General features: G+C 57.3%; 42 protein-coding genes and 1 pseudogene. 16 read left to right on the top strand and 27 right to left on the bottom strand.

What is annotated here, in order from left to right; all coding sequences use genetic code 11:
• Both AC5LBQ_RS03865 and AC5LBQ_RS03860 read right to left on the bottom strand, forming a co-directional pair.
• Window positions 1–121 (bottom strand): DUF3043 domain-containing protein (locus tag AC5LBQ_RS03865; RefSeq protein WP_493264685.1); only part of this gene is annotated, 121 nt, incomplete at its 3' end.
• A gap of 19 nt (window positions 122–140) precedes the next feature.
• Window positions 141–914 (bottom strand): annotated as a pseudogene (locus AC5LBQ_RS03860) (M20/M25/M40 family metallo-hydrolase); the annotation flags it as partial.
• An 83-nt stretch (window positions 915–997) separates the two neighbouring features.
• Between AC5LBQ_RS03860 and AC5LBQ_RS03855 the strand changes: the two are divergent.
• The 3 genes from AC5LBQ_RS03855 (at window position 998) to AC5LBQ_RS03845 (ending at window position 3817) form a co-directional block, all read left to right on the top strand.
• Window positions 998–1633, top strand: coding sequence for a DUF3043 domain-containing protein (locus AC5LBQ_RS03855; RefSeq protein ID WP_493264681.1), 636 nt, complete (start codon window positions 998–1000; stop codon window positions 1631–1633).
• Between the two features lie 96 nt (window positions 1634–1729).
• Window positions 1730–2734 (top strand): aldo/keto reductase family protein, encoded by a 1005-nt coding sequence (locus AC5LBQ_RS03850; protein WP_493264680.1) that lies wholly within the window; start codon window positions 1730–1732, stop codon window positions 2732–2734.
• Window positions 2735–2770: 36 nt separating this feature from the next.
• Window positions 2771–3817 carry a quinone-dependent dihydroorotate dehydrogenase gene (locus AC5LBQ_RS03845; protein WP_307741695.1) on the top strand — a complete coding sequence of 349 codons (1047 nt, stop codon included), beginning with the start codon at window positions 2771–2773 and terminating at the stop codon, window positions 3815–3817.
• A gap of 47 nt (window positions 3818–3864) precedes the next feature.
• Here AC5LBQ_RS03845 and AC5LBQ_RS03840 read toward each other — a convergent pair whose 3' ends face one another.
• Window positions 3865–4419, bottom strand: a complete 555-nt coding sequence (locus AC5LBQ_RS03840) for a hypothetical protein (RefSeq protein WP_307741696.1) — start codon at window positions 4417–4419, stop codon at window positions 3865–3867.
• Window positions 4420–4730: 311 nt separating this feature from the next.
• Here AC5LBQ_RS03840 and AC5LBQ_RS03835 point away from each other — a divergent pair, with 311 nt between their 5' ends.
• On the top strand, window positions 4731–5618 hold the full coding sequence (locus AC5LBQ_RS03835; RefSeq protein ID WP_307741697.1) for a TrmH family RNA methyltransferase: 888 nt from the start codon (window positions 4731–4733) through the stop codon (window positions 5616–5618).
• Here the strand turns inward: AC5LBQ_RS03835 and AC5LBQ_RS03830 are convergent.
• The 9 genes from AC5LBQ_RS03830 to AC5LBQ_RS03790 all read right to left on the bottom strand — a co-directional run bounded on the left by AC5LBQ_RS03830 (window position 5615) and on the right by AC5LBQ_RS03790 (window position 17783).
• Window positions 5615–6394 carry an HAD-IIB family hydrolase gene (locus tag AC5LBQ_RS03830; RefSeq protein WP_307741698.1) on the bottom strand — a complete coding sequence of 260 codons (780 nt, stop codon included), beginning with the start codon at window positions 6392–6394 and terminating at the stop codon, window positions 5615–5617. The genes AC5LBQ_RS03835 and AC5LBQ_RS03830 overlap by 4 nt on opposite strands.
• Before the next feature lie 20 nt (window positions 6395–6414).
• Complete coding sequence (locus AC5LBQ_RS03825) at window positions 6415–7596, bottom strand: methyl-accepting chemotaxis protein (protein ID WP_307741699.1); 1182 nt, start codon at window positions 7594–7596, stop codon at window positions 6415–6417.
• On the bottom strand, window positions 7593–8864 hold the full coding sequence (locus AC5LBQ_RS03820) for a methyl-accepting chemotaxis protein (RefSeq protein WP_493264679.1): 1272 nt from the start codon (window positions 8862–8864) through the stop codon (window positions 7593–7595). The genes AC5LBQ_RS03825 and AC5LBQ_RS03820 overlap by 4 nt, the downstream gene beginning before the upstream one ends.
• Window positions 8865–8867: 3 nt before the next feature.
• The gene (gene uvrC / locus AC5LBQ_RS03815; RefSeq protein ID WP_493264678.1) at window positions 8868–10949 is read right to left on the bottom strand and encodes an excinuclease ABC subunit UvrC; all 2082 of its coding nucleotides are present in this window, start codon (window positions 10947–10949) and stop codon (window positions 8868–8870) included.
• A 73-nt stretch (window positions 10950–11022) separates the two neighbouring features.
• Window positions 11023–12003 carry a DNA-binding protein WhiA gene (gene whiA, locus AC5LBQ_RS03810; RefSeq protein WP_295027551.1) on the bottom strand — a complete coding sequence of 327 codons (981 nt, stop codon included), beginning with the start codon at window positions 12001–12003 and terminating at the stop codon, window positions 11023–11025.
• Between the two features lie 72 nt (window positions 12004–12075).
• Complete coding sequence (locus tag AC5LBQ_RS03805; RefSeq protein WP_297346967.1) at window positions 12076–13101, bottom strand: gluconeogenesis factor YvcK family protein; 1026 nt, start codon at window positions 13099–13101, stop codon at window positions 12076–12078.
• Window positions 13102–13119: 18 nt separating this feature from the next.
• A complete protein-coding gene (rapZ, locus tag AC5LBQ_RS03800) occupies window positions 13120–14055 on the bottom strand; it encodes an RNase adapter RapZ (protein WP_282921698.1) in 936 nt (311 codons plus the stop codon).
• Between the two features lie 54 nt (window positions 14056–14109).
• Entirely contained in the window at window positions 14110–15912 is a 1803-nt protein-coding gene (locus AC5LBQ_RS03795; RefSeq protein WP_493264677.1) for an ABC-F family ATP-binding cassette domain-containing protein, read from the bottom strand.
• Between the two features lie 68 nt (window positions 15913–15980).
• The gene (locus AC5LBQ_RS03790; RefSeq protein WP_493264684.1) at window positions 15981–17783 is read right to left on the bottom strand and encodes an Rne/Rng family ribonuclease; all 1803 of its coding nucleotides are present in this window, start codon (window positions 17781–17783) and stop codon (window positions 15981–15983) included.
• A 987-nt stretch (window positions 17784–18770) separates the two neighbouring features.
• Here AC5LBQ_RS03790 and AC5LBQ_RS03785 point away from each other — a divergent pair.
• From AC5LBQ_RS03785 to AC5LBQ_RS03765, 5 genes are all read left to right on the top strand, one after another.
• Window positions 18771–20378: a cytochrome ubiquinol oxidase subunit I gene (locus AC5LBQ_RS03785; protein WP_493264683.1), complete on the top strand. Its 1608-nt coding sequence runs from the start codon at window positions 18771–18773 to the stop codon at window positions 20376–20378.
• Window positions 20379–20393: 15 nt separating this feature from the next.
• On the top strand, window positions 20394–21548 hold the full coding sequence (gene cydB, locus AC5LBQ_RS03780; RefSeq protein ID WP_298634259.1) for a cytochrome d ubiquinol oxidase subunit II: 1155 nt from the start codon (window positions 20394–20396) through the stop codon (window positions 21546–21548).
• 136 nt (window positions 21549–21684) lie between these two features.
• On the top strand, window positions 21685–23469 hold the full coding sequence (cydD, locus tag AC5LBQ_RS03775; protein ID WP_493264682.1) for a thiol reductant ABC exporter subunit CydD: 1785 nt from the start codon (window positions 21685–21687) through the stop codon (window positions 23467–23469).
• Window positions 23466–25412: a thiol reductant ABC exporter subunit CydC gene (gene cydC / locus AC5LBQ_RS03770; RefSeq protein ID WP_493264676.1), complete on the top strand. Its 1947-nt coding sequence runs from the start codon at window positions 23466–23468 to the stop codon at window positions 25410–25412. The genes cydD and cydC overlap by 4 nt, the downstream gene beginning before the upstream one ends.
• Before the next feature lie 49 nt (window positions 25413–25461).
• Window positions 25462–26733, top strand: coding sequence for a GAF domain-containing sensor histidine kinase (locus tag AC5LBQ_RS03765; RefSeq protein WP_493264675.1), 1272 nt, complete (start codon window positions 25462–25464; stop codon window positions 26731–26733).
• Window positions 26734–26763: 30 nt separating this feature from the next.
• On the opposite strand, the gene AC5LBQ_RS03760 is transcribed toward AC5LBQ_RS03765, so the two are convergent.
• The 6 genes from AC5LBQ_RS03760 to coaD are packed head-to-tail and all read right to left on the bottom strand — an operon-like array spanning window position 26764 to window position 31110.
• Complete coding sequence (locus tag AC5LBQ_RS03760; protein WP_295027543.1) at window positions 26764–27426, bottom strand: response regulator; 663 nt, start codon at window positions 27424–27426, stop codon at window positions 26764–26766.
• A gap of 12 nt (window positions 27427–27438) precedes the next feature.
• Window positions 27439–28404: a bifunctional DNA-formamidopyrimidine glycosylase/DNA-(apurinic or apyrimidinic site) lyase gene (gene mutM / locus AC5LBQ_RS03755; protein ID WP_493264674.1), complete on the bottom strand. Its 966-nt coding sequence runs from the start codon at window positions 28402–28404 to the stop codon at window positions 27439–27441.
• Entirely contained in the window at window positions 28397–29161 is a 765-nt protein-coding gene (gene rnc / locus AC5LBQ_RS03750) for a ribonuclease III (RefSeq protein ID WP_493264673.1), read from the bottom strand. The genes mutM and rnc overlap by 8 nt, the downstream gene beginning before the upstream one ends.
• On the bottom strand, window positions 29158–29799 hold the full coding sequence (locus AC5LBQ_RS03745) for a YceD family protein (RefSeq protein WP_493264672.1): 642 nt from the start codon (window positions 29797–29799) through the stop codon (window positions 29158–29160). The genes rnc and AC5LBQ_RS03745 overlap by 4 nt, the downstream gene beginning before the upstream one ends.
• Complete coding sequence (locus tag AC5LBQ_RS03740) at window positions 29792–30559, bottom strand: hypothetical protein (protein WP_493264671.1); 768 nt, start codon at window positions 30557–30559, stop codon at window positions 29792–29794. The genes AC5LBQ_RS03745 and AC5LBQ_RS03740 overlap by 8 nt, the downstream gene beginning before the upstream one ends.
• A gap of 8 nt (window positions 30560–30567) precedes the next feature.
• Complete coding sequence (coaD, locus tag AC5LBQ_RS03735; RefSeq protein ID WP_282921709.1) at window positions 30568–31110, bottom strand: pantetheine-phosphate adenylyltransferase; 543 nt, start codon at window positions 31108–31110, stop codon at window positions 30568–30570.
• A 38-nt stretch (window positions 31111–31148) separates the two neighbouring features.
• Between coaD and rsmD the strand changes: the two genes are divergently transcribed.
• Window positions 31149–31715 (top strand): 16S rRNA (guanine(966)-N(2))-methyltransferase RsmD, encoded by a 567-nt coding sequence (gene rsmD, locus AC5LBQ_RS03730; RefSeq protein WP_282921710.1) that lies wholly within the window; start codon window positions 31149–31151, stop codon window positions 31713–31715.
• Here the strand turns inward: rsmD and AC5LBQ_RS03725 are convergent.
• From AC5LBQ_RS03725 to aspA, 4 genes are all read right to left on the bottom strand, one after another.
• Window positions 31681–34116: a tellurium resistance protein TerC gene (locus AC5LBQ_RS03725; RefSeq protein ID WP_493264670.1), complete on the bottom strand. Its 2436-nt coding sequence runs from the start codon at window positions 34114–34116 to the stop codon at window positions 31681–31683. The genes rsmD and AC5LBQ_RS03725 overlap by 35 nt on opposite strands.
• Window positions 34117–34157: 41 nt before the next feature.
• Entirely contained in the window at window positions 34158–36608 is a 2451-nt protein-coding gene (locus AC5LBQ_RS03720; protein WP_493264669.1) for an ATP-dependent DNA helicase RecG, read from the bottom strand.
• An 86-nt stretch (window positions 36609–36694) separates the two neighbouring features.
• Window positions 36695–38314, bottom strand: a complete 1620-nt coding sequence (locus AC5LBQ_RS03715; protein ID WP_493264668.1) for a hypothetical protein — start codon at window positions 38312–38314, stop codon at window positions 36695–36697.
• 171 nt (window positions 38315–38485) lie between these two features.
• Window positions 38486–39931 carry an aspartate ammonia-lyase gene (gene aspA, locus AC5LBQ_RS03710; RefSeq protein WP_297346449.1) on the bottom strand — a complete coding sequence of 482 codons (1446 nt, stop codon included), beginning with the start codon at window positions 39929–39931 and terminating at the stop codon, window positions 38486–38488.
• A 268-nt stretch (window positions 39932–40199) separates the two neighbouring features.
• Here aspA and rpmB point away from each other — a divergent pair, with 268 nt between their 5' ends.
• From rpmB to tpx, 5 genes are all read left to right on the top strand, one after another.
• Window positions 40200–40397: a 50S ribosomal protein L28 gene (gene rpmB, locus AC5LBQ_RS03705; RefSeq protein ID WP_295028692.1), complete on the top strand. Its 198-nt coding sequence runs from the start codon at window positions 40200–40202 to the stop codon at window positions 40395–40397.
• A 458-nt stretch (window positions 40398–40855) separates the two neighbouring features.
• The gene (locus tag AC5LBQ_RS03700) at window positions 40856–42154 is read left to right on the top strand and encodes a hypothetical protein (protein ID WP_295027081.1); all 1299 of its coding nucleotides are present in this window, start codon (window positions 40856–40858) and stop codon (window positions 42152–42154) included.
• Window positions 42155–42393: 239 nt separating this feature from the next.
• Window positions 42394–43881: an inorganic phosphate transporter gene (locus AC5LBQ_RS03695; protein ID WP_493264667.1), complete on the top strand. Its 1488-nt coding sequence runs from the start codon at window positions 42394–42396 to the stop codon at window positions 43879–43881.
• An 18-nt stretch (window positions 43882–43899) separates the two neighbouring features.
• Window positions 43900–44187, top strand: coding sequence for a hypothetical protein (locus AC5LBQ_RS03690; RefSeq protein ID WP_491680974.1), 288 nt, complete (start codon window positions 43900–43902; stop codon window positions 44185–44187).
• A gap of 245 nt (window positions 44188–44432) precedes the next feature.
• On the top strand, window positions 44433–44930 hold the full coding sequence (gene tpx / locus AC5LBQ_RS03685) for a thiol peroxidase (RefSeq protein ID WP_298633564.1): 498 nt from the start codon (window positions 44433–44435) through the stop codon (window positions 44928–44930).
• A 48-nt stretch (window positions 44931–44978) separates the two neighbouring features.
• Here tpx and AC5LBQ_RS03680 read toward each other — a convergent pair whose 3' ends face one another.
• The 5 genes from AC5LBQ_RS03680 to AC5LBQ_RS03660 all read right to left on the bottom strand — a co-directional run bounded on the left by AC5LBQ_RS03680 (window position 44979) and on the right by AC5LBQ_RS03660 (window position 49446).
• Entirely contained in the window at window positions 44979–45806 is an 828-nt protein-coding gene (locus tag AC5LBQ_RS03680; RefSeq protein WP_491680975.1) for a TrmH family RNA methyltransferase, read from the bottom strand.
• Window positions 45807–45834: 28 nt separating this feature from the next.
• Complete coding sequence (gene rplT, locus AC5LBQ_RS03675; RefSeq protein WP_282921720.1) at window positions 45835–46218, bottom strand: 50S ribosomal protein L20; 384 nt, start codon at window positions 46216–46218, stop codon at window positions 45835–45837.
• 19 nt (window positions 46219–46237) lie between these two features.
• On the bottom strand, window positions 46238–46432 hold the full coding sequence (gene rpmI / locus AC5LBQ_RS03670) for a 50S ribosomal protein L35 (protein WP_004006656.1): 195 nt from the start codon (window positions 46430–46432) through the stop codon (window positions 46238–46240).
• Window position 46433: 1 nt separating this feature from the next.
• A complete protein-coding gene (gene infC, locus AC5LBQ_RS03665; RefSeq protein ID WP_307741716.1) occupies window positions 46434–47504 on the bottom strand; it encodes a translation initiation factor IF-3 in 1071 nt (356 codons plus the stop codon).
• 307 nt (window positions 47505–47811) lie between these two features.
• Entirely contained in the window at window positions 47812–49446 is a 1635-nt protein-coding gene (locus AC5LBQ_RS03660; protein ID WP_297346443.1) for a methyl-accepting chemotaxis protein, read from the bottom strand.
• Between the two features lie 351 nt (window positions 49447–49797).
• Here AC5LBQ_RS03660 and AC5LBQ_RS03655 point away from each other — a divergent pair, with 351 nt between their 5' ends.
• Window positions 49798–52506, top strand: coding sequence for a sodium-translocating pyrophosphatase (locus AC5LBQ_RS03655; protein ID WP_493264666.1), 2709 nt, complete (start codon window positions 49798–49800; stop codon window positions 52504–52506).
• Window positions 52507–52636 lie beyond the last annotated feature (130 nt).

Genomic DNA, 52636 nt, shown 5'->3' with positions numbered 1-52636 from the left:
GCTGTTTAGCGGCCTTACCGCGACCCACCTGCGGCTTCGGGCTGCGCCACCGGCGAATCAAGATGGCGCGCGTAAAGGCATACCAGCCCCGCCACAGCACCCATTTGTTTCCGCAAGTCATCTTCCGGGTAGTCCACGTCCGCCACCGGGTTCGCCACCAAACCCGGCACCGCCACACTGCCCTTCTGATCGTGCAAAGTAGCTATGAGCCGACACAGGCAGGTCAAGGCGTCTACGGTGACCCCGCCGAAAGCCCCGGAATGTACGGCGTGATCCAAAGTCTTGACACTCACGTCTACGCTCAACACGCCGCGCAGACCGGTAGTCAAGGCCGGCTGGTGAACGTCCCAGTTTCCGGAATCCGTCACGATGATGACATCAGCCTGTAGAAATTCCCGATTCTGTTCCAGGAAGGCGGTAAAGGTTGGAGAGCCGACTTCTTCCTCGCCTTCGATAAAAATTTTCACGTTGACGGGCAGTTCGTCATCCCATGCCCGCAGCATCCCCAAGTGAGTCGCCACCCCGGCTCCATCATCGCTGGCACCGCGGCCATAGAGACGTCCGTCGCGCTCCACCGGCTCAAACGGATCCGAATCCCATTTGTCCAGGTCCCCGGTGGGCTGCACGTCATGGTGCGCATAGAGCAGCACCGTGGGAGCACCGGCCGGTCCGGACTTTTCAGCCAAAATTGCGGGGCGAGAAACTAGCCCGGTTTCCGAATCCGTCACGGTCACAATGCGTGCCGTGGCCCCGGCTGCCTCCAGATTCTTCACAATGTATTCCGCGCTGGCTTGCATGTCCGAAGCGTGTTCCGGCAGCGAGGACACCGCAGGAATCCGCACCAAACCTTTTAAGAACTCGACTACATTGTTGAAATCGGCAGTTGCGCGTTCACGCAAGGTTACTTCCTCCACCGCATTTTCCTTTCCCTATTTTCGTTTGCCGGTCGCTTTCCCGGTTTTCCAACATAAAAAATCTGTGGCATGATTTGCCTATCATGAGTCTATTAAAAAAGCAGCAGCCAAGCGAAGCTGAAAACACGGGCGAATCGAAAACCGCCGTCAACCCACGCCAAAAGAAGGGGCCCACCCCTTCGCGCAAACAGCAGGAAGCCCGCAACTACCAGGGACTGCTGGGGGTTGACAAGAAAGTCGCGAAGGAACGGGCGCGCGCGGAATCGCGCCGCCGCTACGAGCGTGAACAGGAAGGTCTGCGCACAGGTCGCGAGGATTTGCTGCCTTACCAGCATCGCGGCCAGGCTCGCCGAATGACCCGAGATTACATCGATTCTCGCTATTCTTTTGCCGAATTTATGATTGTGACGATGCTGGCGCTCATGGCTCTCAGCTTGATTGCTGTGTCTATTCTGAATCGGCACAACTCGGATTTGGCTCAAAAACTCAATACCTGGACTTTGATTGGTTCTTATGCTGTCTTGATTCTGGGCATGCTTGATGCCGGTTTCATCGCGGGACAAGCCCGGCGCAAAGTGGTGAAGCGTCTGGGTGCGGACAATGTGCCGCGCGGACTGCGCTGGTATGCCTTTACGCGCGCCATCTTGATTCGCCGGTGGCGCAGCCCGAAGCCGCAGGTGGGTCGCGGTAAGGCCGCTAAACAGCAGCAAGATTCCTAACGACTGCGTCGGCTTATTGTTAAATCAGCGTAAATTCAGCGTTTGCCATCCGTTAAGAGTCGCGGTCAAGGCCCTATAGCTTATAGACTGGGCATCATGGAAACACGTTATTTAGGCAACTCTGGACTTAAGATTTCTTCGCTGATTCTCGGTAACTGGCTCACCCACGGAGCCCAAATAGAGGACAAATCTGCGGAAAAAACCGTTCGGACCGCCCTTGAGAACGGAATTTTTACATTTGATACCGCCGATGTTTATGCCAATGGCGCTGCTGAAAAAATCTTGGGGCGGGCTTTAAGGGACGTGGATCGTCAAGACTTGGTGCTGATGTCCAAAGTTTACTGGCCGGTTAAGGGCTTTGGGCCAAACGACGCCGGGCTGTCTCGCAAGCATATTTTTGAATCCTGCCATAACTCGTTGAAGCGACTGCGCACGGATTACCTGGATGTCTATCAGGCACATCGTTTCGATTACGAAACCCCGCTGGAAGAAACCATGCTGGCTTTTGCCGACTTGGTGCGGGCCGGAAAAATTCTCTACGTTGGGGTTTCCGAGTGGTATCCCGACCAGATTCGCGATGCGGCACATTTGGCCCGCGAACTGAAGATTCCCCTAATTTCTAACCAGGCTGAATACTCTCTGCTGTGGCGAGTCGTCGAGGACGGGGTCGTCGAGGCTTGCGAACACAACGGTATGGGACACTTGTGCTTCTCTCCCCTGGCACAAGGGGTGTTGACCGGAAAGTACCGTCCGGGGGAAACTCCGAAGGAAAAAACGCGTGCCGCCAGCAAAGTTGGAGGAAAGTTCATGCACCGCTGGATGCAGGACGACCTGCTGGCCGCAGTACAGGGATTGCGCCGGGTAGCGGAAGAAGCCGGTTGCCGCATGAATCAGCTAGCTTTGGCCTGGCTGCTGGCTCGCCCGAATGTTTCCGGCGTCATTATTGGAGCCTCCAAAGCGTCTCAGATTGAGGACAACTTGGGAGCTCTGGACGTGACTATTGACGACCATTTGAACGCTCTCATCGATGATGTGCTGGGTGATTTTGTGGTTCATACGCAGCCCGATGATTGCCACAAGTCTCCGTTGAAGCGTCCCTAGGGGCGTTCCTTTTCTGTCCCGACTAGACTTGTCTCTATGTACAAGTTTGTGTTTCGTCACCTTTTCGTGAAGCTCGACGCCGAATGGGTGCATCGCCGCGCTATCTACTGGCTGGAGTTCTGGGGGCGGTTTAGGTTGGCACGCCAGGCGGCTTCCCGAATAGTCCGCCGTGGCGAACCAACCTTTATCTGGCCTCTCCCCCGCCCAAATTTCGACCCCGACCTTTCGGGTAGAGAATTCCGCACTTATGGCCCTCTGGGCTTGGCGGCGGGCATGGACAAAGAAGCCCGCGCCGTCGCCATGTGGGATGCGCTGGGCTTTGGATTCATGGAAATCGGCACCATCACTCCCCTGCCGCAACCTGGCAACAATCGTCCGCGCTTGTGGCGTATGCCGCAACAGCGAGCGCTACGCAACGCGATGGGCTTCAATAACGAAGGCGCGCGAGTGGCAGCCCGCCGGTTACGGCGCTGGCGAGCCGAATATGGAGAGCGGATCATCATCGGGGCCAATATCGGTAAGAATAAGGTCACTCCCCCCGAAAAAGCCGCGGCGGATTACCGCAAAGTTACGCGAGTATTGGCTGCCCTCGTAGATTTCCTGGTTATCAACGTGTCCTCACCAAACACCCCCGGATTACGGGACCTGCAGGCGGTTTCTTCCCTGCGCCCCATCGTCAAAGCGGTGCAGCGCGAACTGAAACTCCAAGGGCTATCCGAACTGCCCGTATTTGTAAAAATCGCCCCGGATTTGGCTGATGAAGATGTCATTGCCGTAGCACAGCTGGCTATGGATGAGGGCTTAGCTGGAGTGGTGGCGACCAACACGACCATCAAGCACAATTTGGGTGCTGGCGGAGTGTCGGGCGCGCCGTTACGGAGCCGCGCCCTGGAGGTCGTAAAAGTCCTGCGAGCGAACCTGAGCCCTGAGCAAACCATAATCGGGGTCGGCGGCATCTCGACCCCTGACGATGCCCGAGCCATGCTGGCTGCCGGCGCGAACCTCATCGAAGGATTCTCGGCTTTCATTTATGAAGGCCCCGCCTGGCCGGCAAGCCTCAATCGGGAACTGACTCACAGCTAGCTTCTGACCCCGGTCTGAGACGGCCTGCCACCTCGCGTTGAGCCTGACTAATCCCACCAAAAACGCCACAGTTGCCGATTGAGATGCCGATTATAAAAGACGCTGACTTCATCGGGACAGGCATCCTCGCCTAACTCAAACCGCTTCAGACCGGCATAGGCCGCATGCGGATCCTCATCGTCAGGACCGAGCCCCAGCAGATGCGGCGAGACGAAAATGGTATCTATGCTCAAACGCTCATCAAAGCGCTGGGGTCCAATCATGTAGCCGGAAAAGAACGTCTCACCGGGATGCTGAGCCACGAGCTGCAGCAAATCCTCCACCCGCGGAGCGTAGTTTTGCCGCTCGTCCAGCGCGTTGGGCGGTATGACTTTCAACAGTTGGGTGGCTAGCCACGCGTCGCCATCTGAGTACGGCAAATAGTCAACCATTTCCTCCACATCCACATCGGGATATTCACGAGCCATGTCAAACCACATCCAATCCGAATAAGGCAGAGTCAGGGTGGTAACCCCCTCCAGCACCGTCCAGCCCCGAGGTCCATAAATGCCCGGATCCAGCTGAGGATTGCCGATGAGTCCCCGCAGACTTTCCAAAGACATGGTCTTTGCTAAGTTACACCGCTCACAATCGCAGCTAACGTCATGATGTGGTACTTCCTTTGCCCTCCAATTCCGTAGTTCTTGCATAATTTCCAAAGTCGCCATATGTGTTCCTTTCTGTCATTTCCCCCAGGCCCGGTTGGTGCCGCGCCTTCTGGGATTTAGTGTTCTGAAAACCGGGGCGGGTGTCGAGAACAGATTTTCTTACCTGTGGAAAACCCCCATTTCAGCCCCCTTGTGGAAAACTCTGTAAATCTGCTTGTTTTCGGTCTAAAGTTGGGAATTTTGGGGATTAAAAGGCACAATTAAGCGTGCTGATTGACTTGGATTCCCTCACTGCCTACCCGGAGTTTCTCCGTGACTACACCCAGTTAAAAGACGTGAATCTGCGCCGCAGTCTGGAAGCTGAACAGGGACTGTTTATGGCGGAATCCAACGAAGTCATCGGCCGAGCCCTGCGCGCCGGATATACCCCGCGCTCCCTGCTTTTAGCCCCGCATTGGCTGGAGATTATCCGCCCGTTGCTCGCTGCCAGCCCCGCCACCGGATTCGCGGACGATGGCGGTCCCATTCCCGTGTTTGTGGCTCCGGAAGCCCTCCTGGAGCACCTGGTGGGTTTCCATCTGCACCGCGGAGCGATAGCGGCCATGCAGCGCAAACCGGCCCTGGATCCGCGCGAAATCCTGAACAGTTCCTCCCGGGTGTTAATTCTGGAAGATTTGGTGGATCACACGAATGTGGGAGCGGCGGTGCGCAGTGCCGCCGCCTGCGGTTACGACGCCATCATGGTCACACCCTCGTGCGCTGACCCGCTGTATCGCCGGGCGGTACGGGTTTCGATGGGCACGATTTTTCAAGTGCCTTGGACCCGGCTGGAACGCTGGCCCGACCCGGTGTTATTTCACGAGGCTGGTTTTGAACTGGTCGCACTGGCGTTGCGCGAAGACTCCCAAGACCTGCGAGATTATGCGGCGGAACTGGCTGGCGACCCGACTCGAAAGGTGGCTTTCATTGCGGGAGCTGAACGGGACGGGTTAAAACCGCGAACCATTGATCGAGCCGATAAAGTGGTGCGCATTGCGATGGCTCACGGGGTCGATTCGCTCAACGTGGCAGGAGCCATCGCTATCGCCTGCTGGGCGACCGCCGCGATACCGCCCGTAAGCGGTTCCTCACCCACCGAAACTTATGAACTTTAGGCCAGCAACCGCCGCAGCCAGCCCAAAGTGTCCTCGGGACCGCTCACCGCTTGACACGGTACCCCGGTCGCCAACACCGGGTAATCATTGCCCCGTTCGTCGAGGCGATCCCCCAAAAACACCAGGTTCAGCGGTGCGTATCCGGTCGATTCCAGCAGGGAGCGGATGCCATAGGCTTTATCCACTCCACGAGCTGTGACGTCCACCGAAGTGGCACCGCCGCTGCGCACCTCCAACTGGGGCAACTGCGTTTCCAGCGCCCTCACTAATGCGGTTTTCTTGGAGCCATCGGGGTCCCAGGCTCGTTTTGCGGCGAGCGGAGCGTGCTGTCCCAAGGCGGAAAATGTCACCTGGGTGCCACGATCCTCGATGATGTTGCCCCATGGCGAGGCCGCCCACAAGCCGAGTTCACGAGCAGTCGCTTCGATAATTTCAACAGTCTGTTGCCGCAGGTCCGCCGCCAGGTCCCGGCGGTAGACACGCACCAGTTTGTCCGGGTCGCTTCCCGGTTCCATCCGGTAGTACTGGGTGCCGCAGGTGGGCAGCATATGCAGTGTGTGCTTTGGGGCCGGCTGGTCGGCGAGTCGGGAAAGAACTTGGGATTGGAACTGAGAGAGCTGGCCGCCAGAAATAATGGCCGCTTCATACCTGTTCAAGAGTTTGGCCAGGACGGCCGCCATTTCGGTGTCAAGCGGCATTTTTGAGGGTGCCAGCGTGTCGTCCAGGTCGAAAGCAACCAGACGCAGGGCTTCAGAGGGGGTAAATTGCAAACTCACTGGACAATCCTGAAAGGTGGCTAGACCGTAAACCGAGCCATTCGCTCGTCTAGGGTCAAGACGGCGTCTTGCACCACGCTCATATGTTCTTGGAACTGCTCGGATTGAGTGTGGGCACTTTGCGAGTGGGACGCTAAGGATTGCGAATGGGTGAACAGTTCATTAGAAAACGAACGCACCTCATCGATGCCGGTATTAGCTTTGGACAGGGCGGTTTCTTGACGGTTCACGTCCTGGTTGACGGCCTGTTGAGAGGCGCTCAATGCCTCTAGCTGGGTCAACAGGAATTCGATGCGCTGTTCCCCGGCGTCCGCTTGGGTCTGCAGTTGGGCGACCTGGCTGATGACCTCACCAGTGGTTTCGGCAGTTTGCGAAGCCAAATCTTTAGCCTGGTTGGCGACCACGGCAAAACCGCGCCCGGCTTCCGCACTGCGGGCGGCCTCAATGGTGGCGTTCAGTGCCAGCATATTGGTTTGCTCCGAGATAACAGAAATATCCGTCATCAAAGCCATAATCTTTTCCACCGAGGTTTTCAGCTCGGTTACCGCGGTGTTCAGATCGCGTGCCGCCGCGATACCATCGGAACGCAAAATTTCATTGCTGGAGGCAATTTCTGACAAATGCGCGATGTCCCCCGCCACCGCGATACCGTTGTCTGTCAAAGTTTGCGCCGTTTGTCCCAGTTGCGTCCCGGTTTCAGCCAGTCGATTGCTGCTTTCTAGGACCCGGTCGTTGCCCGTTTTGACGATTTCGGCCTGGCTACCGGCAACCGCGGCAAAATTCCGCAGTCCGTCCACCCCGCTGCGCAGATTGACCACCAGGGAGGATAGGGAAACCATCGCTTCATTGACTGTCTGCGACAAATCTGCGATTTCATCTTTGGTATAGATTTGGGCACGCTTCGTAAAATTGCCCGCTGCGGAATCTGCCAGGGTCAGGGACACGGCTTTCACCGAGCGGCGGATTCGAGCTCGCATGGTAAAACCAATGACCGTTCCCAGGATTGCCAAAATCACTATCAAAATGACCTGGATGATGATTTGGGTGAAAATTTCGCGTTGTTGGACCTGGGGTTGGTCTCCCAGAGAAAGGATTCGATTCAACCCCACCAGCAGCAACACCACTGAAAGCGCGGAGAATCCAAAGCTCAAGTAGGCAGTGAGCCGGAACTGCCCGGCGATGGAGACCAGCTTTCTGTTCATGACTGTTCCTCCGATTCCCCCAGCTCTCGCAGATTCAGTTCACCCGCGTCCTCAACCATCTGGAGGTTGTGAATCATAGCGCGGGTGGTAGAAATAATTTCCTCCACCTTGTCAGATTCCGAGTCAGTGTTTTGCAGGCTGGTTTGAGACTGGGCGGCGGCCTCGGTGATAGTCTCGATTTCCTCGCTCAGGGCGCGAGACTGGTCGAGAGCTCCCGCGCAGGCCGCCTCCATCGAGGCCACTACCGCGGCCTGGTCAGCCACAGCTTGGGCGGAAACTTGCTGCGAGTCATTAATCTGGTTCAATTTTTCGGTAACGTCTGCAGTCACCCCCACAGCCCGGTCACAGCGTTCCTGGATTTCTGCAGAAGCCTCCGTCACCGCCGCCGCTGCGGTGCTGGTTTGGACCGCAAGTTCTTTTATCTGGCCGGCGACGACCGCGAAACCCGCCCCGATTTCCCCGGCTTTCGCCGATTCAATGGTGGCGTTCAAAGCTAACAGACTGGTTCGTTCCGCGATTTGAGCAATCTGATCCACAGAAACAGAAATGTCTTGACTGTGGGATTGAAATTTTTGAATAATCTGAGAGAGTTCAGCCAAGTCCTCCACTTCGCTGTATCCAATGGTTAGGGCTTCCTCAGTGTGGCGGGCAATGTCACTGCGGGAGGAGGAAATCTCGGCAGCAGCAGCGGCCAGTTGTGCTGCCGACTTGGCGAGCATCCGGGCTTGTGGCGTCACCGTGTCGACTTCCTGGCCGACCTTGCCACCGGCCTCTCCCAAGGCATCTACCGCACCGTTCAATCCGGTTTGTTCCTCAGAAACCTGATGGTACACGCTGCGAGTTTCATTCATCAGCTGGCTGAGCGCCAAACGAGTTTCATTCATGACCCGCGCCAAATCGGACAGCTCGTCATTGGTCACTCCCCGCGCCGCAACCGTAAAATCTCCCGCCGCTATCGCTTGGGCACTGCGCCGCACCGAGCTGGCCGCATCGGTAATGGAACGGGAAATGAATCTGATGAGTAACCATGCCCCGGTGGCTCCGGCAGCTACCACAACAATCAGCACCCCAACCACCACAGTAAGGTTCACACTGAGCGCACCTTGGGTACTGCTGCCAACCCTCCTCAGCAGGCGAAACAGGACCACCAGAGAGACTAAAAATATCAGCCCCGGAGTTAGCAACACGGCAACCCCACTGACCAGGTTTTTCGCCAAAAGGTTAAACCTGATTCCTCGCAAACGCAGTTCAGTTGGGTTATCGGACATATGTTAATTTTTACCAGAATTCCCGGAATTGTTTAGGAAAGCCACGAGGTTTTCCGCGGTTTTCAGGCCAAAACCAGGGACTTGGGCAATCTCGGAGGCACTGGCCTCACGTAAACGCTTGACCGACCCGAAATGTTTCAGCAACGCCTTTTGCCGGGCGGGACCGACTCCTGGGGCAGCATCCAGAATCGAACGGGTCATAGCTTGGGAACGTTTCTTACGATGCGCACTGATGGCAAAACGGTGGGATTCGTCACGCAAATATTGCAGTAGGTACAGAGCTGCGGAGGTTCGCGGGAAGATGACCGGAAAGTCATCGTCTACCCGCCAGACTTCCTCCAATCGCTTTGCCAGTCCAACGACAGGAATATCCCACACCCCTACCTCATCCATCGCCGCCCGAGCAGCATGAACCTGGGGCAGTGCTCCATCCACCACGACCAAATCGGGACGGTAGGAAAACCGCCGCGGTTCTTTTTCCGTTCCCAAGGGGGATATAGCGCCAGATTGTGCCGTCTGGGGGGAAGGATTCGTCGTTTCGACAAGCTCCGTGCCGCTCGCCGAGGCTAGCGCATCGGTTCCGGGCAGTCCCGCGCCCGGGCTGTTTTCCTCTTGAATGAGGCGTTCAAAGCGCCTGCGCAGCACCTCATTCATGGCGGTTGTATCGTCGGGGGTACCCGTGCCGTCAGCGCCCCGGATTGAAAACTTCCGGTAAGCGTCTTTGCGGGGGGCGCCGTCCTCAAACACCACCATGGAACCCATCTGAAAGGTTCCTTGCGTGTGAGAAATGTCGTAACACTCAATCCGTAGCGGTGGATCAATGTCGAGCAGGCGTCCCAGCTCATTCAAGGCCAGGTTTCGCTGGGTCAAATCCCGGGCTCGCCGAGTCTTGTACAAGCGCAACCCCTCCACCGCGTTGAGCTGCACCCGGGACAGGGCTTCGCGTTTCGCTCCCCGTTGCGGCACCCGAATACTCACCTGAGACCCTCGCAACGCGCTCAACCAGCGCTGCAGCACGCCCACATCGGTCGGGGAAACGGAAACCAGAATCTCCTTGGGAATGACGGAAGTATCGAAATGCGCCGTATCGTTGGCGGAACTGGGACCGACCCGCCGCGGCCGCGCAGCGCTCCCCTCACGAGCGAGGTCTGCCGCCGCTTCTCCATAAATTTGTTCCAAAGCCCGTGCCATCAGGGAGGCTTCGTCAAGGTCCTCTTCCCGCGCGCTCACCCAGCCGCGCTGCCCGCGAATCCGCCCCGCACGTACATAAAACACCTGCACGGAAACCTGGAGTTCATCGGCCTCAAGGGCGAACAAATCCGCGTCCGTGTCATCGCTGAGCACCGCAGCGTTTTTTTCCAAAACCTTACGCAACGCCTCCAGCTGATCCCGTTTCCGGGCCGCGTCCTCAAAGCGATAAGCCTGGGCATCGTCCCACATGGCAGTCTCGATTTCGCGCAAGAACCCGGCATCACGCCCGCTCATGAAGTCGCAGACTTTCTCGGCCAGTTCACGGTGCTGTGCAGCGCTGACGCGGCCGATACACGGCGCGGCGCATCGTCCGATATAACCCAGCAAACATGCCCGATTAGCTGCTTGAGCCTGGGCAAACACTCCGTCAGAGCAGGTCCGCACCGGAAATACAGTTTGCAACAGCTCCAGGGTTTGACGAATCGCCCACACCGCCGTGTAGGGCCCGAAATAACGCACCCCGTGTTGGTGAGCGGTGCGTAGCACTCCCATACGCGGATATTCCTGGTTCATCGTCACCGCGAAGTACGGGTAGGACTTATCGTCCTTAAACATCACGTTGAACTTGGGGTCGTGTTCTTTAATCCAGGTGTATTCCAAGGTCAGAGCTTCGACCTCGGAACCGACCACTACCCAGGATACCGAAGCGGCGCTGGCGACCATTTTCGCAGTGCGCGGGTGCAGACGCGCGGGGTCGACGAAGTAAGACGTGAGCCGATTACGCAGATTTTTGGCTTTACCCACATAGATAACCCGGTCGCGGCCGTCACGCCACCGGTACACCCCCGGTTGCGTGGGAATCTCGGAGGCTTTGGGAAAGTCTGGGACTTTCATGGAAACCTCATGTCGCCGCGAACGGGGTTGCTCGGGTCTGGGCTCAGAGTCAAGGCGGTGCCACCGGCGATATTCATGAGTCCAACACTTCGGAATTCAACCCAGATTCGGTGTCGGGGATTCCCAGCTCCTCTGCCCGTTTATCAGCCATGGCCAACAGGCGGCGGATTCGGCCCGCCACTGCGTCTTTCGTCAGCTGCGGTTCACTGAGCTGACCGAGTTCTTCCAGTGAAGCCTGCTTGTATTCCAGACGCAAACGCCCCGCGGAAATAAGGTGCGGAGGAATGTCGTCCCCCAGGATTTCAAAAGCCCGGCGCACGCGTGCCCCCGCCAACACGGCGGCCCGGGTGGACCGGCGCATATTGGCATCATCAAAATTTGCCAACCGGTTGACTTCCCCACGCTTTTCACGCTTTTCACGCTTATCTGCCCACTCACGCAAGGCCGCGTCCGCGCCCATCTGAGTCAGTAAAGCCCTAATTGAGTCGTTTTCCCGCACGGCTACCCGAGATAGTTGACGCACCTCGCGTGACTTGGCGTTCGCCCCCATCCGTCGAGCCATACCTACCAAGGCGAGGGCCGCCTCGGGGCCGGGCGCCGTCACTTCCAGCGCTGAGGACCGGGTTGGTTCCGTCAGCGAACCACGGGCCAGGAAGGCTCCCCGCCATGCGGCGACGCAGCCGGATAGGGGCCCGGACACGATTTCCGGGGCCAACCCCCGCACTGGGCGACCCTGTTTGTCCAACAGCCCGGTTTCTTTTGCCAGTTTCTCTGCCCCGGACACCACTCGCACCACGTAGCGATCCGCTTTTCGGATTCCGGTTCCACTGACCACCACCACGGAGGAGTTCGTGTGGTACAGATTCAGCAAAGCCTGCTGTAGCCGTTTCGCACTATTGGCGTGATCCAGTTCCGCTTCCACCACTATGGAGCCAGCCACCAGGTGGATTCCCCCCGCAAACCGCAGCAACGCAGATATTTCAGCGCGAAAATCAGCTCGCGACTCGACGCGAACCCCCGCGAGTTCATCTTTCGCGACAGCCGTCAGGGACATAGTTTAACTTCCTCCTGGTTGTGAGAACCGGCATGGTTGAGAGCCGGTCAGTGAGTCCAATCACTATTCTAACTAATGATTGTCGAGCTCTTCGATACTGGACAAATCTCCCCAGTTTCCGCTCATGGCATCTCTGAATGCGGCTGCCAATCGCAAGAAGTCATGACGAGCGGTGCCGTCCCCGACCGAAATTTGGCGCAACATGACCTGACAACCCAGTTCGTTAGCGGCATTTTGCAAGTCATCGATGTCCGTCACCGAAACAGGATCACCAATCACCACTGAGAGCCGCAGCTCGGGGACAATTTGATGTAAAACCCGCAAATGATCGGGAAGGGTCAGGTCTTGCGTCTCTCCGCGTTGGCGGCTGAGATTCAGCACCAGGGCTTTCCGTGCCGGCGAGTGCACCAACGCTTCCCGCAAGTCCGCAATCAGCAGATGGGGCATCACCGAGGTGTACCAGGAACCCGGACCCAGCACGACCCAATCCGCACTTGCGACCGCCTGCAGAACCTGCGGGGTAACCGGCGCGTCAGGAGGGTCCAGACGAATTCCCCGCACCACCCCCGGCGCTTTCGCAATCTTGGATTGTCCGCGTATCGTTTGGATCCGCCCGTCCACTTCTAAGTCAGCTTCGATAGCCATGGGGACGGTAGACATCGGCAACACTCGGCCTTGCGCATCCAACAACCGAGTCATCCATTCCAGACCCGCGACCGGGTCATCGAGAATCTGCCACAAACCAGCCAGCAATAGGTTGCCCAGGTTGTGTCCGTTCATCTCCCCGTTTGATTTAAACCGAAACTGCAGAATATCGCGCCAGGTCAGACCCCAATCGGATTCATCGCACAAGGCCGCCAGCGCCATGCGTAAGTCCCCTGGAGGTAGAAGGTCAAACTCTTGACGTAAACGTCCGCTGGAACCTCCGTCGTCGGCCACGGTGACGACTGCCGTGAGATCCGTGGTGAGGTGGCGCAAAGCCGAAAGCGTAGCGTACAGCCCGTGCCCCCCGCCAAAAGCCACCACCTTCGGGCCGTTCGCGCGTCCGGGCCACACGGAATCTTGGGGAGGCTGAAAATAATGTCCCTGTACATTCATACCTAGCTCACCCCCGAGTCATTCCTTACCGATATCACGATGCACGGTGCGTACCTGAAAACCTTTAGAGCGCAGCAGGTTGGACAGGCGTTCTGCCATCGCCACCGAACGATGCTGCCCCCCGGTACACCCCACGGCAATCGTCACAAACGGCTTTAACTCGTGCAGGTAACCGTTGAGCACCGGCGCCAAAGTGTCAACATAATGCTGAGCAAACTCGCTGGCTCCGGGCTGACTCAAGACGTATTTCGCCACCGCTTCATCCCGACCGGTCAGGTGCCGCAGCTCCGTCACCCAGTAGGGATTGGGGAAAAATCTCACATCCACCACGTGATCGGCGTCCATGGGCAAACCGTATTTAAACCCGAAACTCATCACTGTCACGTTCAATCCATTGACGGTTTCCCCGGACACGAGTTCACGAATTCGCCGGGCTAGGTCGTGAACATTCATGTGGGTCGTGTCCACGTAGATATTGGCGCGGTCGCGGATAGGCCCGAGCAGTTCCCGTTCCGAGGCAATTCCGTCCATAATCCGACCTTCACCCTGCAAGGGGTGGGGGCGGCGCACCTGTTCGTAGCGGCGCACCAGCACTGCGTCAGAACAGTCAAGGAACAAAACTTGCAGGTCGACCTGGGCTTCCCGCAAAGCATCCAGGGTGGACATGAATTCCGAAAAGAAACTGCGCGAACGCACATCAACCACCACGGCCAGACGGTGCACGCCCTCCCCGCCGGGAGTCATCATGCGTGCCAAAGGACCGAGCATCCGAGGAGGAAGATTGTCCACCACATACCAGTTCAAGTCCTCCAAGACCTGAGCGGTTTGGCTGCGTCCGGCCCCGCTCATGCCGGTAATAATCAGCATCTGGGCACGTTCAGTGACATCGCGCACGGACTGGGCATCCAGCTCGGGAATACCCGATGGCACAGTAGGGGTGGGGTCTTCACTCATGTTTCCAGCTTATCGAGTTGTCGAGGGAAGTTCAGGCTTTGCAGATACCCAAATCTAAAGCTCTTCCGCCGCGTCCAGCCATTGCTCCTCAAGTTGTTCGACCTGACGGCGGGCAGTTTGCAACTCTTTGGCCAAATCCGCGAGTTTTTCATAATCGGCAGGATCCGTGTCAGCCAGCTGTGATTCGATTTGGGCCACCTGCGCGGTGGCTTTGGCAATCTTACGTTCCAGGGATTGCAGACGTTTTTGGGTTTCGTAGTCGGCTTTGGAACCGGTTCTTCCGTTCTCAAGGTTCCCCCGGGGAGCTAACGGCTCATCAGACTTCGGTCGGCTAGCTGGCCGCGCCTGTTCGGCCAATTCCAAGTATTCGTCCACCCCTCCGGGAAGGTGGCGCAACCCATGGTCAATGACGGCGTACTGGTTATCGGTAATCCGTTCGATGAGGTAGCGATCGTGGGAGACAACCAGCAACGTGCCCGGCCACGCATCCAACACGTCTTCCAAAGCGGTCAAGGTATCGGTATCAATATCGTTGGTGGGCTCGTCCAGAATCATCACATTCGGTTCTTCCAGCAGTAGCAACAAAATCTGCAGACGCCGTTTCTGTCCCCCGCTCAGCGCCCCGACCTTGGCTTGCAGCTGAGAGGAGTTAAACCCCAAACGTTCCAACATCTGAGCGGGGCTCAGTTCCTTACCTTCCACCTCAAAAGAGCCCTTGAGCTTACCTAGCACCTGATAGACACGGTAATCCGCAATCTCGCGCAGCGCCCGAAACTCCTGATCCAAGATACCAATCTGAACCGTCTTGCCTTCGCGACGCCGCCCCCGAGTCGGGGTGAGATCCCCCGCCAGCAAACCGAGTAGGGTCGACTTCCCGGCCCCGTTAGCCCCCAAGATTCCGGCGCGCTCCCCCGGCGCTACCCGCCAGGTCACATCGCGTAAAACTGGATGGGAATCGTCTGGCCCATCGTAGGAAAAGTCCACGTCCACCAGATCCACAACGATTTTCCCAAGCCTTCCGGTGGCCAGTTTCACCAGCTGCACCGTGTCGCGTACCGGCGGAACATCCTCGATGAGCGCATTGGCAGCATCGATGCGAAACTTCGGTTTGGAAGTTCGGGCCGGGGCTCCGCGCCGCAGCCAGGCTAACTCTTTGCGTAACAGATTTTGGCGCTTCTCGGCGGCGAGAGCGGCCTGCCGGTCACGTTCCACGCGAGCCAAAATATAGGCCGCGTATCCCCCTTCAAAGGGTTCCACCATCCCGTCGTGAACTTCCCAAGTGTCGCGCGACACCGCGTCAAGAAACCACCGGTCGTGCGTCACCAGCAGCAGAGCGCCCTCCCGCGCGGACCAGCGGCGATTGAGGTGACGCGCCAGCCACGCTACCCCTTCCATATCCAGGTGGTTTGTGGGCTCGTCCAGTCCGACGACGTCCCAATCACCAATCAGGAGTTTCGCGAGGGCGAGGCGTCGGCGCTGTCCCCCGCTCAGCACCTCTACCGGCGATTCCCACGCGATGGCGGGCAACAGCCCATCCAGCACTTCGCGAATCCGCGGGTCGCTGAGAACTTCGTGGTGTTTAGAACCTGACAGCAGCACCGTCTCCACCGTGTCGGAGCCGCTCAGAGCGTCCTCCTGCCCCAGCAAGGCGACTCGTAGCCCGTTGCGTCGGGTCACGAGCCCGGAATGCGGCTGTTGAGTTCCGAACAGTACCCGCAGCAGCGTTGATTTGCCGTCTCCGTTGCGACCTACAATCCCGATACGATCCCCGGCAGAAACCCCAACCGTGACGTCATCGAGCAGGAGCTTGTCTGGGTACTCCACGCGCAGGTTTTGCCCGCCCAGAAGGTTACCCAAAACGCCTCACTCCAATAACTGCCGGCAGACCCCCGGCAAACCGGGCGAGCTGCGAAAAAATCCGGGAACTACCCTTGTGAAACCACAATATCGGCGTCCACGGAATCCGTATTGATGACCCCAGTGGAGGTGGCCCGGCGATGGCGGCGGCGCGGCGCGGCGCTATCCGCGGAGCCGTTGGCACTGGTGATTTCCAGGCGTTTTTGTGCCCCGTCCAGAGCGTGTTTCTCGCTGGTTTTGTCCAGGGAAGGCTTTTCACTAGCTTTGTCCAAGGAGGGCTTTTCCGGAGGTGTTGTCAGCAGTTTCGGTTCCTTGATTCGCGACGAGTGCGATTGCTCGGGTGCGGGCTCGTGCTCCTCGGAGGCGTGAGCGGCGGTAGCGATTGCCGCCATAGTCTGACGCACTTCCGGATTCGTTTCTTTCACGGATTTGGCGCGAGACCGGGCACGTTTCGAGCTGGCTCCAGACGAGGATCCGCGCCGGGGGGCGGGATGAGACACCACGTCTTCCGGGGCTTGCCCGTTGTTCTCAACCGGCACATCGTGGACGATGAAGCCGCGTCCGTCACAGCATTCACACTGGGTCGAAAAGGCTTCTACCAGTCCCTGCCCGACTCGTTTGCGAGTCATCTGAACCAAACCGAGGGAGGTCACTTCGGTGACCTGGTGACGAGTCCGGTCACGTCCCAGACATTCCACCAAGCGCCGCAGCACCAAATCCCGGTTCGACTCGATAACCATGTCCACAAAGTCGATGACGACAATGCCGCCAATGTCGCGCAGCCGCAGCTGACGCACGATTTCTTCGGCTGCTTCCAAGTTGTTCTTGGTAACGGTTTCTTCCAGGGTTCCCCCCGCACCAATGTAACGCCCGGTATTGACGTCAATAACCGTCATCGCTTCGGTCCGGTCAATAATCAGGTAACCGCCGCTGGGCAGCCACACTTTACGTTCGAAACCTTTCGCAAGCTGTTCATCGATGCGGTGGGCGGCAAAAATGTCGTCCTCGCCTTCCCAATGCTTCAGGCGGTCCTTTAACTCCGGAGACAAATCGCGCACGTATTTAGAAATGGTCTTCCAAGCGTTGTCACCCTGAATAGTCAGAGAGCGGAAGTCCTCATTAAATATGTCACGCACGACTCGCACTGCCAGTTCCGGTTCCCCGTGCAGCAGGACCGGTCCATTGCGGGTCTTGCGTTGTTTTGTCTCGATTTCTTGCCAAATTCGAGTGAGGCGTTCCACATCAGCGCGCAACTGTTCTTCCGTAGCCCCCTCAGCGGCGGTCCGTACGATGACTCCGTAACCGGCCGGAATCATCGTTTTCAGCAGAGCCTTGAGACGTTTGCGTTCTTCCTCGGGCAGCTTGCGTGAAATTCCGGTCATCGCCCCGCTGGGCACCAACACCAGGTGACGGCCCGCCAGAGTGATTTGAGATGTCAAACGGGCGCCTTTATGTCCAATTGGATCCTTTGTGACCTGCACTAAAACCAGGTCGCCGGGGTTGAGTGCGTCCTCGATACGCCCGGTTTTGGCATTCAGACCGGCAGCGTCCCAGTTCACTTCTCCGGCATAGAGAACGGCGTTGCGTCCCTTGCCGATGTCCACGAAAGCTGCCTCCATCGAGGACAGCACGTTTTGCACCTTGCCCAGGTAGATATTACCCACGGCTGTCTCTTGGGTGTGCCGCGAAACGTAATGCTCGACCAGCAACCCATCCTCGAGAACGGCAATCTGATTCAAACCGTCACGCTCACGCACGACCATCTCTCGTTTCACGTTCTCTCGACGCGCCAGGAATTCTGCTTCCGTAATCGGGGTTCGTTTACGACTTTCCTTACGCCCCGCCTTACGACGAATCCGTTTCGCTTCCAGCCGCGTGGAACCGTCCAGTGTCTTGACTCCCTCGCCTTCCCCGCCATCGGAACGAGTCCGACGCCGCCGCCGGCGTGTCGTGCTGTTTTCGTCCTCTGAAGTCGTGTCTTTCTCGGCGGCGGGCGCGTTCCCACTTTCAGACTCATCGTGCGCCGAGGTTTTTTTACGGCTGGAGGTCTTCGAATTGGTCCGGGAGCTCGATGTCGACTCGTTCTTAACAGAAGAGGACTTCTTTCGGCTGTGGCTTTCTGGCTCAGTCTCGGCGGCAGAGCTGGCCTGATTAGAACGGTTATTACGAGTCCGTTTTTCTTCAGCTGGTGCTGCCGGCGCAAAGCTGGACAAGTCCGGAGCCTGGAACAGCAAGCTGGCAGCGGGCAGAGACACCCCCGCGCTCGGCGCACTGGCGGCGGACGGCGCTTCTGAAGCCGAGAAAGTCGGACTGGCGTCCTTTACCTTCCTTGAAGAGGCATTGACTTTTTGAAAAGTCTGGTCTTTCGTATCTTTGGTCGCGGAGGCCCGAGTACGAGTTCGGGCCGTACCGGAATTACGCGAAGTTTTTCTAGTAGCCGCATTTGTTTCGGATTCTGTTGTCTTATTCACTTTAAAGCTCCTGCAAGAGACCGGCTAGCAACCTGCCGGTCTATTTAGTTGTCAGTCATCACCAAATGGTGGAAAGTCTATGAGAGATAAGGGATAAACCGGGCTAATGAAACCGTGAGACCGGGCTCACAAAGGATTCCGAGTTGCCGACTTGGGCTGCTCAAGACATCCCTATCTCCGCTCAACATCCTATCGCACAGTCGGATTTTTACCCAGAAAAAACTTCCGATGAGGTGCGAAATGTACATGTTGGTAAAATTTTAGGGTAGATTTAGGGAGTGGCTCAGGTTCACTTGGCGATTACGCTGTGTGACCACGAAGTAAATCTGGTCCTAAATGCAATTTCTATAAATCTACGGAAAGGCGGAAAAGGTGACCGTCGTCTCAATGGGGCTTGAAGGCCTCGACTTGGCGCGGTGGCAGTTCGGTATTACAACCGTCTACCACTTTATCCTGGTTCCGTTCACCATCGGCATGTCCTTGCTGGTAGCACTGATGGAAACATTGTGGTACCGCACCGGCAAGGAATACTGGCTGAAGGCGACACGGTTCTTTGGAAGGCTGTTTATTGTTAACTTTGCCTTGGGCGTTGCAACCGGTATCGTGCAGGAATTCCAATTCGGCATGGGCTGGTCCGAGTACTCCCGCTTCGTCGGTGATATCTTCGGCGCTCCTCTGGCTTTTGAAGCTCTGCTCTCATTCTTCATGGAGTCCACGTTCCTCGGGGTGTGGATCTTCGGTTGGGGCAAGATCTCCAAGAAAGCTCACGTTGTTGTGTCTTGGCTGGTAATGGCCGGCGTCAACACCTCTATGTTGTGGATTATCGGCGCTAACTCCTGGATGCAGCGCCCGGTTGGTGCGGTCTTTGACCCGGCTACCGGTCGCGCTACCTTGAACGGCGCTACCGCGTTCTTCCAAGTTGTTACCAACTCCACCATGTGGCTCGCGGTGTTCCACGTGGTAACTTCTTCTATCTTGCTGGCCTCCACCATCGTGGCCGGCATTTCTCTGTGGTGGATGGTTCGCGCCGCCAACGCTGGCGGTATTGGTGACACCGAAGCCCGCGAAGTCTGGCGTCCGATTGCCCGCTGGGGCATGACCATCATGCTGGTTGCTGGCGTTTTGACCATTGCTTCGGGCCACTTGCAGGGTCAACACTTGGTTTACTACCAGCCAGCTAAGATGGCTGCCGCGGAAGGTCTGTGCGCTGGCGAATCCGGCGCCCTGGCTCTGGTAGCCTTCTCGGACTGCCCGCAAGACATCCAAAAGAACGATGACGGCACCTGGCCGTTGACCGAAGTCGGTGTCGGCAAGGTTCCGGGTCTGCTCGGTTTTGTCGCGCACAATTCGTTCTCCCGTTCCATCGCCGGTATGGCTGACTCCTCCGAGCGCACCCAGACCATGCTAGAGAACGCCGCGGACAAGTACGGCGACAAGGCTCCGAATATCGACACCGCTAACACTTCTGGGATTAAGGGCGAAACCGGCGTTTACAGCTGGGCTCCTTATTCACCGTCCGTCCTGCTGGTGTTCTGGTCCTTCCGCTTGATGATGGGCCTGGGTCTGTTCTGTGCAGCCTTGGCACTGGTAGGTCTGTACCAGACTCGCGGCGGCAAGGTTTCGACCTCTAAGGGTCTGAAGCGTCTCGCCCTGATTACGCTGCCGATGCCGTTCCTGTCTGCGTCCTTCGGCTGGATCATGACCGAGTTCGGTCGTCAGCCGTTCATCGTGTACCCGAACCAGGATGCTTTCGGTTCTGACCTTGCGGTCAAGACCGATGCTGCCGGCGTGTTCATGCTGACTGGCGACGGCTTGTCTGGCGTAGTCAATCCGCTTGAGTTCTTGATTTCGTTGATTCTGTTCACCTTGGTTTACTTGGTGCTCGGTATCATCTGGTTCAAGCTCATGGTCCGTTACTCCAAAGAGGGCATCAATACCCCGGCCTCCGATGGTGGCCCGAACGCTGCCTCTCAAGAGTTGTCGTTCGCTTACTAAGGAGGAATTCAGACAATGACTTTTCTGCAAATCCTTTGGTTTATCCTCGTAGCGGTTCTGTGGGCTGGCTATCTCGTCCTGGAAGGCTACGGCTTGGGTACAGGCATGTTGCTGCGTATCATCGGTAAAACCGATGACGAACGCGGTCAGATGGTTCGCGCCATTGGTCCGCACTGGGACGGCAACGAAGTGTGGCTACTCACCGCTGGTGGCGCGACCTTCGCTTCTTCTCCCGAGTGGTACGCCGTGATGTTCTCCGGTATGTACATCGCTCTGTTCCTGGTCCTGCTGTGCTTGATTGGCCGTATCGCGGCTATCGAATGGCGCAACAAGGTTGACACGCTGAAGTGGCGTGGCACCTGGGACACCATCCAAACCATCTCGGCTTGGTTGGTTCCGATTCTGCTGGGTGTAGCCTTCGGTAACCTGGTGGCTGGCATGAAGATTATCGTGGCCGATCCCAAGACCCCGTTCGTCGAGGTCGGTCCCGAGAACGTCGACATCGCCAATGCCGGTATGTCTCAGATTCACTCCTTCGTTGGTCTGGGCGAATTCCCCTTCAGCCAGCTGCTGAGCTTGCTGATTGGCGGTTCCGGCTTCGCGATTCTCGGCGGTCTGGTGATTGCCTCCCTGTCCTTGGTCCAAGGCGCCAACTTCTTGGCTCTTAAGACCGACGGAGCTGTTCAGGAACGCGCGGTCGCGATTGCCCCGAAGTTGGGTCTTATCTCGACCGTCCTGACCGCAGTCTTTGCGGTGTGGGGCACCTTCGCCTTCAAGGGCGCTGGTTTCCTCTTCGCGCTGATCTTCCTGGTTATCGCGGCACTCTGCCTCATCGTCAGCCTGCTCTTCGCGTTCAAGGGTGCTTCGGCAAAGGCTTTCACTTTCAATTCCATCGCCATTGCTATGGCTGTGGCTTGGGTGTTTGCCATGCTCTTCCCCAACGTGATGAAGTCCTCGATTGATCCGGCTTATTCGCTGACTATCGCTCAGTCCTCGGCTTCCGCCGGAACCCAGATTGTGATGACCGTAGCGGCCATCATCCTGGTTCCGATCGTATTGGGTTACACCATCTGGTCTGTCTACATGTTCCGCGCTCGTATCAGCGTGGCTCCTGCAGGCGGCTTGGAGCCCGATAAGATTCGCGAAGGCGCGAACTTCCTGGTTGGCTAAATAAAGCGACGACGGTCTGAAACCGTTACGGGCGGGTCACTACGGTGGCCCGCCCGCACCAGTTTAACCGGGGTTTCGCCCTTCCCGCGTTGTGGAGATTTTCTCTGAAATGTGGAAAGCTGAGGGGGTGAAACCCATGGACCCCCGACTGCTGAAATACGCTAAAACTGCACGCGGATACATCATCTTTATCACTGTTTTTGGTTTTTTCTCGGCAGTTTTCATCATCGCTCAAGACTGGCTCATCTCGAAGGCCGCGACCCCGGTCATCATGGAACACCAGCCCTTGTCTTTCATCCTTCCCACCCTCGGCGTGTTGGTTTTGGTCCTGTTGGGTAGGGGCTTGTCCCTGCTGATTCGGCAGTGGTTTGCACACCGGGCAGCAACGGGAGCCATCAAAGAAATCCGGGAAAAAGTTTTGGCCCACGCCACCAAACTCGGCCCTCGCTGGCAAACCCAGCACGGTCAAGACACCGTAACCACGGTTGTGCGCGCCTTGAAAGACCTCGACGCTTACTTCGTCTTTTTCCTGCCCCAACTTCTGCTCTCGGCAACAGTCACTCCCCTGACCCTGTTGGTGATTTTTTACCTGGACTGGATCAGCGCCCTCTTCGTGCTAGCCACTATTCCACTCATCCCCCTGTTCATGATTCTCATCGGGATTTTGACCCAGGAATACTCCGACAAACGCCTAGCTTCCATGAAACGCATGGGCGGTCAACTGGTGGACCTCCTGGCCGGCCTAGCAACCCTGAAATCCTTGGGACGCGAGCAAGACCCCGCCAAGCAGGTGAAACGAGTCGGCTACGAATACTCCCGTTCCACCATGCAAACGTTGCGCGTCGCGTTCATGAGCGGCGGCGCCCTGGAATTCCTGACCACCCTGTGCGTGGCGCTGGTTGCGGTAGAAGTCGGGATTCGCCTGCTGAATAACCAACTCGACCTGTTCACCGGACTGTTGGTCATTATGCTGACTCCAGAGGTCTTTAGCCCGCTGCGCGAAGTCGGCAAACAATTCCACGCTTCCTCCGACGGGGTCACCGCCGCGGAAGCCGCCTTTGCCATCCTTGAGGAACCGCTGCCGAAAACCGGGAACCTCCCGGCTCCTGACCTCACGAAAGCCACTATCCAGTTGCGTGACGTAGGCGTGAAGGCTCGTGGTATGTGGGCCCCCGCCAGTCTCACAGCCAGCCTCGAACCAGGAAAAATTTACGCCCTGACCGGCGCCAGCGGTTCCGGAAAAACGACCACGGCCATGAGCCTTCTGGGGCTGCAAACCGTGGACCAGGGAGAGCTAACGGTGAGCGGACCTGGGGGCGACGTGCCGCTACACGACATCGACCCGGCCTCGTGGTGGGAACAATGCGCCTGGGTTCCCCAAAATCCCGCCATCCTGCCCGGAACAGTGCTGGAAAACTTGGGCGAATCCGGAGAGAAACCCAGCCCCGCCCTGGTGGAAGCCAGCCGCATCACTCACTTCGATACGGTGGTGCAGGGGCTGCCAGACGGTTGGGTGACTCAAATCGGCGCCGGGGGTTTGGGCCTGTCGGTCGGTCAGCGGCAACGCTTGGCGCTGACCCGCACCCTGACCCAAAAGGCACAGTTTATCGTGCTGGACGAGCCGACCGCGCACCTGGATGCAAACTTGGAAACCCAGGTTATTGCAGGGATTAAAGCCCTGAAAGCCCAAGGGAAAACGGTGGTTGTCATCGCCCACCGCCAAGCCGTGCTAAATGTCGCCGATGTATCCATTCCGGTCGACACCAGGATTTTCACAGCTGCCGAGGCAGAACAGGAAGCCCGGGCGGCAGCCGAAGCGAAACCAAAGCCACGGGAACGCAAACGTAAACCGGATGGACGTGAGGATTTACCCCCGCTCATTTTGAACCTGGATTTTGCTGATAACGAGGTGCGCGCATGAGTAGCGACAAGTCAACTTTCCCCGTCGAGCTTATGGAATCAGCTGCGGGATTCTCCGGTTCCACCATGAAAAACACCGCGTTTATTTCTCGCGAAGAGCTACGTAACCTGCGTCTGACCTACCGCATGATGCGCCTGAATCGCACCAATATGGCGCTGGCTATCCTCCTGGGTGTCTCGACGTTAGCCTGCGCCATCGGGCTATCGGTGGTGGCGGCATGGCTCATTGCCCGTGCCGCTCAGATTGACGCCCTGTGGATGGACTTGGCAGTTGCGGCCGTAGCCGTGCGTTTCTTCGGAATTGGCCGGGCGCTGTTTCGCTATCTGGAGCGCCTAGCGTCTCACAAGGTCGCCCTGTTGGGGGTTGCCGATTTGCGTCACACGGTTTACCGTATTCTGGCAGGTCGTCCCACAAAAAACATCGCGGCCTTGCGGCGCGGGGAAATCCTGGCCCGTACGGGCGGCGATGTCGATTCGGTCGGAGACTTTGTGGTGAAGTCCGTCCTGCCCGGAATGGTTACGGCCATCACCGCTATCGCCACCGTTATTCTGTTCTGGTTCCTGGCTCCCCTGGCGGCACTCACGCTGCTGATCTGCCTGCTGATGGCGGGAGTGGTAGGGCCTTTGCTGACGATTCGTTCCGCCCGCATCGCTGAGTTGGCTTCGCAACAGGCCCAGATTGAGCTGACCGCCAGCGCCCAAAACCTGATGATGAATGCCAGCGAACTGGCGGTTTCCGGACGTTTGCAGGCCGCGCAAGACCACCTGAACCAGGTCGAACAAGTCATTCAACGCCTGAAAGACAAGGCCGCCCGTCCCTCTGCCATCGCCGCCTTTATTGACAATATTTCGATGGGGGCAGCAGTCCTGTGCGGTTTCCTAATCGGCACTCCCCTGGTTGTTAGCGGCCAGCTGTGGGACGTGAACCTGGCGATTTTGGTGCTGGCCCCCCTGGCAGCTTTTGAAGGGACCTCCCAACTAGCTGCCGCCGCGGTACAGCTGGTGTCCTCCGGTGCCGCCGCCACCCGGCTGGTGGATTTGATGGGTGGAGCTGACTACGTCGAAGCCGCCCTGAAGCAGATTTACGCAGCAGACGCCGCCCCGGACAGCAATGCGGTCCCGAAAGCGGCAGTCAACGTGGAGGGACGCAGCGCGGAAATCCCCTCGACGACCGAAGTTGAGGCTCTCCTCGTGGCCAAAGACCTGGAGATTGGGTGGCCCGGCGGACCGATTATTGCCAGTGGGATTGATTTGGAGCTGTGCCCCGGCAAGGCTCTGGCGATCGTGGGTCGTTCTGGAATCGGCAAATCCACGCTGCTTTACACCCTGGCAGGTTTGATTCCGCCGCGGGGCGGTAGCCTGACGTTGGGAGGAATCGACATCACCGCGCTGCCGCGCCCCACCTTGAGTGAAAAAATCGTCATGACCGCGGAGGACGCCCATATTTTCGCCACCACCGCCCTTGAGAACATTCGGGTTGCACGAGCCAATGTGGGGAGCGTGGAGGCGGAAAAGCTGCTGCAAGAGGCGGGAATGGGGCCGTGGCTCCAGGCCGCCCCGGACGGCCTGAATACCCAGCTCGGCATGGACGGGGCCGCGTTGAGCGGCGGAGAACGCCGACGCATCCTGTTAGCGCGAGCTTTAGCAACCCCGGCACAGCTCCTCGCCCTGGACGAACCCGGCGAGCACCTGGACGGAGCTCTGGCCGACCAACTCGTGTCTGACCTGCTGGCTACCGGTAAGAGCGGGGAACGCGGCGTGCTGCTGGTCACGCATCGGCTCAGCGCCTTGGACGGTGCCGACGAAGTCATAGTTCTTGGTAAGCTGGATAGCGAAAACGAGGAGGGCGTGACCCATATAACCGCTCGCGGAACGCACGCCAGTTTGGTTGAAACCAACCCCACCTACCGTTGGAACCTAGAACAGGAGAAGAGCTACGTCTGAGCGAGTCAGCCCCAAGGTCAATAAATATTTGGGGGAAAGCCACGCTGTTTTGCGCGAAAAAATCAATGCGCTGAACTTGGAACTCGAAACTTTGCAGCGGTGGAACCACATGAGCCAGAGCATCACCACGGCGCTGCTGGAAGATACCGATGAGGAAGAAGCCCTGTCCCTCATCGCTTCCTCCGTGCGCAGGGTTGCGGAAGCTGATACAACCTTGATTGTGCTGCCCAGTTTAGGCGGAAAGTACATCTGTGAAATTGCTGACGGCGAGGCTGCTGAACAGATGATTGGTTTGGAATTTCCTCCCGAAGGACGCGCCCAGTCGGTCATTCGCAACAATGTCGGTATCATCGTGGAATCTATGGAACGCGCGAACTTACTGCGGGTTCCCGAACTGTCCATTTTTGGGCCGGCTCTCTATGCCCCCATGAGCGAGCGCGGAGCCGCCGGCGGGGTCATTATCCTGTTTCGTAACCCCGGCAGCCCCGAATTTACAGTCTCAGATTTGCGAGCCGCCGAGAACTTCGCAGCCCAAGCCACTTTGGCGCTGCGTCTGTCCGGCGTGCGGCAGTCCGAGGACCGCGCGGAACTGCTGGAAGAACGCCAGCGCATCGCCCGCGACCTGCACGATCTGGCTATACAACAGCTATTTGCGACCTCCCTGCACCTTGAAGCCTTAAAAGAGGACCTCAGCGATCAGGAACTCACAGCTCAAACAATTCGCACCACCCTGGATGAAGCGCTGCGTTCAGTGGGCGACTCGGTGGGGGAAATCCGCCGGATTGTCAGCGAGTTGAAAGATCAAGACACCGCGGAACCGGAGCTGTTGGGCGGATTGCGGATGGAGGCTTCGCTGTCCCGCCGCTCCCTCGGATTTGCGCCGTCGCTCATTGTGCGCGTAGACGATGAAGTTTGCACCCTGGACAATATGGAACGACTGGAGGAACGGCTGCGCCGGAAGCTGCCGGATTCCCTCATTTCGGATGTTTTAGCAGTCGTGCGTGAGGGCCTGACGAACGTGGCTCGCCACGCTCACGCGACCGAGGTGCGTCTGGAAGTTGATATTTGGTTCAATCCCGAGTTGATTCCTCCCCGATGCGCCCTTACCGACGCGAGCGTACCCACACCAAACCAGCCGAACGGACTGCTGCGAGTGGAAATTCAAGACGACGGTTGCGGGATTGATTCCAAGATTGACCATCATTCAGGCTTGGCTAATATGACCGCGCGCGCCACGATTCACCTGGGGATGATGCGCATCGGAAAACGCCCTGACGGTGCCAGCGGAACCCTTTTGACGTGGTGTATCCCACTTAATTAACTGGGAACTAAAGCCGCGTGCCGGGCAGATTCATAATTCCGAACGCGGAGAGTTCTTGCGCCACTCGGCGGAACGCTGCGAAGCAACCCACGCCGCCACCTGGGTACGCCGCTGCAAACCCATTTTTGACAGCAGTGCGGTAATGTGGTTTTTCACGGTCTTTTCGGCCACGCCCAGAGTGTCTCCGATTTCTCGGTTAGACAGGCCATCGCCGATTAATCCCAAGATTTTCTTTTCAGTGGGGGTCAAGTGTTCGGTAGGGTCGCTGCGATTAGCGCTGGTGCGGGTCACGGTACGCTCATCAAGCAGGGTCCGCCCTGCCGCCACAGCCTTGATGACGTTCGTAATTTCCACGCCTGCCACGGTTTTCAACAGATAAGCGGCCGCTCCCACTTCCAGGGATTCTGCCAGCGCTTCGTCATCGTCAAAAGAGGTCAGCACAATCATGCGCGCGTTTGGTGTCAATACTCGCAGCTGGCGAATCAAATCGATACCGGTGCCGTCGGGCAGCTGCAAGTCCACCAAAACCACGTTCGGGTTGGCCAACTCGGCCCTCGACAGGGCTTCGGCAACCGAACCAGCTTCGGCGACGACCTGCAAACCTGGAGCTCTGTCCACAATCTCGGCGATTCCACGGCGTACAATCTCGTGGTCGTCAACAATCATGACGCGAATCTCCGACAGCTCAGTCATCTTTGGTCCTTCCTAACGCTTTCGCTGGCAGCGTGGGCAGAACACGCTGGAGCGACCGTCAATAATCATCTTATCGAGCCGGGTCCCACAGCGGCGGCAACTTAGACCGCCGCGACCGTAAACCTGCAACTCTTTCGCGAATTCACCCGGGTTACCCCAAGAATTCACGTACAGGCGGTCAAATGAAGTACCTCCGAAATGCAAAGCCTGCTCCATCACCGCCGCCACAGCACTCAGTAATTCCCGTAGTTTCCTCTCACTGAGTGACCGGCCGGGCGTAGCGGGATGTATCTGCGCAGCAAACAGGCCTTCATCTGCGTAAATATTACCAATACCGGAGACGATGCTCTGATCTAATAGCTTGGTTTTTATAGCTCGGGTACTGGCGCGAGTTTTTTTCACAAACTCCGTTGTATCGCGGCTCGGATCCAGCACATCGCGGGCAATGTGTTCCACGCCCCGCGGCAGCAGAGGTTCCGGGGCCCCCGTTCCTCCGGGGGCGCCATCCGCGGTGAGACGCAGCGGCCTGAGTTCGACATGTCCAAAGGTACGTTGGTCGCAAAATACCAGGTCTTTCCCGTTGTCGAGGGTGAAGCGGAGGCGCTCATGGGTGAAGGAATGAGACTCCTCCTGACGTTGCTGGGCGGTTTTCGCTGGAGTGGCGGAGCCGGCCGAATGCTGAACTGCGCCTCCGGATTCGACCCGCAGCTGACCCGACATGCCCAGGTGTATCACGAGGGCAGGCGAACCTTCAGAACTGGGGACATCACCCGCTAAGGGAAACCACAAAAACTTTCCGCGCCGTACTGCCGCACCCAGACGCGCTCCCTCCAGGCCCGCGCGCAACCCGGCGATTCCCCCCTGTTGATTGCGCAAAGTCCGCTCATGGGTGGGGTCGCTGACGCTCAGGATCCGCGCGCCCACCACGGTTTGTTCCAGATTCCGGCGAATCGTCTCCACTTCGGGAAGCTCAGGCATCCGCCACCTGATCCCCGAAACGGTCTTGCAGCGCCTCAAAAGCGGCCTCGGCAGCACTGTGTTCGGCGGATTTCTTGGAAGTGCCCTGACCCTCGCCCAGAATCTCACCCGCCAAGCGAATTTCGGCTCTGAACACACGGGCGTGATCCGGCCCGCTTCCCTGCACCGTGTACTCCGGTTCACCCAGAGAGTTAGCGGCCGCAAACTCGCTCAGATGGGTCTTCCAATCCATTCCGACCGCCCGGCGCGGCGCGTTACGCAAGTATCGCCGCAGGTGACGCTCTATGGTGACCCGTGTCGATTCCAAACCTGAAGTGAGGTAGGACGCGCCAATCAGAGCCTCTAAAGTGTCGGACAAAATGGAGTCCTTTTCCCGGCCTCCCTGCCGGTCCTCACCGATTCCCAGCAGGACGTAATCTCCCAGGTGCAGCCGTCGCGCGACTTCTGCCAGCGGGGTTTGGCTGACGGTGGCGGCGCGCATCGGAGCTAACTCGCCCTCGGGAACATCGGGGAAGTTACGGAACAGATACTCGGTGACCACGATTTGTAACACCGCGTCCCCTAAAAATTCCAGTCTTTCATTTGTGCCGGCCGAGCCGGTTTTCCCGTGTTCGTGTGCAAAAGACCGGTGGGTCATCGCGACCACTAAAAGTTCTTTATCGACCGGCTGCCCCCAATCGGCAAGTAAACGTTCCAAGGTGGCTCTGGGTTGACCCGGTTCTCCGATTTTGTCTGTATTTGGTGAGGACTGGTTCACGAGGCTTCGTCCCCTCCGGCTTCCTGAGCTCGCAGCTCATTGGCTAAATCCCCCAGCACGGCCCAGCGCGGATCCAAGACTTCGTGATGGTGATCGGGGGGCAAATCCGCAAACTTTTCCCCGCAATCCGGGCATAATCCCCGGCAGTCGGGGCTGCACAGCGGCAAAGTCTCCATGCCCAGCACCAGGGCATCGCGTAGCACCGGCTCGAGGTCAACCTCATCGTCGGCGCTCACTTCGAGGATGTCCTCCCATTCCTCGTCACCCTCCTGGCGGGCAGCTTCGCGGGCGCCAGGAAAGAAGAACATCTGGGTTTCGTTGACTTCTACCGTCCCTGGAACTGGGTCTAAACAGCGCGAACATTGGGCATCTGTCGGTACCGTACCCCGCAGGTTGACCAAAATTCCCTCGTGCAGGGACTGCAAACTGACCTCGAAACTGCCTTCAGCCTCCCGCAGGGTCACGACCCCGTTCGTCCAGGTGTCCGGCAACGGCAACAGGTAATCGTGCAGTTCGAGCGTCTTTCCAGGATTACCTGGCAGGGAGGTTAAGGCAACGCGGTAGTCAGACCCGGCGTCCTGGCTGTCTAACCGAGCCGACTTTTTCCCGGCATCATGCGCTTTGGCGCCGCTAGTCATGTTTGGCCTCCGGGGTTTCCGCCTCCGGTTGGGGCAAATCATCGGGGTTGAACCGGGCGCGTTCGCTCAAGACTCGCCGTCCCGCCGCGGACTGTTCCTTTAGCTTGTCCAGCGTTTCTTCCAGCGCCGTCAGCTTTTCCTCACAATAGCGGTCAGCTCCCCCAGTCAGGTCGGTCGCCTGACGAGTCGCGGCCTCAATTATCATCTCGGCGCGTTCCTTGGCCATAACGACGATGCGTTCCTGGTTGACCAGTTCGTCAGCCCGCGCGTGAGCATCGGCTTGGATTCGTTCTGAAGTGGAATTGGCCTGTGCTAAGGCGGCTTCAGCCTCTTCTTGGGCACGAGCGATAACCGCATTGGCTCCGGCCACAATCTGGTTGGCGATGCGAATATCGGTAGGCATAGCCTCGCGCGCCGATTCCAGCAAAGAGAGAGCCTGGGCTTTATTAACCAGCACGGATGAACTCATAGGCAGGGAGCGCGCCTGGGCAATTAAGGCTTCCATCTGGGCTAATACATCCATCAGCTCCGAGCCCTTGTAATCCTGGGCGTTCAGAGCGGCCACCATTTGCTCTGAGGTTAAGGCTTCGGGCTCTACAAAATCTGCTTTGTCGGCTTGGCCCGTCGCTGTCGAGTCCGAATCTGGACCGGGGGTCGTGGGGGTCGCCTGCCCAACATCGGGTTCATCTGAACTGTCCTCAGCAGTGGTAGGTAAATCCGCTGATTCCATCATTTCGTCGTCCCTGTTTTCCTCGCTCATTTTTCTCCCTAGCTGTTGTACTTGTCGAAACGGGCTGATATGACATTATTATCCCGGTTTGGGGGGCTAACTTGGTAAGCCTCATACAGAGCTTGCGCGGTATCCGCACAAACCATCGTATAGACATCAGCTCCGTAACTGGCGACTTCCTTAACCATAGAACTTGAGACGTGAATCAACGCCGGTTTGCAGCCCACAAACACGGTCGGCGGAGCCCCGATTTGGCGATTCATCTGACTCATCGGATTTTCGTAATCAAAGTCCTGGGAGGTACGCAGTCCTTTCGCAATAACATCAATATGATGTTCTTTACAGAAATCAGCTATCAGTCCTTCCACGATTTCTACGTTGACGCGGGTATCAAGTTTCGCTTCCCGAATCGTGGTCTGAGCCAATTCGATGCGTTTATCCAACGAAAGCAGCGGGGTTTTCTTTGAATTCTCGGCAATTCCAATGACTACTACATCTGCAAAGGTCAAACATTGGCGCACCATATCGAGGTGTCCATAGGTGAACGGGTCAAAAGTTCCGGGGCAAAGCGCTTGAGTCACATATCCAGATTACCGGCAATTCGGCTAGGCTGTGGTCTGTGACACGAATTGTTGCTGGCGAAAAGGGGGGCTTGCACCTGACTGTGCCGAAGTCGGGAACCCGCCCCACTTCCGAGCGGGTGCGCGAAGCGATGTTTTCCCACCTGCTTTGTTCTGGATTCCCACAAGGTGCCGCGGTTTTGGATTTGTTCGCCGGTTCGGGAGCCCTGGGTCTGGAGGCGCTGTCTCGTGGCGGGGCAAGCGCGGTTTTTGTCGACGCCGCCGGGTCGGCAGCCAAGGTGCTGCGTGCGAACATAGATACTCTGCACTATCGGGACCGCTCCCGTGTCCTGGTGAAAGATGCCGCCAAGTACGTTTCTGAACTGAAACCCACGGATTGTTTTGACCTCATTTTCTTGGACCCCCCTTATGCTTTAGCACCTTACGTGCTCTCAGAGATTCTGGCAGGCCTGACCGCACACTTCAGCCCAGAGGGGGTCATGGTACTGGAGACATCAAAAAAGTTTCCTACCCCTGAGATTCCTTCGGGACTGCAAGCCGATGGCACGAAGAACTACGGGGATACCCTGGTCACTTATTTGCACCAGGCTCGGGACTGCGGTTGAATTGGATGGCTCGCTGTGCAATCACAGCACTCAGAGCTGGCAGTACCAGATAGATAGCTTCCTTCACAATCATCATCCCGGAATCGTTGATAGGCACAGCCACCGCCATACCCAACAAAATACCCAAAGCCACGACGCGCAGGGCAGGCAGGTCAGTGAGCTGATTCCAGGTGGACACCCACCACGGCCAGGACACTTGGCGGCGTTTTACCATCACCATGGCCACCACTAGCGCCACTACTACCAGCGCTAATAGAATGACGACCCCGAGGTTGTTCTCAAAAGAACGCAGCACATCACGGACTTTTCCGGCAATCAACTCCTGACTTTCACTGCTGCCCAGATTCGACCAAAAGTTCCCGATATGACTGTCTGAACCGCGGGAGAACCAGCCGATAGCCCCCATCACCCCTAGTGTGAGCACCACCCAGACACCGGCGTGCCACCAGCGCGGTTGTACTCCAGCAGCCATCAAGGCGACTATCCCAAAGGCCAGAATAATTCCCGGAGGTCCCCCGAAGTCCGCACCCCAACCGGGCAATGCATCAATCAAGAGGACTGCGACACCGAGTCCCGCGGTGACCCAGGCGGCCCGGCGTTGGCCCCAGAAACGTTGCAGGACCGGTAGTAATGCCAGGAGAGCCCCGACAATGAGAATGATGTAGGTCCGGTTAGAAATGCCGTAGTAGCGCCGCGAACTGAGGACCAGGGAACCCATGAATCCGTTGCGCTGATGGGCGGAACCCAGGACAATATCCAGCGCCAAAATAAAGAATGAAATCCCCGCCAGAATAGACACCGCGTGAGGACTACGCCACAGGATGCCCACCAAAGCCGCCGCAATCACCGCGGTCAAGGCCAGGGCTACCGCGATTGCTCCAATCGTAGAGTCGGTACCGGGCAAGTTCCACCACGGAATCCAGTTCAGAATCAGCGCTGCCGGTAGCATCGCGAAGGCAATAAGGCCTAGGAGACGTACCACCCACCAGCTGTTTGCTAAACGCCGCGAGCCGCGCGACGCAAAAGCCCAGATTATCAGCGCCCCAATCGCCAGGTAAGACAGCAGATGAAAGACCTGGTACCACCGTGAGTTGGCGCGCAGGGCGGAGCTGGCGTGACGCTGCTGCTCGGTAATCACAGAACAAGCCTCGGCGACGCTAGCGACCGGGTTAACTCTCAGTTCAGGAAGGGTGATATTCGCCGGCGGGACCAGCTTGGGGTCCAGGTATGTGCGCGCGTTCAACACTAAACCGCGTACGTCGGCAAGAGTTGCTAAGCCGACGGCGCGAGTCGTGGAAGTGTAGAGAACACCAGTGCCAGGAGTCCCAGCGTCGGAAGTTGCGGCCGACTCCCCTCCCGTAAGCGCCAACCCGGGAGTCTGCGCTGCCAGTAGCTGCAGGGACCTGGCGCCTTCAAAATCCCCCAAAGAAGCGATAATGACCGGACGAGGGTGCGCCGCGCTCTGATTTGCGCTCAGGATGGCGGCCAGCTGCTGTAGGGACAGGGTCTTTGCAGTGTCGTAGGTGTTCTGATTCAGCACAGCGGTGTCAACCGTATCCAAATCCACCACAACATCGCTGGGGGCGGCGGCGAGAAGGTTCTGCCACGCAGATTCCAAAGATGTCCGGTTCTTTAAGGTCTTGCCTAGCGGCGAGGTGGGCTGTTGGGCTTTGGCGGCAAGTGCGGCTCTGGCCCCGGCCCCGGTACGCTCGTTATAGAGGGAATCGAGCGTGGAAGGATTGATTCGCGCCATTTCGGGGACGACCGGCAAGGGCAGCCAGTGGGCGACCTGACCACGGCGATTCGCCAGCGGTATTCCTGCATTTCGTCCGACCGCCCAAGCATCCGTTGCAAAAATCCCGCGCGTGGGCCAAGTAATGTTTTCGGTGCGACCTTTAAATTGGGCATAGGTGACAGCTGCAGATTTTGGCAAGGGCGTGGCGGCGACAGGTTCGACCGGAACCGGTGTCTGTGCGGCCGTGCCATCGCCCTTCACCAGCTTCATCCCCAGGCATTGCGACCCTACAGTTTTAGCCAACCGGCGCCCTTCTTCGTCGGCAACATCGCCGCGAGCCCGTAGCTGCATCCATCCTTCGGTGGGGCAGGTATAAATCCGAAATGACCGCGTGCTCAGTGCTGAAAACGTAAAAGGAACCAGCATTTCCCCCAGCTGATTGCCCTGTAAATCGAGGTCGCTGGGCTTCAGACCGCTCATCCCCAAAAACAGCACGCCTGGTGCGTCCGGGGAAGGCGCCGCGACATTGACACCCTGCGCCCACAGGCCAGGAGCGGCCAGCGTCCCGCGGGCAGCGGCAGGTATCGCGCTGGCTTGGGGAAGGGCCGCCAGCGTCACCGTCAGCATCGCGATAAATGCTCCCAGACGCCGCCACCATGAACACACAGAGGGAATTTTACCAAGTTTAAACACGCCAGCTGTACTCCCTAGGACTTCGTGAGATTCTGAGCCCCTTCCCCCAGGTCAAACACCAACCGAGCCAACTCCGGATGTGCGCTGAGCTGGGGATCTTCTGCCACCACCGTGGCCGCCGCGGCTTTGGCGGCCGCAATGACTTCCGCGTCACTAACCAAGGAAAGCACCTTTAGCCGGGAACGGCGGCCCGACTGGCTTTGACCCAGGACATCGCCCTCCCGGCGGATTCTCAAATCAGCTTCAGCCAGCGCGAACCCGTCCCGACTCGCTGCAAAAGCCAGCAGGCGCGCCAGAGCCGGAGCCAGCGCCCCCTCCCCCGCTTGTGCCATCAAATCCGCCAGATTGTCCGAAACGGGCGGGAAATCTAGGGGGGCAATGGCGAGGCAAACGCCGGGACGCGAACCGCGGCCAATCCGCCCTCGCAGCTGGTGCAGCTGTGAAATCCCGTAACGGTCAGCATCCAAGATAATCATCATGGAGGCTTCGGGCACGTCCATACCGACTTCCACAACCGTGGTGGACACCAGCAGCGGGGTTCGACCCGTAGCAAAGTCCGCCACGGCCTGTTGTTTGGCACCGGAATCCAGGTTGGAATGTGCCACCCCAATCGGAATATCTCTAAATACGGGCAGTTCAGCCAGTTGTGACGCAGTCTGGGTGACGGTGTGCAGGACCCGGCCGGGTTCCAGCTCTTCGAGTTCTCCAAATCCGGCTAAATCATCGCCCCAGCTGGTTTTCGCGGCGGTCTTTCGCTTTTTCCGCCCGGTTTCCGGAGGGTTCTGGAGAGCAGCGGAGTCGGCAGAGTCCAGTTCAGAGGCGTCCGGCGCAATCTTGGGGCAAAGCACATAGACTCGCCCTCCCCGCTCGATTTCTTCCGCGGCCCGGCTCCAGGCACGCGTGACCCACCGCACATTTGCTTCATTGACCAGGAACGTCTGGACCTCCGCGCGTCCCGCGGGCAGCTGGCGCAACACGGAAACATCCAAGTCCCCAAACACCGTCATGGCGACGGTTCGCGGTATCGGGGTAGCGGTCATCGTCAAGAAATGTGGGGCTCGCTCCCCTTTCGCCAGCAGAGCGCCGCGTTGTTCCACCCCGAAACGGTGCTGCTCATCAACCACCACCAGGGCCAGGCGAGACAAGTGCAGCGACTCAGTCAGCAGAGCCTGGGTTCCCACCACCAGCATCGGCTCACCGGCCGCCCCCCGGTCGGCAATTTCTCGTTTCTCCAGGGCGGGTGTCGAACCGGTCAGCAAACGTAGCGGGACACTATCCGTACCGGGCTGTGCCCCCGATAGCTCGCCCAGAGGATCCGCCAGTGCCCCCAACAACCGATTCAGGGTCTGAAAATGCTGGTGGGCGAGGACTTCGGTGGGAGCCATGAAAGCGGCTTGAAAACCGTTTTGTACCGCAGCGACACATGCTAAAGCCGACACCACGGTCTTGCCCGACCCCACTTCCCCCTGCAGCAGCCGATTCATGGGGACCTCACGGTCAATATCCCCCGCGATTTCATCCCAAACCTGGCACTGCCCGGCAGTGAGTTGGAAAGGCAACCCCGCCACGACTTGTGAAACCAGGTCGCCAGGTTCCCCGCGCTCACCCGTACTCGGCGCGGAAGCGTCCCGAGAAACCGGCAAGGACCAGGCCGGATGGGCTTGGACCTGGTTGCGGGCTTTGGCCAGAGCCGCGCCCAGCGTAAATGCCTCACGGAACCGCAGATAGTCCACAGCAGCCTGGTATTGAGCATCGGTTTCCGGGTGGTGCAAGCCGAGCAAGGCTGTGTAGGCATCAGGCAGGTTTCTCTCGCGGCGCAGCGAGTCGGGGATGGCTTCGGGAATCTCCGCGGGATTTAGCATCAGCAGCTGAGTGTCGATGATTTTCCCGATTTTCCACGAGGGCAGGCCCGCGGTGGCATGATAGAGCGGCTGGGGGCGGGTTGAGAGGGTTTTCACGACTTCCGGGTCATAATCGGCCAGCACCCGGTATTCCGGATGAGCCAAGAAGGCTTCGCTGGCCCGGCTACCCGGTTTACCCGAAAGTCGCCCGGCAAAAACCGCTAAAGTCCCCTTTTCCAGGCGATTTGCGTGCATGTTTAAGGCGTTGGGGTGTTTCGCAAAGAAACGCACGGTCAGTCGGTTGGCCCTCTTTCCCCACAAGTCCGGACGGAATCCTCCCTCGTCGAAAGCGTCCGTTTCCAGCTGGTCCTGCAGGGTTACCGTGAGCATGGCTTTGTCGTGGCGGCGAGTCCTGCCCAGACGCGAATCCATCACCACCGCAAAAACTGTGACATCCGCCCCGGGGATTAGCGAGTCAAAACGGGTCAGTTCTCCCCATCGATAGGTTCGCCGCGGCGGGTACCACAGCAAATCACCCAAGGTCAATACCCCCAGGTGAGCGAACTTAGAGACGACGGATTTCGCCTTAACTATCCGCTCCAGAGGAGTCTGCAAGTTCACCATGGTTTCACCTTATCAGGGAGCCTCTCACCGAAAATTCGGAAGTGTTGGAAAAGCGGAGGTCACCGCGGGGAAACACACCACAGATGTCAAAACCGAACTCCGATGCAGGTGGGGCCGGGCTGTCCTCCGTAATAGGCGACAAGTTCAATGTCCGCGTAGTTCGCCAAAGCGAGCTGCAACTTCATCCGGTCCGTGCTGACATTTTCGGAACTGATGACCGCGTGGAGTTCCCGGTTCGACCCCAGGTCGTTGACAAGGTCGCGAATCTGGGTGTCCAAGTCATGATCAGACAAGGGTTCAACCCGGATGCTGGCTTTCAAATCCCGGCAAGCGGTTTCCAAATCGCGCAGCTGCTCCGAAGCTGCCCCGCGAAACCGTTTCCCTTGCAAGGACTGCACCAGCCACGCTGCGCTCAACTCATCGTCGGTATCCGCCACCATCACAGGAGCGTCCGCGCACTCGGTATCGTCCAGGGAATCGCGTATTGTCAGAGCCATTTCGCGCGCTTCAGGGGTAGTGGGAATGATGAGAGTAGCGCGGCCTTTGGGGATGGAGCGCCAGGCCCAACAAATCTGTTCGGGATTTTCCGTGCCTAAAAGGACCGTGGCTCCCGCTCTAGCGTAGGTCTCCACCAGTGCCGGCGCGGAGCTGAGGACCAGCAGCCCCGGAGTCACCAGCGGGGCCTGGCGGGCGGCAAAGTCAGACAAAACCACCACATTGTCAAAATCAGCAGTGAGTTTAGTCAGGGGATCTTCGTCGCCTTCGAGGGCTTCAGGGCGGAGGCCGAGATGATGAATCAGCACAGCTCCGTGCGGATATGGCAGGGCTGCCAGAGGCGAGGGGGTGTGTACGTGCGCTACGAAACGTCCCACTCCGATTTCATCTAAAATTTTACAAACCAGTATTTCAGAGCTGGCCGCCCGCAGACTGTCCCGCAGCTTTCCGGTAGGTATATCCATGGCCTCAAAATGGAAAGTGGCGGCAAATTCACCGCCCGGCACCGTGTGCCGCAGACTTTCCGCAACGATACGCGAACGATTAGCCCAATCGCGTAACATGGCTTGCACCGTGGAAACATTGGTGGCGGCATCACCTTCAGCTGTGGCAGCCAGGTCAGCCAAGGAAGCAAAAATCAGGCAGGCCCCCGCCAGGCCGGCATCTCCCACCCCGCCGTGAGCGTCAGCGGAATCAATGGTAGCTTCCTGCGCACAAACCAAAGCCGTGTCCACGACTTGTGACAAAGTCAACAGTTCCAGTTCCGAAAGCTGTTGCGAAACGGTAGAAATCAATCGGGACAACCCGAATTCCCAGGTATCTGACCCGCTGACTGCCTTAAACGCCCTGTCCATGGCATCGATGGCCATCAGCAAATCGGCCGGACGCACCACGGGCGCATCCCCCCAGGCTTCCGCGCATGCAGCAAAGCCGGAAGCAAGGAAAATCCCGACTGATCCGTAGGGAAATTTCGCGACTTCCCGGCTCAGCGCGCCCATAAATTCCGCGGGGCGCAGGGAGGGACTCAGGACTTGCGCCGCACGCGTGGCCGCTGCCCAAGAATTCCCCAGATTAGCCCCGGTGTTGAAATTCGGTACGGGGAAAGTGTTGAGGTCGTCCAGCAAATCCCGCGCCTGATTCAAGACCTCCCCCGTGCGCACGCACCATTCGCGAAGGTCTTTTGTCTCCAACTTTTGTCGCGCGGTATCCAACCTGTTTCCTCCCTGGTCACCTCCTAAGTTACCTGTTGCCGACTGGTTTTCCCGGTTCCCATTCCGGTTTGGCCAGTTTTGCCTCTGGTGACAATAAACGTCGGTCCCACTGCCGCTACCCGAAACGACAGTGGGACCAACCAGACTGGGGAATTGACCCTCACCACGGATTCAACGCTGGGGCAGACCCCGTTCGTCGTCGCCCCAAACCTTGCCGGTGTAGTGGGGACTCATGAGTGACTCCAAGCTGAGAACTTCGTCAAGCTCCGCGGGGGTCATCAAGCCTTTTTCAATGACCAGTTCCCTGACTGACTTGCCGGTCTTCGCGGCTTCTTTCCCAATCAAGTCACCATTATGGTGACCGATGATGTCGTTGAGATAGGTGACGATTCCGATGGAGTTATGCACATACGCTTCGCAGACTTCACGGTTGGCGGTGATACCGTCAATGCACTTGGTGCGCAAGGTGTCAATAGCGTTGGTTAGCAGCTCAATGGATTCAAACATGCACTGAGCCGCGGCTGGTTCCATGACGTTCAGCTGCAGCTGACCAGCGGCGACAGCGTGGGTCAGGGCGACATCGTTGCCCATGACCTTGAAACAAACCTGGTCGACGACCTCGGGAATAACCGGGTTGACTTTGGCGGGCATAATCGAGGAACCCGGCTGCATCTCGGGAAGGTTAATTTCATGCAAACCACAGCGCGGCCCTGAGGAAAGCAGTCGCAGGTCATCACAAATTTTCGACAGCTTGGACGCCAGCCGCTTCAGCACCGCGTGAACTGCCAGGTAAGCGCCGTTATCTGAGGTGGCTTCCAGCAGGTTCGTCGCCGGAACGATATCGTATCCAGTCACTTCCGAGAGCTTTTGGCACGCAACCTTTGGATAGCCCTCCGGCGTGTTTACACCGGTGCCGATAGCCGTCGCCCCCAAGTTCATTTCCAACAGCAGATTTCCCGCAACGGACAAACGCGTCAGTTCCTCACCTATGTTGACTGAAAAACCGTTGAATTCCTGACCCAATGTCATGGGGACGGCATCCTGCAGCTGGGTGCGGCCCATCTTAAGAATGCCTTTGAATTCTTCGCCTTTGCGGGCAAAAGCATCGGACAGCTCACGTACTGCCCGCTCCACTTCGTGAAGCTGGGTGTACACGGCCACGCGAAAACCGGTGGGATAAGCATCGTTGGTGGATTGGCTCTTGTTCACGTGGTCATTAGGGTTAATGATGTCGTAGCGGCCTTTTTCGTAGCCCAACAGTTCCAAAGCCAAGTTCGCCACGACTTCGTTGGTGTTCATGTTCACCGAGGTGCCCGCCCCGCCTTGGAACACATCCACGGGGAACTGATCCATGGCTCGGCCCTTCTCTAGAACTTCGTCGCAGCCGGCCACAATGGCGCGAGCGATGTCGTGGGGAAGCACGTGCAACTCTTCATTCGCTAACGCCACTGCCTTTTTGACCTGGACCATGGCTCGCACGAACTCCGGAACATCCTGGATTTTTTTACCCGATATATGGAAATTCTCGATTGCGCGCAGGGTTTGCACCCCGTAGTAAACATCCTCAGGAATTTCACGTTTCCCCAGCAGGTCCTCTTCGATACGCCCAGCCATCATCGCTCCTATCTGTTCCCTGGAAAAAGGATTTCTACACCGTTTTGCCAGAACAACGGCGTTCTAGCAGTCCCATTCTAGTCTGCGGGTTCAGCGTCGTGTTTCAGAACGACCGGTGTCTTGGGCGCGCGTAACGAATCTGCTTTTAAAGCGGGGTTCGATTTGAGAATCGGCCCAGTTTGCCTTATCATAGTGAGGTTGCTCGTTGCGAGCTACGGGTGCAAAACCCGTGAATGACTTTGAAGAATTACAGGAAATCAGAGGTAAGAACATGGCTGCGGTATGCGATGTATGTGGAAAAGGTCCCGGTTTCGGGATGAGTGTGTCTCACTCACACCGGCGTAACAAGCGTCGTTTCAACCCGAACATTCAGCGGGTTCGCGCCATCGTTAATGGCACCCCCCGTCATTTGAACGTCTGCACCAAGTGCATCAAGTCCAATCGCGTGGTGCGCAACACGGGTCGCTAACCCCGTTTCACTTCTTGAATGCCGCGTCAAGGTTCTCCTTGGCGCGGTTTTTGTTTTTTCACGTTGTCAGCACAAGCCCGCTTCCGGCCGCAGCTCTAAATGATAAATTTTTGTAAATAAATTAGTAGTTTTCGTACAGTTGTATTCACCTTTTGAACTCCGCTAGAATTGGATGAAATTCCAGTTCAATGCCTATTTTGCGCCCCATAACGGCGGTAAAACCCCGCCACGGCAATTTTTGCGCAAAAATCAAGATTTCAACTCCCCTCGACCCCGATTTTTCCGCGCTATTTAGCGGTTTACTCGCTCTAATCGGAACATTTAACGGGCATCTTTTTCTGAATTTTTCCTGAGCGTAGCCTGGTGGTAATCTCTCCGTAAGCTGGGTGCGCAGCGACAGGGTTGTCTCTGGCTCTGAACATTCAGCGGTGAATATAGCAACTACGTATGGAGAAAACATGAAAGTAAAACACATTTTCGCCTCTGTGGCGGGTGCAGCCTTATTGGGCGGCGCCTTCTTAGTTCCGGCACACGCCGACTCCTTCCAGGACTTCACCCCGGAAACCGTTCAGAATAACGACAAACTGCCCGTGGTCAACACCTACCGGGCAAACAACTACCTGAAGGCGAACGTTTTGAACGCTTACCCGGTGTGTAACGCCGGTGAGGACCTGCGTACCGTCATCTACAAAGTCTCGACCAACTTCGAGCCCAAAGGTACGATTTCCACCACCAACCGTACCAACGCCTCGGTACCGCTGACCCAAACTCTGTCCAAGACCGAGACCATCAGCTTCTCTTACCACAGCGACTTGAACGCGGGAGTCAGTGCCACCGCTTCGACCAACACTCCCGCAGGTGAAGGTCCCAACGCGTCTATCACCGCTTCGCTGGCCAAGACCATTGGCTACTCCATCTCGTACTCGCTGTCCTACACCGCTGGTCAACAGATTGGCCCTTACCAGGTTCCTGCCGGCAACACTGGTGAAGCCACTTATGGCTTCCGTACCATCACCATGACCGGCACTCAGCAGGCTTGTAAGCCTAACGGCACTTGGGGCCATGCTTTCGCCTGGACCTCCAAGGCCCCGGTTAAGAACGAAGTTGTCGTCAAGATGTACGCCACCCCAGATGGCGCTCTGGGCGGCAACGGCGACACGAATGCTTCTCAGGATGCTGGTTTCCCCCACCCCACCGAAAAGTTCGTGGCCTCCACCGAGCTGAAGCCGGTTGACCCGAACGCCGTGAATGATGGCAAGCTCGACTTGGCCCCCTTCCTCACGGTTTCGACCGCTAAGGCTGCCGGTTACGCCGGTACCGTAGCGCTACGGGTTAAGAACGTGGGTACCGAAAACTACTACGGTGAGTTCCCGACGGTGTCTTTCTTGGTCAAAGTTCACCAGGTTTCTGGCCCGCAGGGTGTAGATCGCCGCATCACCACCGGCCAGTTCAAGGGTTCTACGGTTGAGGATCTTGGCTTCGATCGCGCTACCTCCACGCGCACCTTCCGCGTCACGATGTCCAACCTGATTAAGCCCCAGCAGGAGATGCTGCTCGCTAACTTCAACTTCGGCGACGGCTACATCGGCAGCGCGAATGGCAAGGACAAGCGCTTGCAGAACTGGATTGAGGTTTCTCAACTGGGCCGCTTGGCGAAAGATGTTTCTATCAGCAATGACCGTTACCTGGATTCCCGCACCTTGGGTGTCACCTTGACTGACGGCCGCAAAGCCAAAGCGAACCTGGGCGTTTTCTAAGCCTGTTGCGTGCAAAAAATTTGCTCAGAAAATAAACTTTTGGGGAGGTTCACCGCAGTGAGCCTCCCCAAAAGTTTTAACAAAAATTCTGCCCATAATTTACACGCATTTAACATTCGTGCAATGTTCAGTTAACAGTCGAAAGGTAGAGTTCCTTTGGATTACCGGGTGAGGGCTGCCAGTTACGAACGGCGGCTTGAACTTCCGGCAGTCACACTCACAATCCTAAGGATGCTGCTTTGGAAATAACTGCCACTATCGTGCTCGCAATCGTCATCATTACGGCACTTTCTTTCGACTTCACTAATGGCTTCCACGACACCGCCAATGCCATGGCCACTTCTATCTCGACCGGTGCCCTCAAGCCCTTTCAAGCGGTGGCGATTTCTGCCGGTTTGAACATGGTCGGAGCGTTCCTCTCCGTGAACGTCGCCGCCACAGTCGCCAGCGGCATTGTCGATTTGAGTTCTTATGACCTCACCAACCAGGCCGAGGGTATCAACCTATTGATGGTGGTGTTTTCCGCCCTGATAGGAGCCATTATCTGGAACCTGTTTACGTGGCTGCTGGGGTTACCTTCCAGTTCCTCCCACGCCCTGTTCGGCGGCATGATTGGCGCGGCGTTCGCGGCGATGGGTGCCGGGGGCGTGGAATGGGGTTCTATCCTGGGCAAGATTGTGATTCCTGCCGTGGTCTCTCCCCTCATCGCGGCCGGCGTGTCCGCCACAGCTACTGCCCTGGTCTACTGGATTACGAACACGATTCCAAAAGAGCGAAAAGCCTCCCACTTCCGTCACGGCCAAGTCATCACCGCTTGCCTGGTGTCACTGGCTCACGGCGCGGGCGATGCCCAAAAGACGATGGGCGTGATTTTCCTGGCCCTCATCGCGACCGGTAACGCAACTGCGGAGGATCGGATCCCCGTCCTGGTCATCTTGGCTTGCGCGGTAGCAATTGCGGCAGGAACGCTCTCCGGTGGCTGGCGGGTTATCCGCACTTTGGGTAAAGGTCTGGTCGACCTGGAGCCTCCCCAGGGAATGGCTGCAGAAGCGACCTCCGCGGCTATCATTCTAACCTCGGCTGCTGGGGGGATGGCTTTGTCCACTACCCACGTGACCACCGGTGCTATCTTGGGCACCGGGTTGGGCAAGAAGGGCGCTACCGTGCGCTGGGGAGTCGCCATGCGGATGGCGTCCGCTTGGGTCATCACCCTACCCTGCGCCGGTGTGGTCGGCTATGCAACCTGGTGGATTGCCGCTCTGGCGGGTCGGGCGCACCCCATAGTCGGGGCGCTGCTTGACCTGGCCATCCTGCTGGTGATGGTGGTCCTCATCGTGCTGCGTTCGCACAAGAATTCTGTGGGGGCTCACAACGTGAACGAAGAGTGGGATCCGAACGCCGAGTCGATTGATTCTTCGCTACAAACCGCGCCGACCCGCGAGGTCGACGCGAACCTGCGTGAGGACATCGACGAAATCATGCAAAAGGGCTTGGATAAAGCCGCCGAAGCCGCACTGGTGACCTCACAGTCGCGAGTTGACCAGATAACCGAGCTGAGACGCCAGCGCGATGACCTGATTGAGCAGCTACGCAAACTCGATCGTGAACTCGAAGAAGTGCTCTTTTCTGACGAGCATCTGAAGGGCGAACGTAACGTTCCCATCACGGCCAGCGCCAGCGAAGGTAAAACAGTTTCCGCCGCCGCTTTGGAATCGCCGGATAAGTAACCTCGGAAAGGATGAAAAATGACTGTCGAAATGGCTTGGGCAATCGTTCGAGTGGCCGCTTTGGCCCTCATTTTTGGAGCCGGGATTCCCATGCTCTATGCCCTGGGGATGCGCGCTCATGCCGGGGATCCCATTCGTGATGAAACCGGTGAAGTTATCGCCGACACCGAGCCAACGCCGCAGATGCGAGCTCTGGGCTGGGCAGTCTACGGTTCTCTGGCGGTCATTATCGTGGCCGCTATTGTCTGGGTGGCAAAAGACTCCATAGAGTTCTACACTGGATGGGCACCCTTTGGGGCATTATAAATACTTTCTGAAAAATTCGACACTAGTTGCCTCGGTTTCCGGCCGAGGCAACTACCTTTTTAGACTCCAGCCTCCGAATTAGGGGTCTTTTCCGGGTATATCGCGAGCGGGGCGTTAGAAATCGGGGATTAAACAGGGATAGGTGGCTATATAGGCCAGCAACCCCGATTTAAACGCAAATTTCGATCGCTTAGTCTCACTACGGTTTCGACCTGACCGGGAAAATACACTGTTAGGATGAAAGTATGGCTACAACTCATTTGCAAGGTAATCCCGTAAATACTGTTGGTTCACTGCCCGCGGTGGGTTCTCCCGCCCCGGACTTCGTGACTGTCAAACAGGACCTGTCTGAAGCGAAACTGTCTGATTTCCGCGGCAAGACAGTGCTTCTCAACATTTTCCCCTCCATTGATACGGGGGTTTGTGCAGCCTCAGTACGGCGCTTCAATGCCGAAGCCGCCAAGCTCGACGGGGTGGAAGTCATCTGTGTTTCGCGCGACCTGCCTTTTGCCCTAGGGCGTTTTTGCGCCGCGGAAGGTATCGACCACGTCATCACGACTTCGGCGTTCCGTTCCAACTTCGGCCAGGACTACGGTGTCCAGCTAGCAGACTCCCCTATGGCCGGATTGTTCGCTCGTTCCATCGTGATTATTGATTCGAACGGCGTGGTGAAATACACCCAGCTGGTCGACGAAATCACCACGGATCCTGACTTTGAATCGGCTCTGCAAGCACTGAACTAGGCTCCCCCGTTTTCGTTGTGGTTCAGCGGCGACCGGCAAAACCACCGGCTACAGCCGCTGCGCGGCCGCGCTCAGCCACAGGCACAAGGTCGCCGCGGACGTCACATTGAGGGACTCGGCACGCCCAAACATGGGAATGGACACCAACACATCGCACCAGGATTCCTCGGTCGCGTCCAGCCCGTGCGCTTCATTGCCCATGACCCAAGCGACCTTCTTGTCACTCCAGGTCGCGGCCGTAACCGGGGTCAGCATGATGTCACCGGATAGGGACGTGCCCACAATAGTCCACCCTTCAGCACGCAGAGCCGCCACCACTGCCTCTAAATCCTGAAACCGCGGCGTGGGAACATGGAACACACTGCCCACCGAAGCGCGAATGACTTTCGGACTGGTCGCATCGGCACAGTCTTGCCCCATAAACACCGTTGAGGCCCCGCAGGCATCAGCCAGCCGAATCAACGTCCCCGCGTTGCCCGGGTCTTGAGTAGCGGGCAGAATCAAAGCCAGGGTCCCCTCCGGCGAGGCCGGCACGGACGGAAAAGCCTCAAAACGCGCTACCGCAATCCACCCTTGTGCGGCATCACTCAGCACCTTCTCAACTTGCGGGGAAATAATATGAATATGCAGCCCCACCGCAGATACTGTGGACTGAGCAAAATCCAACAGTTCCGGGCGAGTCTCGGCGCCCGCCTCGGTCACAAATAAATCTGTCACCGCCCCCTGAGGGGCACTATGCAGCAGCTCAGTGACCGCTTGGGGACCTTCCACCCGCGTTAAACCCGAGCGCAAACGCGCGGAACGCCGCGAAAGCCCCGCCACCTTCCGGATGCGTTCGCTTCCGGGGTTGTCGAGGATTTCGCGACGTTCCACCATAGAGTTTTCGATTGATAAACGCCGGGCTTTAGGCGGCCGCGGGAGCGTTTACATCTTTGGGCAGAGCAGCCTGTGCAGCTTTAACCAATTCGTTGAAAGCCGCAATGTCGCTAACTGCCAGTTCCGCTAGCATCCGCCGATCGACTTCAATGCCAGCCAAACGCAGACCCTGCATGAAGCGATTGTAGGTCATGCCCTGGGCGCGGCAAGCCGCATTGATGCGAGTGATCCACAGCCGACGGAAGTCGCCCTTGCGCGCCTTGCGGTCGCGGTAGTTATACACAAAACTGTGGGTGACCTGTTCCTTAGCCTTACGGTACAGGCGAGAACGCTGGCCGCGGTAGCCCTCGGCCCGTTCCAGAGTGGTGCGGCGTTTCTTGTGAGCGTTTACTGCGCGCTTGACACGTGCCATGATTTATCTCCTTTTTCCTTTACTTACCCAACAGCTTCTTCATGCGTTTCACGTCAGCGGGAGCCACGACCTGATCCTGGCTGAGGCGACGAGTCCGCCGAGACGACTTGTGTTCCAGCAGGTGGCGTTTGTTAGTCTGTTCGCGCATCAGCTTTCCGGAGCCTGTAACACGAATCCGCTTTTTAGTCCCAGAATGGGTTTTATTCTTTGGCATATTATTTCTCCTCTTTCTTAAGCGGGGCCTTCTTGGTGGCCGGTTTATCGGTTTTGCCCGCGGTTGTCTTGGGGGCAGCTTTCTTGGTGGTGCCAGTCGTTCTCCGGGCAGGAGCCTTGGCACTGGTGGCAGCAGGTTTATCGGCCGCCGCAGTGGTTTTCGCAGCCGTTTTCCGAGCCGGCGCTTTCCGAGTGGCCGGTTTTGCGTCATCCGGGCTTTGGTCTGTATCAGCCACAGGGTTCGCCGCTGGCTCCGAGGTTTCGGACGTGGTAGAACTGGCCGGTTTCTTTCGTGCTGGCGATTTGGCAGCCGGCTTCGCGGCGAGAGGCTCAGGAGCCTGGGAAGCCGCGGCGGCCAGGTTGCCCGAACCGAGCTGATCGAAAGTCAGCGGCTTCAAAACCGGGGCGTTCGCTTGTTGAGCCACGCGTTGCTGGTTGCGCAAAGCCCGTTCCGCCTTGGCGTCACGCTTCGCTTGACGTTCGTCTTCGCGGCGCTTGCGCTGTTGGCTCACGGCGTCAGTCTTTTTCTTAACCGGGCCGATTACCATAGTCATGGAACGACCGTCCTGCCGGGGGGCGGACTCAACAACACCATCATCTGCGATGTCTTCAGCCAAACGTTCCAAAAGTTTGATGCCCATTTCAGGGCGGCTCTGTTCCCGTCCCCGGAACTTAATCATGATTTTGACTTTGTCTCCGCCATCGAGGAAACGCAGAATGTGGCCTTTTTTCACCTCGTAGTCGTGGTCGTCAATCTTCAGTCCCAGGCGGATTTCTTTCAGCTGCGTACTGGCCTGATTCCGGCGTTGATCGCGAGCCTTTTGCGCGGCTTCGTACTTGTATTTACCGTAATCCATCAGTTTGCACACCGGAGGATGCGCTTCGGGGGCAACTTCCACCAGGTCCAGACCGGCGTCATCGGCCAAGGTGATAGCCTTCATAGTGGCCACCACTCCGATTTGTTCGCCGTTAGCACCAATCAGGCGCACTTCTGGCACCCGAATTTGGTCATTAATCCTTACGTCAGTAATGAGGACTCCTTGCTTGTAACCACGCCGCGAGCCAAAGCACACACAAAGTTACCCCACGTCTGTGTCATAAAAAGCACAGCCGAGCGCTTTAGACCGTAACCCAAGACGTGCGTCTCCGAAGGAAAACTGCACCGGGTGGAGGTGGGAAAAACTTTCCGCTTGCTTCGGCATACAGCCGAACAGACTAGATTCTAGCGTATCTGCGAGGTTTTCGCACAATTGGCTTTGCACACCTAGACAGGATTCACTCCATTGCAAGAGAACTCCCGATTCGAATTTTGTCAGATTCAAGCTAGGGGGACGCCGCCGCAGCAGCGTCCCCCATATAGCAAAAGACCGAAAGGCTGTGCTAAACCTGGAATCCACTCATGTGGCATTCGAGTTCATCTGCGAAGGCTCGCAGTTCCGAAGTAGCCTCTAAAAGGTGCTCCACCGATTCTGAAATTCCTTGTCCTCCCTGAGCTACCGAGGTAATCATGCTGTTGATTTCGTTCGCAATCGAAGCCGCGTCTGCAGTAGAACGGCTCATTTCATTCGTAGTAGCAGTTTGTTCTTCCACCGCAGAGGCAATAGTAGTTTGGAAATCAGAGATTTGAGAGACAATTTCAGATATTTCTTCGATAGCTTCCACTGCGCCGGTAGTATCGGTTTGAATTTGCTCAATACGGGTAGAAATTTCCTCCGTGGCCCTGCCGGTCTCGGCAGCGAGATCCTTCACTTCACCAGCCACAACCGCGAAGCCTTTCCCCGCATCGCCAGCGCGGGCCGCCTCAATCGTGGCGTTCAAAGCCAACAGGTTGGTCTGCTCTGCAATCTTAGTAATGGTTTTTACGACTTCCCCGATTTCCTGTGAAGACTCCCCCAGTTTCGCTACGACCTTGTTCGTATGCTCGGCAACCTGTGTGGCATTGCGAGCAACCGAAGCCGCCTCTGTAGCGTTAGAAGATATCTCGCGGATAGACGCACCCATCTGTTCCGAACCGGCTGCAATGGTGGACACGTTGGAAAAGACATGTTCTGAGCTGGTATCGACTTTCGCAATCAGACTATTGGCCTGGGATGCGCTGCTCGCGACCTCGTCCAGAGTGTTCGTAACGCGCTGTGAGGACTCTTTGACCTTGGCAGAAACATTGTAAGTTTCGACAATCAGTCCACGTAGGCTTTCGGTGGCCAGGTTCATATTACGAGCCATGTCGCCAGCCTCATCGTTGCTCTTAATGTCCATGTGTACGGTCAGGTTACCGCCAGCTAAAGCCTCCAGACCCTGGTTAACTTGGCGAATGGGATTAACGATGCGTCGAGTCATATTTACGCTCAACAGGATCGCGATGACGATGCTGACTAGAGCGACCCCGCCCACCCCGAGGAACATAGTAGTTTGAGCTCGAGCAGCGTCCGCTTTTGCCGTGGAGACGCGCTTATCGATTTCCACGCCAACCTGGGTGAGCTGTTCTTCCATAGTGTTAATGAGACCGAGGTTGTCCTGCGGCCCTTTCTCAAAAGTCTCTAGACCGTAAACCCAAAAATCCGTGGCGTAGTTCGGGCCGTCCTGGACAGCATAGGCCATAGGAACCAGATGATTAGCCCGCAGAGTCTTCCACTCTTGATAAGTTTCAACGAATTTCGGGAAGGTGGGAAGGTACTTTGATTCCGGGGATTCACTGATTGCCTGGATGGATTCTTCGATAATGGCATCGTGTTTATCGACTCGTTCCTTATCGCCATCCTTATCTTTAGTCGTCAGTTCCAGCGCTACCCAGTCGCTCATCATGCGTACATAAACTTCAGCATGCCAAATTTTTTGAATAGGTTCCTTAAGCGCCGAGGCTTCCATAGTCTCGGCGGTGGCGGCATTGACGGAGCGCAAACCAATCACCCCGACCACAGCAATCAGCGCCATAGCCAGCACCATTACCAGGGTAATCAAAGCCAGCTTCATGGCGATAGTAAAACGTTTCGCCGAGCGAGAGATATTCTTTGCCATTGTTCCTCCTTGATAAATGGACTTTTTGCCGTCATACGGCGAGAACCTAAACATTCTTTAGCCATATTTCCAAAAAGTGTACAGTAGTACGGTTTGTTTGGTATGGAGTTCAGCCATATATTTTTTGTTTATTCAACTCTCAAAATTTTGATTATTCTGAATACGTGTGCCATCAGCCACTACGCCCACGATATTAAGTAATGACAATTGGTTCTTAAGGACAATTATGGGACCGCCAGAGCCGGCTTTGTCAGACGTAACCCAAGCTAACCCCCTAGAATCCCCAAAAATACTGAAAATTCCGCCTAAAATTACGGGTGAGGTAGAGACTTATAGAAGCGAGGCTAACCAATGATTCCTAACCTAAAGGTCCTGGCTGCAAGCCTGGCGGGGGCACTCCCGCAAACTAGTGCGAGACAAGGCGACGGACCTGGCGGTGGGGAGGCAAACCTGATACTTCCCGACTTATCCCTCGCCAACATACACGGCATCCCCGGAACCAGCCTGCTGATTTTTGGCATGGTGGTGTGCATCGCCGGTCTAGTGTTTGGAACAGTGACGTTCTTTAAACTCCGCAGCCTGCCGGTGCATAAATCCATGTTGGACGTTGCCGAACTCATTTACTCCACCTGCAAAGCCTACTTGGTGAAACAAGGTAAGTTCCTGCTGTTGCTGTGGGCTTTCATCACGGTCATTATCCTCGTCTATTACAAGGTGCTGGTGGGTTTCAGCTGGGGCAAAGTCGGGATTGTGGTGCTATTCAGCTTGCTGGGGATGGGCGGTTCGTTTGCCGTAGCCTGGTTCGGTATTCGGGTCAACACTTTCGCTAACGCCCGGGCGGCTTTTGCCTCGCTGCGCGGCAAACCCTACCCCGTTCACCAGATTCCGCTGCAGGCCGGGATGTCCATCGGGACCGTGCTGATTTCCCTCGAACTGTTCATGATGCTGGTTATTCTGGTGTTCCTGCCCGCTGACGTGGCAGGTTCGTGCTTCATCGGTTTTGCTATCGGGGAGTCTCTAGGGGCGTCCGCCCTGCGTATCGCAGGTGGTATCTTTACCAAGATTGCCGATATCGGTGCGGACCTCATGAAAATCGTGTTCAAAATTGACGAGGACGACCCGCGTAACCCCGGAGTCATCGCCGACTGCACCGGGGACAATGCAGGAGACTCGGTAGGCCCTTCCGCTGACGGCTTTGAAACCTATGGCGTCACCGGCGTGGCTCTGGTGACTTACGTCATTCTGGCAGTTCCAGACCCCTCCATTCAGGCGCTGCTGCTGGTGTGGATCTTTACGGTACGCGCGGCGATGATTATCGGTGCGGCACTGGCCTACGCCATCAACGCTGTGTGGGTCAAGGGGCGTTACGGGGACGCGAAACGCATGAACTTTGAAACCCCGCTGACGACGTTGGTCTGGTTGACTTCGATTCTGTGCATCGTATTGATTTTCCTGGTGACTTTCTTTGTGGTGGGTGAACAAGGCAACCACCTGTGGCTGAAACTGGCGACCATCGTGACCTGCGGGACCCTCGCGGGAGCCCTGATTCCCGAACTGGTGAAGGTATTTACCTCCACAAAAGCGCGTTTCGTGCGGGAAACCGTGAAATCCTCTCGTGAGGGTGGTGCTTCGCTGAACATTTTGTCCGGGATGGTTTCCGGCAATATGTCCGGATACTGGCTGGGAATCACCATTGTGGGTCTGATGGGAATCGCTTTCCTGATTTCCCTGCTGATACCGGAATCCCTGATGGCAGCTCCGGCAGTATTTGCGTTTGGCCTGGTAGCTTTTGGTTTCTTGGGGATGGGTCCGGTGACCATCGCCGTTGATTCCTACGGTCCGGTCACCGACAATGCCCAATCAGTCTACGAACTGTCGCGTATCGAATCGGTAGAAAACATCGAAGCCGAGTTGATGGCTGACTTCACCATTAAACCCGCTTGGGACACCGCGAAACTCATGCTGGAGGACAACGACGGGGCCGGTAACACGTTTAAAGCCACGGCAAAGCCGGTTCTCATTGGTACCGCCGTGGTAGGCGCCACCACCATGATTTTCTCTATCATCATGACGCTCACAGATCGTCTGCAAGATGCACAAGCCGTGGGCAATCTTTCACTGCTTCACGCCCCGTTCCTGCTGGGGTTGATTACCGGGGGCGCCGTCATTTACTGGTTCTCTGGGGCCTCTATCCAGGCGGTAACGACCGGGGCAAACCGAGCTGTGGCGTTTATCAAAGAGAATATTCACCTCGATGCCAGCAACGAACGTGCCTCCGAAAAGGACAGCCGAGCGGTCGTCGAGATTTGCACGCAGTACGCCCAGCAGGGCATGTTGCTTATCTTTCTGGCGGTGTTCTTTGCCACACTGTCTTTCGCGTTTGTCGAGCCGTTCTTTTTCATCGGCTACTTGATTTCTATCGCTATTTTTGGCCTCTACCAGGCTATATTCATGGCTAACGCTGGCGGGGCTTGGGACAATGCAAAGAAAGTCGTGGAAGTCGATTTGCACATGAAAGGCACCGAACTGCACGATGCAACCATCGTCGGGGATACGGTCGGCGATCCGTTCAAGGACACGTCCTCGGTGGCTCTGAACCCGATTATCAAATTCACCACCTTGTTTGGCCTGTTGGCTGTGGAGTTAGCGGTGAGTTTAACGAACCAGGGTCAGGCGCGCTTGGTGCATATCCTGGCCGGGGTCTTTTTCGTGGCTTCAGCCTACTTCGTGTGGTGCAGTTTCTATCAGATGCGTATCCGCGGCGCCTCTCGTGACTCCATGCACGATCACGAACCTCCGGTCGACACGGCTTTGAACGGAATCCCCAGCGTGAAAGACCGGGTCACCCGGCCGGCAATGAAGATTATGCCGCGTCCCGGTGGTATCGAAGCCCCCATTGACGCGGCCGCGCTAGACGAGATTCTCGACTCCTCACCAACGGATGACAGCCCGGACACCGACCTCTTGGATCAAGTTCCCGACCTTGAACTAACGGAAGAATCATCGCCAAGCAATCCCCCGCAGCCACCTGACCAGGCTGCAGAAAGGAAAGGGGAATAACCATGAAACTGGCAATTAAATGGGAAAATGCCCAAGTTGACGAAGCCGGGCGAGTGTCCGGACACTCTGCCGGAGACACCCTGGTGCGACGGATCTTACGGAACTTCCCCGACTCCATCCTCATCGGCGG

The sequence above is a fragment of the Mobiluncus sp. genome (assembly GCF_985070215.1).
The sequence above is the reverse complement of the archived record's forward strand: the minus strand, read 5'-3'. Positions and strand labels throughout refer to the sequence as shown.

Bases quoted from the DNA above. Each gene is read 5' to 3' on its own strand.
- aspA (WP_297346449.1), bottom strand. From the start codon at position 39,931: ATGATGGCTGGGCGTATCGAAGAGGACCTGCTGGGGAAACGTGAAATT.
- AC5LBQ_RS03655 (WP_493264666.1), top strand. From the start codon at position 49,798: ATGATTCCTAACCTAAAGGTCCTGGCTGCAAGCCTGGCGGGGGCACTC.
- mutM (WP_493264674.1), bottom strand. From the start codon at position 28,404: ATGCCTGAGCTTCCCGAAGTGGAGACGATTCGCCGGAATCTGGAACAA.
- AC5LBQ_RS03680 (WP_491680975.1), bottom strand. From the start codon at position 45,806: ATGGTGGAACGTCGCGAAATCCTCGACAACCCCGGAAGCGAACGCATC.
- AC5LBQ_RS03825 (WP_307741699.1), bottom strand. From the start codon at position 7,596: ATGAACAGAAAGCTGGTCTCCATCGCCGGGCAGTTCCGGCTCACTGCC.
- AC5LBQ_RS03805 (WP_297346967.1), bottom strand. From the start codon at position 13,101: ATGAATGTACAGGGACATTATTTTCAGCCTCCCCAAGATTCCGTGTGG.
- AC5LBQ_RS03720 (WP_493264669.1), bottom strand. From the start codon at position 36,608: ATGGTGAACTTGCAGACTCCTCTGGAGCGGATAGTTAAGGCGAAATCC.
- rpmB (WP_295028692.1), top strand. From the start codon at position 40,200: ATGGCTGCGGTATGCGATGTATGTGGAAAAGGTCCCGGTTTCGGGATG.
- cydD (WP_493264682.1), top strand. From the start codon at position 21,685: ATGGACCCCCGACTGCTGAAATACGCTAAAACTGCACGCGGATACATC.
- AC5LBQ_RS03820 (WP_493264679.1), bottom strand. From the start codon at position 8,864: ATGTCCGATAACCCAACTGAACTGCGTTTGCGAGGAATCAGGTTTAAC.
- AC5LBQ_RS03760 (WP_295027543.1), bottom strand. From the start codon at position 27,426: ATGACTGAGCTGTCGGAGATTCGCGTCATGATTGTTGACGACCACGAG.
- cydC (WP_493264676.1), top strand. From the start codon at position 23,466: ATGAGTAGCGACAAGTCAACTTTCCCCGTCGAGCTTATGGAATCAGCT.
- uvrC (WP_493264678.1), bottom strand. From the start codon at position 10,949: ATGAAAGTCCCAGACTTTCCCAAAGCCTCCGAGATTCCCACGCAACCG.
- cydB (WP_298634259.1), top strand. From the start codon at position 20,394: ATGACTTTTCTGCAAATCCTTTGGTTTATCCTCGTAGCGGTTCTGTGG.
- AC5LBQ_RS03700 (WP_295027081.1), top strand. From the start codon at position 40,856: ATGAAAGTAAAACACATTTTCGCCTCTGTGGCGGGTGCAGCCTTATTG.
- whiA (WP_295027551.1), bottom strand. From the start codon at position 12,003: ATGTCCCTGACGGCTGTCGCGAAAGATGAACTCGCGGGGGTTCGCGTC.
- AC5LBQ_RS03785 (WP_493264683.1), top strand. From the start codon at position 18,771: ATGGGGCTTGAAGGCCTCGACTTGGCGCGGTGGCAGTTCGGTATTACA.
- rpmI (WP_004006656.1), bottom strand. From the start codon at position 46,432: ATGCCAAAGAATAAAACCCATTCTGGGACTAAAAAGCGGATTCGTGTT.
- rapZ (WP_282921698.1), bottom strand. From the start codon at position 14,055: ATGAGTGAAGACCCCACCCCTACTGTGCCATCGGGTATTCCCGAGCTG.
- AC5LBQ_RS03660 (WP_297346443.1), bottom strand. From the start codon at position 49,446: ATGGCAAAGAATATCTCTCGCTCGGCGAAACGTTTTACTATCGCCATG.
- rplT (WP_282921720.1), bottom strand. From the start codon at position 46,218: ATGGCACGTGTCAAGCGCGCAGTAAACGCTCACAAGAAACGCCGCACC.
- AC5LBQ_RS03855 (WP_493264681.1), top strand. From the start codon at position 998: ATGAGTCTATTAAAAAAGCAGCAGCCAAGCGAAGCTGAAAACACGGGC.
- AC5LBQ_RS03840 (WP_307741696.1), bottom strand. From the start codon at position 4,419: ATGTCTTTGGAAAGTCTGCGGGGACTCATCGGCAATCCTCAGCTGGAT.
- tpx (WP_298633564.1), top strand. From the start codon at position 44,433: ATGGCTACAACTCATTTGCAAGGTAATCCCGTAAATACTGTTGGTTCA.
- AC5LBQ_RS03845 (WP_307741695.1), top strand. From the start codon at position 2,771: ATGTACAAGTTTGTGTTTCGTCACCTTTTCGTGAAGCTCGACGCCGAA.
- AC5LBQ_RS03745 (WP_493264672.1), bottom strand. From the start codon at position 29,799: ATGACTAGCGGCGCCAAAGCGCATGATGCCGGGAAAAAGTCGGCTCGG.
- AC5LBQ_RS03850 (WP_493264680.1), top strand. From the start codon at position 1,730: ATGGAAACACGTTATTTAGGCAACTCTGGACTTAAGATTTCTTCGCTG.
- AC5LBQ_RS03740 (WP_493264671.1), bottom strand. From the start codon at position 30,559: ATGAGCGAGGAAAACAGGGACGACGAAATGATGGAATCAGCGGATTTA.
- AC5LBQ_RS03690 (WP_491680974.1), top strand. From the start codon at position 43,900: ATGACTGTCGAAATGGCTTGGGCAATCGTTCGAGTGGCCGCTTTGGCC.